This window comes from Micromonospora sp. CPCC 206171 (genome assembly GCF_036906755.1).
In the GTDB taxonomy this organism is placed as follows: domain Bacteria; phylum Actinomycetota; class Actinomycetes; order Mycobacteriales; family Micromonosporaceae; genus Micromonospora; species Micromonospora purpureochromogenes.
The window spans coordinates 57,672-114,074 of the sequence record NZ_JBAKHT010000016.1 but is presented as its reverse complement, the minus strand read 5'-3'; the positions used below and the strand labels follow the sequence as shown (position 1 = coordinate 114,074).

The 56,403-nt window shown below is 74.1% G+C and carries 53 protein-coding genes and 1 riboswitch (2 of these 54 running past the window's edge); of the genes, 31 read left to right on the top strand and 22 right to left on the bottom strand.

What is annotated here, in order from left to right; genetic code table 11:
• From V6U89_RS19225 to V6U89_RS19190, 8 genes are all read left to right on the top strand, one after another.
• On the top strand, positions 1-256 hold the 3' portion of the coding sequence (locus tag V6U89_RS19225) for an ABC transporter ATP-binding protein (protein WP_334572707.1). Its footprint begins 488 nt before the window's first position; the window shows 256 of its 744 coding nt (coding positions 489-744); its start codon lies beyond the left edge, outside the window; the stop codon is at positions 254-256.
• Entirely contained in the window at positions 253-2,205 is a 1,953-nt protein-coding gene (locus V6U89_RS19220; RefSeq protein ID WP_442933948.1) for a DUF5941 domain-containing protein, read from the top strand. Before V6U89_RS19225 ends, V6U89_RS19220 begins: the two co-directional genes overlap by 4 nt.
• Before the next feature lie 18 nt (positions 2,206-2,223).
• Positions 2,224-4,401, top strand: a complete 2,178-nt coding sequence (locus V6U89_RS19215) for a bifunctional glycosyltransferase/CDP-glycerol:glycerophosphate glycerophosphotransferase (protein WP_334572706.1) — start codon at positions 2,224-2,226, stop codon at positions 4,399-4,401.
• Positions 4,402-4,539: 138 nt separating this feature from the next.
• Complete coding sequence (locus V6U89_RS19210; protein ID WP_334572705.1) at positions 4,540-5,847, top strand: ABC transporter ATP-binding protein; 1,308 nt, start codon at positions 4,540-4,542, stop codon at positions 5,845-5,847.
• A gap of 96 nt (positions 5,848-5,943) precedes the next feature.
• Positions 5,944-6,966 (top strand): hypothetical protein, encoded by a 1,023-nt coding sequence (locus V6U89_RS19205; RefSeq protein ID WP_334572704.1) that lies wholly within the window; start codon positions 5,944-5,946, stop codon positions 6,964-6,966.
• Positions 6,967-7,187: 221 nt separating this feature from the next.
• Positions 7,188-7,655: a DUF4442 domain-containing protein gene (locus V6U89_RS19200; protein ID WP_088964229.1), complete on the top strand. Its 468-nt coding sequence runs from the start codon at positions 7,188-7,190 to the stop codon at positions 7,653-7,655.
• A 59-nt stretch (positions 7,656-7,714) separates the two neighbouring features.
• The gene (locus tag V6U89_RS19195; protein WP_334572703.1) at positions 7,715-8,464 is read left to right on the top strand and encodes a beta-phosphoglucomutase family hydrolase; all 750 of its coding nucleotides are present in this window, start codon (positions 7,715-7,717) and stop codon (positions 8,462-8,464) included.
• Complete coding sequence (locus tag V6U89_RS19190; RefSeq protein ID WP_334572702.1) at positions 8,461-10,830, top strand: glycoside hydrolase family 65 protein; 2,370 nt, start codon at positions 8,461-8,463, stop codon at positions 10,828-10,830. The genes V6U89_RS19195 and V6U89_RS19190 overlap by 4 nt, the downstream gene beginning before the upstream one ends.
• Positions 10,831-10,947: 117 nt before the next feature.
• Here V6U89_RS19190 and V6U89_RS19185 read toward each other — a convergent pair whose 3' ends face one another.
• Positions 10,948-11,127 carry a hypothetical protein gene (locus V6U89_RS19185; RefSeq protein ID WP_088964226.1) on the bottom strand — a complete coding sequence of 60 codons (180 nt, stop codon included), beginning with the start codon at positions 11,125-11,127 and terminating at the stop codon, positions 10,948-10,950.
• A gap of 190 nt (positions 11,128-11,317) precedes the next feature.
• Between V6U89_RS19185 and V6U89_RS19180 the strand changes: the two genes are divergently transcribed.
• Positions 11,318-11,977 (top strand): dienelactone hydrolase family protein, encoded by a 660-nt coding sequence (locus V6U89_RS19180; protein ID WP_334572701.1) that lies wholly within the window; start codon positions 11,318-11,320, stop codon positions 11,975-11,977.
• A gap of 280 nt (positions 11,978-12,257) precedes the next feature.
• Here the strand turns inward: V6U89_RS19180 and V6U89_RS19175 are convergent, their stop codons facing one another.
• Positions 12,258-13,406: an AI-2E family transporter gene (locus tag V6U89_RS19175; RefSeq protein WP_334572700.1), complete on the bottom strand. Its 1,149-nt coding sequence runs from the start codon at positions 13,404-13,406 to the stop codon at positions 12,258-12,260.
• A 274-nt stretch (positions 13,407-13,680) separates the two neighbouring features.
• Between V6U89_RS19175 and V6U89_RS19170 the strand changes: the two genes are divergently transcribed.
• The 3 genes from V6U89_RS19170 to V6U89_RS19160 all read left to right on the top strand — a co-directional run bounded on the left by V6U89_RS19170 (position 13,681) and on the right by V6U89_RS19160 (position 15,554).
• Positions 13,681-13,863 carry an antitoxin gene (locus tag V6U89_RS19170; protein ID WP_334572699.1) on the top strand — a complete coding sequence of 61 codons (183 nt, stop codon included), beginning with the start codon at positions 13,681-13,683 and terminating at the stop codon, positions 13,861-13,863.
• A gap of 190 nt (positions 13,864-14,053) precedes the next feature.
• A complete protein-coding gene (locus V6U89_RS19165; protein ID WP_334572698.1) occupies positions 14,054-15,262 on the top strand; it encodes a cytochrome P450 in 1,209 nt (402 codons plus the stop codon).
• A 43-nt stretch (positions 15,263-15,305) separates the two neighbouring features.
• Positions 15,306-15,554 (top strand): ferredoxin, encoded by a 249-nt coding sequence (locus V6U89_RS19160; RefSeq protein ID WP_334572697.1) that lies wholly within the window; start codon positions 15,306-15,308, stop codon positions 15,552-15,554.
• 51 nt (positions 15,555-15,605) lie between these two features.
• On the opposite strand, the gene V6U89_RS19155 is transcribed toward V6U89_RS19160, so the two are convergent.
• A complete protein-coding gene (locus V6U89_RS19155; RefSeq protein ID WP_334572696.1) occupies positions 15,606-16,508 on the bottom strand; it encodes an SMP-30/gluconolactonase/LRE family protein in 903 nt (300 codons plus the stop codon).
• A gap of 100 nt (positions 16,509-16,608) precedes the next feature.
• Here V6U89_RS19155 and V6U89_RS19150 point away from each other — a divergent pair, with 100 nt between their 5' ends.
• Positions 16,609-17,070 (top strand): Lrp/AsnC family transcriptional regulator, encoded by a 462-nt coding sequence (locus tag V6U89_RS19150; protein WP_334572695.1) that lies wholly within the window; start codon positions 16,609-16,611, stop codon positions 17,068-17,070.
• 52 nt (positions 17,071-17,122) lie between these two features.
• Here V6U89_RS19150 and V6U89_RS19145 read toward each other — a convergent pair whose 3' ends face one another.
• Positions 17,123-17,716 carry a hemerythrin domain-containing protein gene (locus V6U89_RS19145; protein ID WP_334572694.1) on the bottom strand — a complete coding sequence of 198 codons (594 nt, stop codon included), beginning with the start codon at positions 17,714-17,716 and terminating at the stop codon, positions 17,123-17,125.
• Positions 17,717-18,541: 825 nt separating this feature from the next.
• On the opposite strand from V6U89_RS19145, the gene V6U89_RS19140 reads away from it, so the two are divergent.
• Positions 18,542-19,702, top strand: a complete 1,161-nt coding sequence (locus V6U89_RS19140) for a M20 family metallopeptidase (protein WP_334572693.1) — start codon at positions 18,542-18,544, stop codon at positions 19,700-19,702.
• Between the two features lie 69 nt (positions 19,703-19,771).
• Here V6U89_RS19140 and V6U89_RS19135 read toward each other — a convergent pair whose 3' ends face one another.
• The 8 genes from V6U89_RS19135 to eccB all read right to left on the bottom strand — a co-directional run bounded on the left by V6U89_RS19135 (position 19,772) and on the right by eccB (position 26,460).
• Positions 19,772-20,431, bottom strand: coding sequence for a C39 family peptidase (locus V6U89_RS19135; protein ID WP_334572692.1), 660 nt, complete (start codon positions 20,429-20,431; stop codon positions 19,772-19,774).
• Positions 20,432-20,796: 365 nt separating this feature from the next.
• The gene (locus tag V6U89_RS19130; RefSeq protein ID WP_334572690.1) at positions 20,797-21,216 is read right to left on the bottom strand and encodes a pyridoxamine 5'-phosphate oxidase family protein; all 420 of its coding nucleotides are present in this window, start codon (positions 21,214-21,216) and stop codon (positions 20,797-20,799) included.
• Positions 21,217-21,258: 42 nt separating this feature from the next.
• The gene (locus V6U89_RS19125; RefSeq protein ID WP_334572689.1) at positions 21,259-21,600 is read right to left on the bottom strand and encodes a YkvA family protein; all 342 of its coding nucleotides are present in this window, start codon (positions 21,598-21,600) and stop codon (positions 21,259-21,261) included.
• An 86-nt stretch (positions 21,601-21,686) separates the two neighbouring features.
• On the bottom strand, positions 21,687-22,484 hold the full coding sequence (locus V6U89_RS19120; RefSeq protein WP_334572686.1) for a hypothetical protein: 798 nt from the start codon (positions 22,482-22,484) through the stop codon (positions 21,687-21,689).
• A 134-nt stretch (positions 22,485-22,618) separates the two neighbouring features.
• Positions 22,619-22,963, bottom strand: coding sequence for a hypothetical protein (locus V6U89_RS19115; RefSeq protein ID WP_334572682.1), 345 nt, complete (start codon positions 22,961-22,963; stop codon positions 22,619-22,621).
• 299 nt (positions 22,964-23,262) lie between these two features.
• The gene (locus V6U89_RS19110) at positions 23,263-24,528 is read right to left on the bottom strand and encodes a WXG100 family type VII secretion target (protein ID WP_334572677.1); all 1,266 of its coding nucleotides are present in this window, start codon (positions 24,526-24,528) and stop codon (positions 23,263-23,265) included.
• Entirely contained in the window at positions 24,521-24,889 is a 369-nt protein-coding gene (locus V6U89_RS19105) for a hypothetical protein (protein ID WP_334572672.1), read from the bottom strand. Before V6U89_RS19105 ends, V6U89_RS19110 begins: the two co-directional genes overlap by 8 nt.
• Positions 24,890-24,987: 98 nt before the next feature.
• Positions 24,988-26,460: a type VII secretion protein EccB gene (gene eccB, locus V6U89_RS19100; protein ID WP_334572668.1), complete on the bottom strand. Its 1,473-nt coding sequence runs from the start codon at positions 26,458-26,460 to the stop codon at positions 24,988-24,990.
• A gap of 164 nt (positions 26,461-26,624) precedes the next feature.
• Here eccB and V6U89_RS19095 point away from each other — a divergent pair, with 164 nt between their 5' ends.
• Complete coding sequence (locus tag V6U89_RS19095) at positions 26,625-27,806, top strand: type VII secretion protein EccE (protein WP_334572666.1); 1,182 nt, start codon at positions 26,625-26,627, stop codon at positions 27,804-27,806.
• On the opposite strand, the gene eccD is transcribed toward V6U89_RS19095, so the two are convergent.
• Positions 27,790-29,187 carry a type VII secretion integral membrane protein EccD gene (eccD, locus tag V6U89_RS19090; RefSeq protein WP_334572664.1) on the bottom strand — a complete coding sequence of 466 codons (1,398 nt, stop codon included), beginning with the start codon at positions 29,185-29,187 and terminating at the stop codon, positions 27,790-27,792. The genes V6U89_RS19095 and eccD overlap by 17 nt on opposite strands.
• Positions 29,188-29,356: 169 nt before the next feature.
• Here eccD and eccCa point away from each other — a divergent pair, with 169 nt between their 5' ends.
• The 6 genes from eccCa (at position 29,357) to V6U89_RS19060 (ending at position 37,676) form a co-directional block, all read left to right on the top strand.
• Positions 29,357-33,322 (top strand): type VII secretion protein EccCa, encoded by a 3,966-nt coding sequence (gene eccCa, locus V6U89_RS19085; protein ID WP_334572662.1) that lies wholly within the window; start codon positions 29,357-29,359, stop codon positions 33,320-33,322.
• Between the two features lie 257 nt (positions 33,323-33,579).
• A complete protein-coding gene (locus V6U89_RS19080; protein ID WP_088964212.1) occupies positions 33,580-33,888 on the top strand; it encodes a WXG100 family type VII secretion target in 309 nt (102 codons plus the stop codon).
• A 28-nt stretch (positions 33,889-33,916) separates the two neighbouring features.
• The gene (locus V6U89_RS19075) at positions 33,917-34,195 is read left to right on the top strand and encodes a WXG100 family type VII secretion target (RefSeq protein ID WP_088964211.1); all 279 of its coding nucleotides are present in this window, start codon (positions 33,917-33,919) and stop codon (positions 34,193-34,195) included.
• A gap of 112 nt (positions 34,196-34,307) precedes the next feature.
• Positions 34,308-35,765: a type VII secretion-associated serine protease mycosin gene (gene mycP, locus V6U89_RS19070; RefSeq protein WP_334572660.1), complete on the top strand. Its 1,458-nt coding sequence runs from the start codon at positions 34,308-34,310 to the stop codon at positions 35,763-35,765.
• A gap of 34 nt (positions 35,766-35,799) precedes the next feature.
• Positions 35,800-36,360 (top strand): hypothetical protein, encoded by a 561-nt coding sequence (locus V6U89_RS19065; RefSeq protein WP_179802897.1) that lies wholly within the window; start codon positions 35,800-35,802, stop codon positions 36,358-36,360.
• Positions 36,361-36,377: 17 nt separating this feature from the next.
• Positions 36,378-37,676: a WXG100 family type VII secretion target gene (locus tag V6U89_RS19060; RefSeq protein WP_334572658.1), complete on the top strand. Its 1,299-nt coding sequence runs from the start codon at positions 36,378-36,380 to the stop codon at positions 37,674-37,676.
• Between the two features lie 148 nt (positions 37,677-37,824).
• On the opposite strand, the gene mycP (V6U89_RS19055) is transcribed toward V6U89_RS19060, so the two are convergent.
• Positions 37,825-39,063, bottom strand: a complete 1,239-nt coding sequence (gene mycP, locus V6U89_RS19055) for a type VII secretion-associated serine protease mycosin (protein WP_334572656.1) — start codon at positions 39,061-39,063, stop codon at positions 37,825-37,827.
• Between the two features lie 72 nt (positions 39,064-39,135).
• A complete protein-coding gene (locus V6U89_RS19050) occupies positions 39,136-39,465 on the bottom strand; it encodes a helix-turn-helix transcriptional regulator (RefSeq protein ID WP_334572654.1) in 330 nt (109 codons plus the stop codon).
• A 234-nt stretch (positions 39,466-39,699) separates the two neighbouring features.
• Here V6U89_RS19050 and V6U89_RS19045 point away from each other — a divergent pair, with 234 nt between their 5' ends.
• Entirely contained in the window at positions 39,700-40,353 is a 654-nt protein-coding gene (locus tag V6U89_RS19045) for a carbonic anhydrase (RefSeq protein WP_334572651.1), read from the top strand.
• Between the two features lie 254 nt (positions 40,354-40,607).
• Positions 40,608-41,840, top strand: a complete 1,233-nt coding sequence (locus tag V6U89_RS19040; RefSeq protein WP_334572649.1) for an RNA-guided endonuclease InsQ/TnpB family protein — start codon at positions 40,608-40,610, stop codon at positions 41,838-41,840.
• Between the two features lie 13 nt (positions 41,841-41,853).
• On the opposite strand, the gene V6U89_RS19035 is transcribed toward V6U89_RS19040, so the two are convergent.
• Entirely contained in the window at positions 41,854-42,873 is a 1,020-nt protein-coding gene (locus V6U89_RS19035; RefSeq protein WP_334572647.1) for a coiled-coil domain-containing protein, read from the bottom strand.
• A 4-nt stretch (positions 42,874-42,877) separates the two neighbouring features.
• Positions 42,878-43,008: riboswitch (cyclic di-AMP (ydaO/yuaA leader) on the bottom strand.
• 166 nt (positions 43,009-43,174) lie between these two features.
• Positions 43,175-44,515: a YibE/F family protein gene (locus tag V6U89_RS19030; RefSeq protein ID WP_334572645.1), complete on the bottom strand. Its 1,341-nt coding sequence runs from the start codon at positions 44,513-44,515 to the stop codon at positions 43,175-43,177.
• Between the two features lie 318 nt (positions 44,516-44,833).
• Between V6U89_RS19030 and V6U89_RS19025 the strand changes: the two genes are divergently transcribed.
• From V6U89_RS19025 to V6U89_RS19015, 3 genes are all read left to right on the top strand, one after another.
• Positions 44,834-46,867 carry a heavy metal translocating P-type ATPase gene (locus V6U89_RS19025; protein ID WP_334572643.1) on the top strand — a complete coding sequence of 678 codons (2,034 nt, stop codon included), beginning with the start codon at positions 44,834-44,836 and terminating at the stop codon, positions 46,865-46,867.
• 30 nt (positions 46,868-46,897) lie between these two features.
• Positions 46,898-47,476: a hypothetical protein gene (locus V6U89_RS19020; RefSeq protein WP_334572641.1), complete on the top strand. Its 579-nt coding sequence runs from the start codon at positions 46,898-46,900 to the stop codon at positions 47,474-47,476.
• 69 nt (positions 47,477-47,545) lie between these two features.
• Positions 47,546-48,175 carry a DUF305 domain-containing protein gene (locus V6U89_RS19015; RefSeq protein ID WP_334572639.1) on the top strand — a complete coding sequence of 210 codons (630 nt, stop codon included), beginning with the start codon at positions 47,546-47,548 and terminating at the stop codon, positions 48,173-48,175.
• A gap of 138 nt (positions 48,176-48,313) precedes the next feature.
• Here V6U89_RS19015 and V6U89_RS19010 read toward each other — a convergent pair whose 3' ends face one another.
• The gene (locus V6U89_RS19010; RefSeq protein WP_154939970.1) at positions 48,314-48,613 is read right to left on the bottom strand and encodes a metal-sensitive transcriptional regulator; all 300 of its coding nucleotides are present in this window, start codon (positions 48,611-48,613) and stop codon (positions 48,314-48,316) included.
• A 94-nt stretch (positions 48,614-48,707) separates the two neighbouring features.
• Between V6U89_RS19010 and V6U89_RS19005 the strand changes: the two genes are divergently transcribed.
• The 5 genes from V6U89_RS19005 (at position 48,708) to V6U89_RS18985 (ending at position 53,341) form a co-directional block, all read left to right on the top strand.
• Entirely contained in the window at positions 48,708-48,917 is a 210-nt protein-coding gene (locus V6U89_RS19005; protein ID WP_154939967.1) for a heavy-metal-associated domain-containing protein, read from the top strand.
• A 34-nt stretch (positions 48,918-48,951) separates the two neighbouring features.
• Positions 48,952-49,950 carry a hypothetical protein gene (locus tag V6U89_RS19000; RefSeq protein WP_334572636.1) on the top strand — a complete coding sequence of 333 codons (999 nt, stop codon included), beginning with the start codon at positions 48,952-48,954 and terminating at the stop codon, positions 49,948-49,950.
• A gap of 14 nt (positions 49,951-49,964) precedes the next feature.
• Positions 49,965-52,223 (top strand): heavy metal translocating P-type ATPase, encoded by a 2,259-nt coding sequence (locus tag V6U89_RS18995; protein ID WP_334572634.1) that lies wholly within the window; start codon positions 49,965-49,967, stop codon positions 52,221-52,223.
• A gap of 178 nt (positions 52,224-52,401) precedes the next feature.
• Positions 52,402-52,575 carry a CsbD family protein gene (locus V6U89_RS18990; RefSeq protein WP_334572632.1) on the top strand — a complete coding sequence of 58 codons (174 nt, stop codon included), beginning with the start codon at positions 52,402-52,404 and terminating at the stop codon, positions 52,573-52,575.
• Positions 52,576-52,843: 268 nt separating this feature from the next.
• Positions 52,844-53,341, top strand: coding sequence for a hypothetical protein (locus V6U89_RS18985; protein WP_334572630.1), 498 nt, complete (start codon positions 52,844-52,846; stop codon positions 53,339-53,341).
• A 205-nt stretch (positions 53,342-53,546) separates the two neighbouring features.
• On the opposite strand, the gene V6U89_RS18980 is transcribed toward V6U89_RS18985, so the two are convergent.
• The 4 genes from V6U89_RS18980 to V6U89_RS18965 form a co-directional block, all read right to left on the bottom strand.
• Positions 53,547-54,182 (bottom strand): dihydrofolate reductase family protein, encoded by a 636-nt coding sequence (locus tag V6U89_RS18980; protein WP_334572628.1) that lies wholly within the window; start codon positions 54,180-54,182, stop codon positions 53,547-53,549.
• Positions 54,183-54,211: 29 nt separating this feature from the next.
• Positions 54,212-55,456 (bottom strand): RNA polymerase sigma factor, encoded by a 1,245-nt coding sequence (locus tag V6U89_RS18975; RefSeq protein WP_334572626.1) that lies wholly within the window; start codon positions 55,454-55,456, stop codon positions 54,212-54,214.
• On the bottom strand, positions 55,453-55,812 hold the full coding sequence (locus tag V6U89_RS18970) for a YciI family protein (RefSeq protein ID WP_334572743.1): 360 nt from the start codon (positions 55,810-55,812) through the stop codon (positions 55,453-55,455). The genes V6U89_RS18975 and V6U89_RS18970 overlap by 4 nt, the downstream gene beginning before the upstream one ends.
• Positions 55,813-55,928: 116 nt before the next feature.
• Positions 55,929-56,403, bottom strand: the 3' end of a protein-coding gene (locus V6U89_RS18965) for a DUF2786 domain-containing protein (protein WP_334572624.1). Its footprint extends 767 nt past the window's final position; only the last 475 of its 1,242 coding nucleotides appear in the window; its start codon lies off the right edge, out of view; the stop codon is at positions 55,929-55,931.

Here is a 56,403-nt window from a genome sequence, read left to right as displayed (position 1 = left end):
CATCTCCCACCTGCCGCACCCGATCCTGCTGATGGACGAGGTGACCGCGGTGGGCGACGCGGAGTTCCGCAAGAAGTGCTATTCGACGATCGACCGACTGCTCGCGGAGGGGCGCACCTTGGTGCTGGTGTCACACAACGAGAAGGATCTGACCCGGTTCTGCCGTCGGGGGCTCTACCTCGACGGCGGGCGGCTGACCGTGGACGGCACGGTTGCCGAGGCGCTCGACGCGTACCACGCCGCGGTCCCGCGGTGACGCTCGCGATCGTGCTCGCCGCCGGTGCGCCGGCCGCGGGCCTGCCCACCGGCGCCGGGGAGCCGCTCGCCGACCGGCTGGCCGCCCAGTGGCGCCGGGCCGGGGCGGACGAGGTGCGCGCCGCAACCGACCTGGACGAGCTGGCCGCCCTGGTGGGCGCCGCCACCGGCCCGGTGATCGTCAGCGGGGCCGACCTGGTCGCGCACACCGCCGTACTCAAGCATCTGGCGACCAGCCCGGTCGGCCCGACGGTGGCCCTGGTGCTCACCGACCCGCCGGTCCCCGGCCGCACCGCCGTGCGCGAGGAGCGCGGCCAGGTGGTCGAGGCCGGGCCGGAGCTGGCCGACGCCACCGGCGTCTTCGGCGGCGCGCTGCGGGTCGGCGTGGAGGACCTGCCGGCCCTGGCGGCCGCCGCCCGGGCCGCCGCCACCCGGCCGGCGACCGGGCCCGCCGTGGACGGGCTCTTCGCCGCGCTCACCGCGCTCGGCACGCTGACCTTCGCCCACCGGGTACGCCTGCTCGTGGCGCACCGGGTCGGCGACGCCGTCGGGCTGCACGCCGCCGAGGCGGCGCTGGCGGGGGTGAACGAGGACAAGGCCGAGCTGCGGCTGTCGGTCAAGGAGCGGGACGACTTCTTCACCACCTACTTCGTCAGCACCTGGTCGCCGTACGTGACGAAGGCGTCGGCCCGGATCGGCCTCGGCCCGACCGCGGTGACCATGCTGTCGGTGCTCTTCGCCGTCGCCGCGGCGGTGCTGTTCGCGGTCGGCGGCCGGCCCGCGCTGGTCAGCGGGGCGGTGCTGCTCTACCTCGGCTTCGTGCTCGACTGTGTGGACGGCCAGCTGGCCCGCTACACCCGGCACTTCAGCGCCTGGGGCGGCTGGCTGGACACGATGGCCGACCGGGCGAAGGAGTACGTCGTCTACGCCGGCCTCGGCTACGGGGCGACGCACGCGGGCTTCCGGTACGGCTGGGCCCTCGCCATCGCCGCGATGACGTTGCAGACCGTGCGGCACATGACCGACACCTGGTACGGCGTGCTGCACGACGAGGCGGCCCGCCGGCCGAAGACGTCGGTGGGCGGGGGTGGCGGCGGCCTCGGTGACCGGCTGAACGCCGCCTCGACCCGGGTGCAGGCCGACACCGGCTCGGTGTCGTACTGGCTGAAGCGGACGGTGGTCTTCCCGATCGGCGAGCGGTGGGCGCTGATCGCGCTGACCGCGGCGCTGTTCAACCCGCTGGTCAGCCTGGTCGCGGTGCTGGTCTGGGGGACACTGGCGTTCGCGTACACCGGGGCGCTGCGCACTGTGCGGGCCCGCTGGATGTGGGTGCCGGTGCTGGACACGGTCGACGCCACCCTGCACCGCGACGACGGGCCGCTGGCGGCGCGGCTGCCGGTGGTTCGCCCGATGGGCCCGCTGACGCTGGCGGTGCTGGCGGCGCTGGGTCCGGCGGCGCTGCTGGTCGCGGCGCTGCTGACCGACGACGGCGGGCTGCGCTGGTGGGTGCCGGCGGCGCTGCTGGTGCTGCTGGTCGGCGGGCTGGGGGCCGGCGCGGCGCACAACGGGCCGCTGGACTGGTTGGTCCCGGCCGCGCTACGGGCCGGGGAGTACCTGTTCGCCATCGCCGTCGGGGCGGTCGGCGACGCGCCGCCCTGGCTGGTCTTCGGCTACGTCCTGGTGCTCACCCTGCACCACTACGACCTGACCGCCCGGCTGGAGAAGCGGCAGGCGGCCCCGCCGCTGCACCGCTGGACGCTGGGCTGGGAGGGGCGGTCGGTGCTGCTGGCGCTGGCGGCGATCGCCGGAATTGTGAGTATCGGTCTGGCTACACTCGGTACGCACCTTCTCGTGGGATTCGTGGCGAGTGTCGTCCTGGCCTGGGTCGTCCTGCCGGCCCGCGCCGCGCGGGTGACGGCCGTCCCGGTGGGAGGCGGTTCGCCGGGCTGACCAAGGGGGACGGCCGGGATGACCCTGATCAGCTTCGTCGTACCGGCCTACCGGGTGCAGGGCTACCTGCGTGAGTGCCTGGACTCGATCCTCGGGCAGCCCTTCGACGACCTCGAGGTGATCGGCGTCGACGACGCCTCGCCGGACGCCGTCGGCGACATCCTCGACGAGTACGCCGCCCGCGACCCCCGGGTCCGGGCGCTCCGGCTGCCCCGCAACGTCGGGCTCGGTCCGGCCCGCAACGCCGGGCTGGACCGGGCCGTCGGCGAGTACGTCTGGTTCGTCGACGGCGACGACTGGCTCGCCCCGGACTGCCTGCCCGAGGTCGCCGACCGGCTGCGGGTCGCCCGCCCGGACGTCCTCGTGGTGGACCACGTCCGCGCGCACTGGAACGACACCGCCACCCGCAGCGCCATGGCCGAGGTGTTCCCGGAGCCGCCCGGCGAGACCACCTTCCGGCTGCGGGACCGGCCGGAGACCATGCAGCTGCTGCACACCGCCTGGAACCGGGTGGTCCGCCGGGAGTTCCTGATCGACCTCGGGCTGCGCTTCGCCCCCGGGTGGTACGAGGACGTCTCCTTCACCTATCCGGTGCTGCTGGCCGCCGAGCGGATCGCCGTGCTCGACCGGGTCTGCGTCAACTACCGGCAGCGGCGGGCCGGGGCGATCACCCGGACCCGGGGGGACCGGCACTTCGAGGTCTTCGCGCAGTGGCACCGGGTCTTCGCGCTGATGGACCGCTGGGGGCCGGCGGTGGCCGAGCTGCGGCCGCCGGTCTTCGAGCGGATGGTCTGGCACCACCTGACCGTGCTCGGCAACGGCGAACGGATCGCCCCCGCGCTGCGCCCGGCGTTCTTCGCCCAGATGGCCGCCGACCACCGGCGCTTCCGGCCGCCCGACGGCTACCCCGCGCCGGCCGGGCTGGAGGGGCTCAAGCACCGGCTGGTCGCGGCGGGACGGTGGCGGACGTTCAGCGCCTTGCGCGCGGCGAACCAGGCCCGGGCGACGGCCCGCGGCACGGCCCGGTGGGCGCTGCCGGTGGCCCGGCGTACCGCCCGGCTGACCCGGGACGCGGTGCTGCGCGAGTACTACCGGGCCGAGCTGCGCCGACCGATCGACCCGACGCTGGCCGTCTACGCCGCGTACTGGTACCGCGGGTACGCCTGCAACCCGGCCGCGATCCACGCCGCCGCCGGCCGGCTGGCCCCCCAGGTCCGCGGGGTGTGGATCGTCCGGCGGGACCGGGTGGACACGCTGCCGCCCGGCACCGAGTACGTGGTCGCCGGCACCCCCGGCTACTACCGGACGTTGGCCCGGGCCCGGTGGCTGGTGAACAACGTCAACTTCCCGGACTTCGTCCGCAAGCGACCCGGCTCCGTGCACGTGCAGACCCACCACGGCACGCCGGTGAAGGTGATGGGCCTGGACCAGCAGCGCTTCCCGCTCGGCGCGGGCGGGATGGACTTCGCCGGGCTGCTGCGACGGGTGGACCGCTGGGACTACAGCATCACCTCGAACAGCTTCTCCACCCAGATGTGGGACCGGGCCTACCCGGCCTCGTACACCACGTTGGAGGTCGGCTACCCGCGCAACGACCGGCTGGTCACCGCCACCGCCGAGGAGGTCCGGGAGATCCGCGACCGGCTCGGCATCGGGCCGGACGAGCGGGTGGTGCTGTACGCGCCGACGCACCGCGAACACCTGCCCCGCTACCGCCCACCGTTCGACCCGGCGCGGCTGCTCGACGTGCTCGGGCCGTCCGGGCGGCTGCTGATCCGCAGCCACTACTTCCACGACCGCGCCGGCCGGGCCCGCCGGCGTACCCGGGGTCGGGCGGTCGACGTCAGCGACCACCGCTGCGTGGAGGACCTCTATCTCGCGGCCGACGTGCTGGTCACCGACTATTCGTCGGCGATGTTCGACTACGCCGTCCTGGATCGCCCGATCGTCGTGTACGCGCCGGACCGCGACGCGTACGCGCTGGCCCGGGGCGTCTACTTCGACGTGACCGCCGAACCGCCCGGCGCCGTCGCGTTCACCTTCGCCGAGCTGCTGGAACTCTTCCGCTCCGACGCGGTGACCGGGGCGGAGGCTCAGCGGGCGCGGCAGCGGTTCCGGGACCGGTTCTGCACCCTGGACGACGGGCACGCCGCGGAGCGGGTGGTCCGTCGGGTCTTCCTCGACGATCCCGCCTGAACCTGTGGTCCCGTTGATCGGGCCGCTGCCGGTAATAGGACCGTCATGACCGCAACATCGCACGTTTACCCGATGTGCTGATCGAATGATGCTCGTCACAGTCAAGCGCGGGGTTCGGCCGAGCTGGGGGAGGAGACGGTGACCACCGTCGCGCTCAAGGATGTCACCAAGGTGTTCCAGGACGGGACGCTCGCGGTCGACAGCGTCAATCTGGACGTCAACGACGGCGAGTTCATGGTGCTGCTCGGCCCGTCGGGCTGCGGCAAGTCCACCGTGCTGCGGATGGTCGCCGGCCTGGAGGACCCGAGTTCCGGCGCCGTGATGCTCGACGGCGAGGTCGCCAACGACCTGCCGCCACGGGAGCGCAGGATCGCCATGGTCTTCCAGGACTTCGCGCTCTATCCGCACATGACCGTCGGGGACAACATCGCCTTCCCACTGCGACTGGCCGGTGTGGAGCCGGCCCCGCGCGGCGAGCGGGTGCAGGACGTCGCCGGCGCGCTCGGCATCGGGGACGTCCTCGGCCGCAAGCCGAGCCAGCTCTCCGGCGGCCAGCGGCAGCGGGTGGCGATGGGGCGGGCGATAGTGCGTCGTCCGGGGCTCTTCTTGATGGATGAGCCGCTCTCCAACCTGGACAGCGGACTGCGCGCCGAGCTGCGCGCGGAGATCTCCGGGCTGACCCGGGAGCTGGGCGTCACCACCATCTACGTCACGCACGACCAGGCCGAGGCGCTGACCATGGCCGACCGGGTCGCCATCATGCGCAAGGGCGTCCTGCAGGACGTCGGCACGCCGACCCAGGTGTACGGCCGGCCGGCCACCCTCTACGTCGCGGCGTTCCTGGGCAGCCCCCGGATGAACCTGCTGGAGGCGTCGGTCTACGTCCACCTCGACCGGTACGTCACCCTCACCCTCGGCGAGCAGGCGCTCTACCTGCCCTGGGACGACATCCGCAGCCGGGCGGTGGCGCACTACCACGGCGAGCGGATCGTGGTCGGGATGCGGGCCGAGGCGCTGACCCCGGTCGCCCCGGACACTTCCGGCGACGTGCTCCAAGGCCGGGTCCGCTACCTGGAGCACCACGGGCACGAGTCGCTGGCCTTCCTGGACATCGGCGCCACCGCGATCGTGGTGGACGAGATGGGCGCCACGGCCGACGACGCGCCGGCCGGGCAGCGCGGGCTGCGCCGGTTCGGGCAGGTCATGCAGCGGCTCACCGGCCGGGCCGGCGAGCTGGAGCCGATCTCCGCCCCGACCGGGGGCGGCAACCGGACCAGCGTGCTCCCCGACCTGGGGCGCCACCATCGCCGCCCCGCCGAGCTGGCGGTACGCCTCGCCCCGTACCCGGCGATCTCGGCGGGTCACCCGATGTCGGTCGCCGTACGGATGGACGCCCTGCACTTCTTCGACGAGCGCGGCGACCGGATCGACGTCGGCTGGCGCTGAGCCGTCCGGCTCGGGCGGGGCTGCGGGCGACGGCTCCCATGCCCTACGGTCAGCGCACCCAGTCCACTGAGCACCGCCTGTAGAGAGGGGCCCGTCGTGTCGGGTGACCGTCCGAGCCCGCTCGTGATCGAGCGGATCCTGCGTGATCGGCAGGGCATCTGGCAGCAGATCGTCGCCGACGACGACCTGAACGCGCTGACCGGGCGGATGCTGGCCAGCTCCGCCGTCGCGCTGGCCTGCTACGGGGCGGTGCTCGGCGCGTTCCACGGTGTGCTGATGGCGCTGACCTCGGCGGTCAAGCTGCCGCTGCTCTTCCTCATCACCCTGGCCATCTGCCTGCCCACGCTCTACCTGTTCAACCTGGTGTTCGGGGCCCGGCTGTCGGTACGCCAGTCGGTGGCCCTGGTGATGGTGGCGATCACGGTCACCTCGATGCTGGCGGTGGCGTTCGCCCCGATCAGCCTCTTCTTCCTGATCACGGCACCGGACTACGGCTTCTTCAAGCTGCTGAACGTGGCGATCCTGACGCTGTCGGCGGTGGTCGGGCTGCGCTTCCTCACCGGCGGGATGCAGGTGCTCAATCAGCACGGCCTGCTCGCCCCGCCGACCGCCGCCGCTGCCACTCAGGCCGCCGTGGCCGCCCCGGCCGCGCAGGCCGCGGTACCCGCCCAGCCGGTGGCCGGTGAGCCGGTCGCGGAGCCGGTGGCCGTGGGGGCGGGCGCGAACGGCGCGGCGGGCGCGAACGGCACCACCACGCCGGTCGCCGAGGCGCAGCCGGTCTCCGTCGTTCCCGCGCAGCCGGCCGCCGGTGTCCCGGCGCAGCCGGTCGTGCTGGCCGGCCACCCGGTGGCGGCCTTCCCGCCCGGGATGGTGCCGCCGGGGTACGCCGGTGCGGGCCGGCCGTGGGCCACCCCGCCGGTGCGGCGCGGCGAGTCGGAGCGGCCGGCCAGCATGACCCTGCTGTACGTCTGGATCCTGCTCTTCGGCTTCGTCGGCACTCAGCTCGCCTGGACCCTGCGCCCGTTCGTCGGCAGCCCGGGCGAGAACTTCGCGCTGTTCCGCAGCATCGAGGGCAACTTCTACGCGGAGATCCTGCGCACCCTCGGCAACCTGTTCTGAGAGGCAGGGGCCGGCGACGGGGCCGACACCGCCCCGCCGCCGGCCCGCGCGCGTCGTTGGCCGCGCGTCGTCCGCCGCCATGTCGCCGTAGTGGCGGTGTCCGGGCGGGGCAGATACCGCCGTTCCGCCGACATGGCGTCGATCATGGGGCTGCCGGCCCCGGCGAAATTGCTGGTCGCCGGTGGCTTGCCGGAAAAGTTACTGGCTAGTAACGTCGGGGCATGTCCATCGACTCGCGCCAGGTGGCGGCCGGGATGCTCCAGGCCGTGCCGTTCGCCCGTACCCTCGGCTTCGAGTTCGTCGAGGTCGCCCCGGAGGCCCAGGGCGGGGTCCGGGCCGTGGTCCGGCTGCCCGACACGCCGGCCACCCACAACCACGTCGGCGGCCCGCACGCCGGCGCCATGTTCACCCTCGGCGAGACCGCGTCCGGCACGGTGGTGATGGCCGCCTTCGGCCACCTGCTCGACCGCGCGGTGCCGCTCGCCGTGCGGGCCGACATCGCGTACCGGAAGCTGGCCATGGGGCCGGTGCTGGCCACCGCCCGGCTCGGTCGTACGCCGGCCGAGGTGGTCGCCGAGCTCGACGCCGGGCAGCGCCCGGAGTTCCCCGTGGAGGTCGAGATCGGCACCGAGGACGGCACCGTCACCGGCACGATGACCGTCGTCTGGACGCTGCGCCCCAACCGCTGACGGCACCGGCACCTGACGAAACGGGTTTGTTCGGGCGGTGCGCTGGATAGATTCGTACCGTGCTGGGCCTACCTGCTCATGTGTCCGCCTGTCTCTTCGATCTGGACGGTGTGCTGACGCAGACCGCCAAGGTGCACAACGCCGCCTGGAAGCAGACCTTCGACGCGTTCCTGGCGCGGCGGGCGGCGGCCACCGGTGAGCCGTTCCGGCCCTTCGACCCCGGGCCGGACTACAACCGGTACGTCGACGGCAGGCCCCGCGCCGACGGGGTCCGGTCCTTCCTCGCCTCCCGGGGCGTGGTGCTGCCGGAGGGCAGCCCCGACGACCCGCCGGAGGCGGACACGGTCAACGGGGTCGGCAACCGCAAGAACGTCGTCCTGCTGGAGCGGATCCACCATGACGGTGTCGAGGTCTACCCGGGCTCGGTGACGTACCTGCGGGCGGCCGTCGCGGCCGGGCTGCGCCGCGCGGTGGTCTCGGCCAGCGCGAACTGCCGTGACGTGGTCGCCGCCGCCGGCCTGGAACCGCTGCTCGAGGCGCGGGTCGACGGTCTGGTGGCAAGGGCCGAGGGACTGCGCGGCAAGCCGCACCCGGACACCTTCCTGGCCGGCGCGAAGCTGCTCGGGGTCGACCCGGCCAACGCCGCCGTCTTCGAGGACGCCCTCGCCGGGGTGGCCGCCGGGCGGGCCGGCGGCTTCGGCTACGTGGTCGGCGTCGACCGGGTCGGGCAGGCCGACGAGTTGCGCGCCCACGGCGCCGACATCGTGGTCACCGACCTTTCCGACCTGTTGAAAGGGACCGCGGCATGATCCGCGAACGCGCCTATCCGGTCGAGCCCTGGCACATCCGGGAGACCCGGCTCGACATGGACGTGCTGGCCCAGTCCGAGTCGGTCTTCGCGCTCTCCAACGGACACGTGGGGCTGCGCGGCAACCTCGACGAGGGGGAGCCGCACGGCCTGCCCGGCACCTACCTCAACTCCTTCTACGAGCTGCGCCCGCTGCCGTACGCGGAGGCCGGCTTCGGCTTCCCCGAGTCGGGCCAGACCATCGTCAACGTCACCAACGGCAAGCTGATCCGGCTGCTGGTCGACGACGAGCCGCTCGACGTCCGGTACGGCGAGCTGCTGAGCCACGAGCGGATCCTCGACCTGCGCGCCGGCACCCTGCACCGGGAGATGCACTGGCGCTCCCCGGCCGGACGCGAGGTCAAGGTCCGCAGCACCCGCCTGGTCTCCTTCACCCAGCGCGCGGTCGCCGCGATCAACTACGAGGTGGAGGCGGTGGACGGGCCGCTGCGGCTCATCCTCCAGTCCGAGCTGGTCGCCAACGAGACGCTGCCGGCGCAGAGCCGTGACCCGCGGGTGGCCGCCGTGCTGGAATCGCCGTTGCTGGCCGAGGAGGAGCTGACCACTGACGACGGCGGGCTGCTCATCCACCGCACCAAGGTCAGCAGCCTGCGGGTGGCCGCCGAGATGGGCCACGACGTGTTCGCCCCGGGGAAGTTCACCGTCGAGTCCGAGGGCTACGAGGACTGGGTGCGGACCACCGTGGGCTGCGTGCTGAAGCCCGGCGAGACGCTGCGGGTGGTCAAGTACCTCACGTACGGCTGGTCGAGCAAGCGGTCGCTGCCGGCGCTGCGCGACCAGGTCGGCGCGGCGCTGGCCGCGGCCCGGTTGGACGGCTGGGAGGGTCTGCGCCGGGAGCAGCGGGAGTACCTCGACGAGTTCTGGGACGCTGCCGACGTGCGGGTCGAGGGCGATCCGGAGGTGCAGCAGGCGGTCCGCTTCGGGCTGTTCCACGTCCTGCAGGCCGGCGCCCGGGCCGAGCGGCGACCCATCTCGGCCAAGGGCCTGACCGGCCCCGGGTACGACGGGCACGCGTTCTGGGACACCGAGATGTTCGTGCTGCCGGTGCTCACCTACACCCAGCCGTCCGCCGTCCGGGACGCGCTCTACTGGCGGCACTCGACGCTCGGGCAGGCCCAGGAACGGGCCCGGACGTTGAACCTCCAGGGCGCGGCGTTCCCCTGGCGGACCATCGAGGGCCCCGAGTCGTCGGCGTACTGGCCGGCCGGCACCGCCGCCTTCCACATCGCCGCCGACGTCGCCGACGCGCTGCGCCGCTACCTGCTGGTCACCGGCGACGACCAGCTGGAGCAGGAGATCGGCCTGGAGCTGCTGGTGGAGACGGCTCGGCTCTGGCGCTCGCTGGGCCACCACGACCGCAGCGGTCGGTTCCACGTCGACGGGGTGACCGGGCCGGACGAGTACACCGCCGTCAAGGACGACAACATCTACACCAACCTGATGGCCCAGCGGAACCTGCTCACCGCCGCCGACTGCGCGATGCGCTACCGGGACGAGGCGATCGACCTCGGGGTGACCGAGGAGGAGGCGGCCCAGTGGCGGGACGCCGCGAACGCCATGTACATCCCGTACGACAAGGGGCTGAAGGTCCACCAGCAGGTGGAGGGCTTCACCCGGTTGCAGGAGTGGGACTTCGAGCACACCCCGCCGGAGAAGTACCCGCTGCTGCTGCACTACCCGTACTTCGACCTGTACCGCAAGCAGGTGGTCAAGCAGGCCGACCTGGTGCTGGCCATGCACTGGCGGGGTGACGCCTTCACCGCCGACGAGAAGCTGCGCAACTTCCTCTACTACGAGCGGCGTACCGTCCGGGACTCCTCGCTGTCGGCATGCACCCAGGCGGTGATGGCGGCCGAGGTCGGGCACCCGGAGCTGGCCCACCGCTACCTGCGCGAGGCCGCGCTGATGGACCTGCACGACCTCAACGAGAACACCCGCGACGGGGTGCACATGGCCTCGCTGGCCGGCGCCTGGATCGCGCTGGTCTCCGGCTTCGGCGGCCTGCGCGACCACGACGGGACGCTGTCGTTCTCGCCGCGCCTGTCCAGTCGGCTGAGCCGGCTGGAGTTCTCGTTGCAGTGGCGCTCACTGCGGCTGCGGGTGGACGTGCGGCCGCACCAGACGACGTACTCGCTGCGCAACGGCGGGCCGGACACGGTGGTGGAGCTGCACCACCACGGCGAGAAGATCACCGTGACCAGTTCCCTGCCGGTCACCGTCCCGGTGCCCACGCCCGACCCGCCCGGCCCGGCACCCGAGCAACCCCCGGGTCGGTCCCCGCTGCTGCACCTTCCCGAGGAGGGCTGACCAGCCCGACCGGCCATGAGGCCGGCTGGTCAGGCCGACCGGCCACGAGGCCGGCTGACCAGCCCGACCGGCCACGAGGCCGGCGGCGTCCACCGCCAGCCTCGTGGCCGGAAAGGGTCAGAACTGGCGGCCGTTGGAGGGCCGACCCCCCGCGTCGCGCGGAGCCATCGCGGCCGGGTCGTCCGCCGTGCGGGCCCGAGCCGCCTCGTCCGCCCAGTCCCGGCCGCGCTCGGCGTCCTGTTCGCGTTCTTCCTGCTCGGCCGTCCGGGTCTGCTGCCTGGACTTCTGCTCAGCCATGGCGATCCTCGCGATCCGTCGGGGCGCCGGGCACGCCGGCGCCGTCCTGCGGTCACCCTGCGGCTTCCCGAGGTCGTCGGCGGCAAACGCCGGGCGACCGCCGCAGCCCGTCCGCGGCACCCCCGCTTGGGTACCGGCGGCGCGGGTATCCCGCCGGGCCGGTGCGGATCGACGGTACGGAGGGGTACAGATGCGGACAGGAAGCAACGAAGTGACCATCCCGGTGGCCGACATCGGGCTCCCGGCCGACGTGACCGTCCCGGAGGGCGCGAACGGCGTGGTGCTCTTCGCCCACGGCAGCGGCAGCTCGCGGCACAGCCCGCGCAACACGGCGGTGGCCGGGGTGCTGCGGAGTCGGGGCGCCGCCACCGTGCTGGTCGACCTGCTCACCCCGGAGGAGGACGCGGTCGACGCCGTCACGGCCGAGCTGCGCTTCGACATCGGCCTGCTCGCCGACCGGCTCGCCGGAATCGTCGACTGGCTGGGCACCGAGCCCACTCTGGGCCGGCTGCCGGTGGGCCTGTTCGGGGCGAGCACCGGTGCGGCGGCGGCACTGGTCGCGGCGGCGGGGCGACCGGACCGGGTGTCGGCGGTGGTCTCCCGGGGCGGCCGGCCGGACCTGGCGGGTCCCGCCCTCACCGGGGTACGCGCGCCGACGCTGATGCTGGTCGGTGGCCTGGACGAGCAGGTGATCACGCTCAACGAGCAGGCCGCCGCGGCGCTCACCGCGCCGCACGAGTTGCGGATCGTGCCCGGCGCCACCCACCTCTTCGAGGAGCCCGGCACGCTGGAGCAGGTGGCGGCCGACGCGGCCGACTGGTTCGCCGCCCACCTCCGCGTCCCCGCCTGACCTCCCACCCACCCCGCTCCGCGAGCGCGGCCCGCTCCGCGAGGGCGGCCCGCTCCGCGAGGGCGGCCCGCTCCGCGAGGGCGGCCCGCTCCGCGAGGGCGGCCCGCTCCGCGAGGGCGGCCCGCTCCGCGAGGGCGGCCCGCTCCGCGAGGGCGGCCCGCTCCGCGAGCGTGCACTTTCACGGAAAGCGTGGCTATCCGGCGCGCGATAGCCACGCTTTCAGTGAAAGTGCCCGTGCCCGTGCGGGTGCGGGTGCGGGTGCGGGTGCGGGTGGGTGGGGTCAGGCGGGGGTTGGTGGCGGGGAGGGGCGCGGGGTGGGGCGGGTGGTGGCGATCCGTTCGCGGTGGCGCTGGACGGTGTCGACGACCCGGTAGGCGACGGCGGCGATCGGCACCGAGACGAAGGCGCCCGCGACCCCGGCGATCAGTGTGCCCGCGGTGACCACCACCAGGATCACCGCCGGGTGCAGCTGCACCTGCCGCTTCATGATCAGCGGCTCCAGCAGGTTGCCCTCGATCTGCTGGACGGCGATCACCGCGACCAGCACCAGCAGCGCCGTCGTCGGACCCTTGGCGGCCAGCGCCACCAGCACGGCGACCGTACCCGCGACCGTGGCGCCGATGATCGGCACGAAGCCGCCGAGGAAGGTGATCAGCGCCAGCGGCAGGGCGAGCGGCACCCGCAGCAGCACCAGGGACAGCCCGATGCCGAGCGCGTCGATCGCCGCGATGATCATCGTTCCCCGGCTGTACGCGCCCAGCGTGTGCCAGCCGGCCCGGCCGGCCTCGGCGGTCAGCTCGCGGTTCGGGCCGGTCGTCCGGCGCAGCACCCACTGCCACATCGTCCGGCCGTCCTTGAGCAGGAAGAAGAGCAGCACCAGGGCGAGCAGGGCGGAACCGACCACCTCGGCTGCCGTCCGGGCCCCGCCGACCGGGTCGAAGCCCCCGCCCATGCCGGAGCGCACCTGCTGGATCAGCTTGTCCAGCTGCGCGTCGCTGACCGGCAGGGTGGAGGTGACGAAGTCCCGGCTGCGCTGGACGCCCTCGCCGAGTTCCTCGCTCAGCTCGCTGAACTGGGCCGCGGTCAGGTTCCACACCAGCACGCCGACCCCGACCAGGATGCCCAGCAGCAGCAGGAGCGACAGCAGCGCCGCCGGCGCGGGCGGTACCCGCAGCCGGCGCAGGCGCAGCAGCACCGGATCGAGCAGTGCGGTGAGGAAGAGGGTGACCGCGACGGCGATCGCCAGTGGCGCCAGCAGCACCGCCACCCGACCCAGCAGGTAGAGCGCGAACACCACGACCACCAGGCAGGCGCTCCACACCACCGCCGTACGGACCAGCCAGGGCAGCGCCGCCCAGGCCTGTCGTGGCGCCGGCCGGGCACGCGCCGCCGTCACCTCGGGCGTACGCCCGGCACCGTCCTCGTCCACGTCGATCCTCCTCGGTCTCGGCGGGATCGATACCCGTACGGCCGCGCTCCGACACCCGTCGGTGGATCAACGCCGTCCCGGGCGCGTGGTTCCGCTCTGGACGGTCCGGGCCAGGCGGGCGGACAACCACCGCCGGGCATGGCCGGCGAAGGACTTCGCCCGCGCCGGCCACTGCTGCGGCGGCCGAGGGTGACCTGGGCACGCGACAGGAGCCGGGGGTGTTTGCGGTCGGGACCGGAGGGAACGCAGCAGGTACCGAGCGAGGAGGACCGTGGTGAGTGACTTCATGGACAAGGCCAAGGACATGGCCGACAAGCACGACAAGCAGGTCGACCAGGGCCTGGACAAGGCCGGCGAGGCCGCCGACCAGCGCACCGGCGGCAAGTACGACGAGCAGACCGACAAGGCCGTCGACATGGCGCAGGCGCGCACGGGTGAGGGCGACCAGGCCCGCTGACATCGCGTTTCCGCTGCCGGACCGCCCGCGGGTGGTCCGGCAGCGGCGTGTCCGGGGATGGCGACGGTCTGGTCAGCATCGACCGGCCTCGCTACGATCCGCAGTCGTGGCATGACTCACCGTGGAGTCGTGCGGAGCGGACCGGCCCCGCCCGGCGCGGCGGGCCGCGGACCAGAGGGAGCGACCCCCGGTGACCGAGACTGCCCAGCCGACCATCCCGCAGCCCTACCCGTTCAGCGACCCCCACCGGCTCGACATCGACCCCCGCTACGCCCGGCTGCGGCACGAGCAGCCGCTGACCCGGATCCGGATGCCGTTCGGCGAGCCCGCCTGGCTGGCCACCCGGCACGCCGACGTCCGGACCGTGCTCGGTGACCCCCGGTTCAGCCGGGCCGCCTCGGTGGGCCGCGACGAGCCCCGCAACAGTCCACGGCAGACCGACACGGGCATCCTCCAGATGGACCCGCCGGAGCACACCCGGCTGCGCCGGCTGGTGGCGAAGGCGTTCACCGCCCGCCGGGTGGAGGAGCTACGCCCGCGTACCCGGTCGGTGGCCGAGGAGCTGGTCGCGGCCATGGTCGCCGCCGGGCCGCCGGCCGACCTCGTCGCCCACCTGGCCACCCCGTTGCCGATCCGGGTCATCTGCGACCTGCTCGGGGTGCCGGTCACCGACCAGGACCGCTTCCACACCTGGTCGGAGGCGGTCGTCTCGACCACCTCGCTGCCACCGGAGGTGGCCGAGAGCTACGTCGAGCAGCTGCTGGGGTACATGGCCGGGCTGATCGCCGAGCGACGGAGCGCCCCGACCGACGACCTGATCGGCGCGATGGTCCGGGCCCGCGACGAGCACGCCGACCGGCTCAGCGAGGAGGAGGTGGTCCGGCTGGCCGCCGGCCTGCTCGCCGCCGGCCACGAGACCACCGTGACCCAGATCCCCAACATGGTGTACGTCCTGCTGACCGAGCCGGACGGCTGGGAGCGGCTACGGGCCGACCCGGCCCTGGTGCCGACGGCGGTCGAGGAGCTGATGCGTTTCATCCCGCTCGGCGCGACCGCCGCCTTCCCCCGGTACGCCCTGGCCGACGTCGAACTCGGCGGCGAGCTGGTCCGGGCCGGCGAGCCGGTGATCGTGTCGATCCACTCGGCCAACCGGGACGAGCGGGTCTTCGCCGACCCCGACCGGCTGGACCTGGGCCGGGAGGTCAATCCGCACGTCGGATTCGGCCACGGTGTGCACCATTGCGTCGGCGCGCAACTGGCCCGGATGGAACTCCAGGTGGTGCTGGAGACCCTGCTGCGGCGTACCCCCGGTCTGCGGCTCGCGGTGCCGGAGTCGGAACTGACGTGGAAGAGCGGCCTGCTGGTCCGGGGCCTGACCGCGATGCCGGTGGCCTGGTGAGCGCGGAGCCGGGTCCGGTGCCGGCGGACGGCCGGTGGCGCCGGTGAGCGCCGGGAGTGCGGCAGGCGACGCCGCCCGCTGGCGGGTCTTCGTCGACCCGACCCGGTGCATCGGGTCGGGGATCTGCGCGGGCGCCGCACCCGCCCACTTCGTGCTGGTGGACGGGCTCTCCCGCCCGCTGGCCGAGCGGGTCGCCCCGGGGGATGAGGTGCGGGACGCCGCCGAGTCGTGCCCGATGGAGGCGATCATCGTCTCCGACGCCGAGGGGAGCCGGATCGCGCCGGAGCCGTGAGCCCGGCGCGCCCGGGTGGCCGGCGGCACCGGCCACCCGGACGCCGACCGGTCACCAGCCCGGGTAGCGGACGCCGCTGACGTTGACCCGCAGCGTGTAGAGCGAGCTGGAGGCGCAGAGGTAGAGGTGGTTGCGCTTCGGGCCGGCGAAGGTGAAGTTGGCGACCACCTCCGGCAGGTGCAGCTTGCCGAGCAGGGTGCCGTCCGGATCGAAGCAGTGCAGGCCGTCGTGGGCCGCCACCCAGACCCGGCCGGCCTCGTCCAGGCGTACGCCGTCGAAGGAGCCGGCGTCGCAGGTGGCGAAGACCTCGCCCCCGGCGAGCGTGCCGTCGTCGCGGACGGCGAAGCGGCGCAGGTGCTTGTGTCGGGTGTCGACCACGTACAGAGTGGACTCGTCGGCGCTGAAGGCCAGGCCGTTGGGCTGCCCGAAGTCGTCGGCGACCAGGCCCACCTCGCCGCTGGTCGGGTCGATGCGGTAGACGTGGTTGCCGCCGATCTCCGACTCGCCCCGGTTGCCCTCGTAGTCGCTGTCGATGCCGTAGCTCGGGTCGGTGAACCAGATCGACCCGTCGGAGCGCTCGACCACGTCGTTCGGGCTGTTCAGCCGCTTGCCGCGCCACCGGTCGGCCAGCACGGTGTCGGAGCCGTCCGGCTCGGTGCGGGTGACCCGGCGGTTGCCCTGCTCGCAGCTGAGCAGCCGGCCGCGCCGGTCGACGGTGTGCCCGTTGGCGTACCCGGCGCTGTGCCGGAACACGCCCACCGCGCCGGTGGTCTCGTCCCAGCGCAGCACCCGGTCGTTCGGGATGTCGCTGAAGAGCAGGTACCGCCCGGCGGGGAACCAGGCCGGCCCCTCCAGCCAGCGCCCGCCGGTCCACAGGCACTCCACCCACTCGTCGCCGTTGACCCGCCGGAACCGCTCGTCGCACACCTCGAACCGGGTCCTGAACCTGTCCACCGTCTGCCACCCCCTGTGATCGCGTTCGGCGTGACGCTAGCATGACCGGACCACAGTCGTTCAACCTATAGTTTGGCCGGATCACATTCGAGGAGGCTCAGTGGACGACATCGACCGCGGGTTGCTGGCGGCCCTGCAACGGGACGCCACCCAGTCGTACGCCGCGCTCGCCGCGACGGTCGGGCTTTCCACCGGGGCGGCCCACGAGCGGGTCCGCAAGCTGCGGGAGCAGGGGGTCATCCGGCGTACGACGGTGGACGTCGACCCGGCGGCGGTGGGTCGGGGCGTGCTGGCCTTCGTGATGGTCGAGGCGAACGCCTGGATGGGGGACCGGCCCACCCACGAGGCACTGGCCGCCCTGCCGGAGGTGGAGGAGGCGCACGTGGTGGCCGGCCCCGCCTCGGTGCTCGTGAAGATCCGCGTGGGCACCCCGGAACAGCTCCAGGCCAGCCTCCGCCGGCTCTTCGCCGTCGAGGGGGTCACCGGCACCCGGACCATCGTCGTGCTGGAGACGTTCTTCGAACGCCCACTCGATCCCCGCCCGCCCACGGCCGCCCCATGAACGACGCGACGGCCACGCCCCGATGGGCACGGCCGTCGCGGGGACGCTCGGGTCACTTCTTGCGCAGCTCCGCCATCGAGGTCGGCCGGCCGCTGAGCGCGTCGCGCATCCGGTCCACCAGGCCGGCGCCGGGAGCGAGCAGCTTGTTCGCCGGCGGGTGGTCCGGGGCGGCCGGGTGGGGGCGCGTCGGCGCGGTTTTCTTCGCCGCCTGCACCTTGCCGGCCAGCTCGACCAGCTCCTCGCGCGCCACAGCGGCCCGCAGGCGCGGGAAGAGGTCGGCCTCCTCGTCCTCGATGTGGTGCCGGATCGTGCTGGTCAGGTGAGCGAGCAGCTCGTCGAAGCGCGGGTCGGAGGGATCGACGGACTCCAGCTCCTTCATGGTCCGCTCGGCCTCGGCGTGCTCGGAGATCTCGTGCTCGGCGACCTGCTTGCCGTCCGGCAGCGCCTTGCGGGCGGCCGGGTAGACGTACGCCTCCTCGGCGACGGAGTGCCGGACCAGCTCGGCGATCACCACGTCGGCCAGCTGGCGGCGGTGCTCCGGCGTGCCCCGGCGGCTCTCCAGCTCGACGAAGATCGCCTCGACCTCGCGGTGGTCGGTCGTCAGCACGTCCACGACGTCCTGGTGGCTCGTCTCGTGATGGCTCATGTTCTGCTGCCCCTTACCGGTTGCGGACGGTCGGTTGTGGGGCTGGTACCCCGTTGCGGCCGACCGAATCTCCTCCGGCGGATGCGGTACGGATCGCCCGTTCTCGCACCGGCACCGCGGGCGCGCAGTGGATCCCGATCGACCTGGACCACCCGCAGGCCGCCGACGACCCGGCGGTGGCGAAGCAGATCGAGTCGATGACCGGCTTCTTCTTCGGCGGCGGCGACCAGTACCGCTACGTCACCACGATGACCCGGGGCGCCGCCCAGCGGGATTCGGCCGCCCTGGCCGCCGTACGGCGCAAGCCCGGCTACTTCGAGGACCCGGGCGTCCTGGGCTACCTGCCCAAGGGGGGCTTCGGCTTCTTCACCGAGGGTCTGCTGGACACCCACTTCTCCCGGCGGGGCCGGGAGGCCCGGTCGATCCGCCTCGCTGCCGACACCGGCAACGACCGGGTCTTCGGACTGGACGAGAACACCGCGCTGGAGGTGACCGGGGTCGGCGGCCGGCACCGCTCGCTTCGGGTGATCGGCCAGCGCGGGGTCAGCGTGCTCGACCTGCGCCGGGCGCGGGTCACCGACACCGGCGGGGTGTGGGGCGTCGAGGGCGTCCGGTGGAGCCGGCTCACCGAGGGCGACCGCTACCGGGCCGAGCGCTGGCAGCCGGTGATCGCGCCGGGCAAGGAGGGGGTGGCCCCGGCCGCCGGGTCGTGCACCGTGCCGCAGTCGGACGACGTCTTCTACGACTACGCCCTGGTCGGGCTGGCCGAGGGCCTGGTGGACCAGGCCACGAGCGCACCCGCGCCTTCCTGGAGAAGGTGCTCTGATGGATCCACTGCTCGCCACCGCCGGGGACCGGCTCGGGGCGTACCACGAGCGGTTGGCCCAGCTCGTCGCCGTCGACTCCGGCTCCGGTCAGGTCGACGGGTTGCGCGAGGCGGCCGACCTGGTGCAGACCTGGTGCCTGGCGGCCGGACTGGCGGTCGAGCGGGAACCCGTCGCCGACCCGTCCGGCACGCCGCTCGGTGACGTGCTCGTCGCCCGGCGGCGGGGCCGGGGAGAGCGCCGCATCCTGCTCGCCGGCCACCTCGACACCGTCTTCCCACCCGGCACGGCCGCCACCCGGCCGTTCCGGGTGCACGACGGCCGGGCGTACGGGCCGGGGGTCTGCGACGACAAGGGGGGCCTGCTCGCCGGGCTCGCCGCCGTCGAGGTGCTGGTCGGGCTGGGCCGCGAGGAGTACGGCGAGCTGGTGCTGGTCTGCACCCCGGACGAGGAGATCGGCTCGCCGGGCAGCCGGCCGCTGCTGCGTACCCTCGGATCGGAGGCCGACGTGGCCCTCTGCCTGGAGTGCGCGCGCGACAACGGTGACCTGGTGTCGGCGCGCAAGGGCGTCGCGGACCTGGAGATCGTGCTGCGGGGCCGGGCCGCGCACGCCGGCATCGAGCCGGAGCGCGGGGCGAACGCGCTGCTCGCCGCCGCCCGGCTGACCGTCGCGCTGGACGCGTTGAACGGCCGCTGGCCCGGGGTCACCGTCAACGTCGGCGTGCTGGACGCCGGCGGCCGGCCCAACGTGGTCGCCGACCGGGCCCGGATGCTGGTCGACCTGCGCGCCTGGCACACCGGGGAGTACGCCGCCGCGCTCGCCGAGATCCGCCGGCTGGTCGCCGAGCCGGCCGTCCCCGGGGTACGCGCCGAGCTGGCCGTGCACGCGCCCACCCCGCCGTGGGAGCCCGGGCCCGAGGAGCGGTGGCTGGCCGAGCTGGCCGGGAAGGTCGGCGCCGGCCTCGGCCTGCCCGTGTCGCACACCGCCACCGGGGGCTGCGCCGACGCGAACCTGCTGGCCGAGGCGGGCGCGACCGTGCTGGACGGGCTCGGCCCGGTCGGCGGCGACGATCACAGCCCCGCCGAGTGGCTGGACCTGGACTCCGTGGTGCCCCGGGTGGCGCTGCTGGCCGGGCTGATCGACGAGGTGGCCCGCCGTTGAACAGCGACGAGGGCCGGCCTCGCCCTGTCGGGGAGACCGGCCCTCGGTCGATCATCGATCAGTTCGGGATCAGGAGCTGTAACCGCGGCCCGCGATCCAGTTGGCCAGCTCGGCCACGTCCATCCAGTACTCCTGGACGTCCGGCGCGGCCGGGTCGGCGATCTTGACGGTGTTGCCGTCGTCCTTGTACTCCACCACGGTCAGGTAGTGACCGGGGTAGTAGTGCTCGACGCCGTCGACGTCGACCGCACCGCCGAGGATGTTGGCCACCACCGGGTCACCGGCGTCCACCGCGGCCTTGACGTCCGCCCGGAGCCGCTCGATCTGCTCCTTGGACGCGACCTCGTCGCTGATCTCGGTGGTCTTGTACCGGCCGCCGGTGTACTCGTTGAGCACCCGGGTGACGTCGATGGCCGAGTCCGTGCCGTTCTCGGTGGTACCCAGCTTCTTGGCCAGCTCGTCCTGGCTGACCGCCTTGCCGTCGGCCGACAGCGCCATCCGGGTCGACGCCGGGCCACAGTAGAAGAAGTTCGGCTGCGCCTGGTACTCGTAGCCGGCGCGGCGCTCGCCCTTGCCCTTGCCCTTGTCCTTGCCCTTCTCGGACACGACGGACGCGGAGGCCTTCTCGGCCGGCGCGGCCTGCGCGGCCACGGCGGGGCCGACGATGGCGCCACCGGTCATGACCAGGCCGGCGACGGAGAGCATGCCGTTACGGAAAATCGTCTTCATGGTCGAAGCTCCTTTGGGGGGGTTGCCGCCCGGCCATGCAGACCCGGACGCAAGCACCGGGAAAGGCGCTCGGATCATCAGGACGCGGACCCGATCGGCCCGCGCTCACCAGCAACGCAACGACCGACGGCCCGGACCCATTCCGGCCCGTCACCTGCCCTGCCACGGTCGTACGCAGGATCCAACGACCCACCCCACCCCGCCGATTCCGCGCCCCCCGTGGCCCCCCTCACCCCCGCCCACCCCGACCCCGACACCCGGGCCGAGACCTCACTTTCACGGAATGAGTGGCTATTCGGCGCGGAATAGGCACGCATTCCGTGAAAGTGCGGACGGGAAAGGGGGGCGAGGGCGGGGGTGGGGGGTCAGGTGGGTGGGGGGAGGCTGCCGAGGAGGCGGGTGACGGCGATCTCGATGACGACGCGCTCGGGGTTGGGGCGGGGCTGGCGGTAGCGCTCGGCGTAACGGCGCTCGGCCTCGGCCACCGACGCCGCGTCGGTGCGGAGGATCGCTCGGCCCTCGATGGTCAGCCACCACCGCCCGTCGAGGTGGCACACCGCGACGGGAGTGCCCTCGGGGCCGGCGGCGGCGACGTGCCGGGCCTTGGCGGAGCCGCCGGAGGTGATCACCCGGGCCAGCCCGGCGTCCGGGTCGAAGGTGACCCCCACCGGCACCACGTGGGGGGTGCCGTCGGCGCGCAGGGTGGTCAGCGTGGCGAGGTGCCGCTCCCGGCAGAACGCGACGACCCGTTCGTCGTGCGGGTCCAACCGATGGTCGCCGGCCATGTCCGTCCCCTTCCGGCCCGGTGCTTCGGCCGGCCCGCACGATCATGGCACGGGACGGCGTACCCGGTCCTGACCAGGGGGAGTGTCCGGCTGGCCGGGCAACCGGCGGGCCTGCGCCCGGCGCTGGTGAGCCAGCCGGGTCAGGTAGATCAGCGCCCCGGCGAGGATCCCCATGTCGTCCAGGTAGATCGGGTCGGGCAGCACGTCCACCGGAAGGATCGTGTAGATCAGCGCGCCGTAGAAGGCCACCTTGCCCCCGACGCCCAGCGTGCCGAGCAGCCGGCGGGCGCGGACCACCCGGATCGCCAGCAGCACCGCGCCGACCAGCGTCGCCAGCGCCAGGATGCCGCCGATGACGACGAGGACCAACGTCTCCCGGGACATGCCGTCACGCTAGCCGAACTCCGCATCCACCGCCGACGAGCGCGGCGGTGAGACCCGGCGGATACCTGCCGCCGAGCCTGCTCGGGTCAGTAGGCGGCGACGGCGGCCCGACCCCGGGCCACGCTTGCCGACTCCCGGACCGGCTCCGCCGCCGTCCGCCGGGTCTCCGGCATCGGCACCACCGACTCGACCTCCTCCGGCCTGCGGTCCAGCGCGGCGAACGCCTCCTCGCGCAGGCTGCGCGCCGCCGCCACGGTCAGCTCCGCTTCCCGCCACGCCGCCCGCTCCCGCTCCGACGCGGCCCGGTGTCGGGCGGCCAGGTTGTCCCGGATGGCGCGGCGCAGCACCAGCTCCTGCTCGACCGGGTGCCGCCGCGGGTCCCAGCCGTTGCGGTGGGCGAAGACGTCGCTGAGCTGCTCCACCGAGAGCTCCTTGCCCCAGTACGCGTCCAGCGCGGCCCGGTGCAGGTACCGCTCCCGGTCGGCGTACTCGGCCGGGGTGCGGACCGTGCCGGGCAGGGGCATCGCGGCGGCGGCGGACAGCCGGCGGACGGCCGCCTCGGCCGCCTCGTACGCCGCCCAGGCCGCCTCCACCTCGTCCTGCGCGGCCAGCCACTCGGCGCGCCGCCGCCCGGCGGTGGCCGACGCGCGCTCGGCGGCGACCCCGACCTCGCCGGCGTACCGGGTGCGTTCCCGTTCCTCCTCGGCCAGCTCCATGGTGCTGGGCAGCGCGGCCTGCCGGATCCGGCCGGCGACGGCGGAGCGCAGCCAACCCGGACGGGCGACCAGCGCGCCGAAGGCGACGGCCGCGACGGCGAGCAGAACCAGCCAGATCACGGCGGCGGCGGGAACGTCGGGCAGGACGGAGGAGAAGACGGTCTGCATCACCAGCACCTCACGGCGGGGATCGATGTGGACGGACGGGCCGGGCGAGCGGAGCGGCGGGCGTACCCGGAGCGGAGCCGCGTGCGCGACGGGTCGCGCGGCGGTGGTCCGGCGCCGGGCGGGCGCCGCGTGGCTCAGCGCCGGGGCGGGCCGCGCCGGCCGGTGGCGTCCCGGACCGGGTCCGTCGTCGCCGCTGGCGCCGCGAGCGGCCGGTCGGTCGGGGCGGCGTCCCGCCGGGCCGGGATCGGCCGGGCGGGGAAGTCGGTGGGCTGCTCGTCGATCGGCTGGGCGGTGGCCGGCGCCTCGGCCACCCGGGCGGCCGACACGGCGGGCCGGGTCGGCGCGGCGGCGGCCGGGCCGGTCGTCGGGGCGAAGACGCCGCCGAGACCGACCGCGAGCACCAGGGCGGTCAGCGCCAGCCGGGTCAGGTCGCGCAGCGTCGCCCGCCGAACGGGGCGGGTGGACGCTACGGGCAACACATCTCCAACCTATCGCCACGCAAGGGCCGGTGCAGCGGACCGAGGGCGGTCACCGGCGTGACCCCGACCACTCGTCCCGTGTGGACGGACGGACTGCCCGGCGGGACGACGGGGCCGGGTTGGCGCGGTTTCCGCTGAGCCCGGCCGGCTGGGCTACCTCTGCTGACGTCCGCGCAGCCGTGCGCCCGGCACGTCGGCGAGGGCCCCGTCGTCCGTGCGAGCCTCGAACGATCCGATGCCCCGGAACGCGAAGCGGCCCACCCGGAAACTCCCGGGTGGGCCGCTCGTCGTGCGTCAGGTCAGCGGTCGCCGCCGAGTACCGGCGGGGCGGTGTCGGCGCCGTCGTGCCACACCATCTCGTCCTCGGTGAGCCAGGTCAGCCGCTCGTCGCTGTCGTCCTCGCCGTGCTGGCCGCGCCCGCCGATCACGCCGTTGCGGCCGGCGCCACCGGCCGTGGCCGCCCGGTTGGCCGGCGCCCCGCCCGTGCCCGGCCGGCCGCCGTTGGCGCTGCCCAGCTGCCCGGAGGCCAGCCGTCCGGTGCCGGCGGCGGACCGGTTCTCCATGCCGGTGGCGCCGGTGGCCGGCCGGACCGGCGCCGGGGCGGACGCCCGGCCCGAGGAGGCCAGCGCGCCGGTGCCGAGCACCCCGCCGGCCGCGATGCCGGCGGCCGCGCCGAACGCCATGCCCGAGCCACCGCCCGTCGCGGCCCCGGCGCCGGCCAGGCCAGCACCCCCGGGAAGCCCGCCGCCGGTGAGCGGTTCGGCGCCGGCGAGCGAGGTGCCGGTGCCGACGAGCCCACCGCCGGTGACCGGCGTGGTCGTGGTACCCGTGCCGGTGCCGCCCGTGCCGGTGTCGCCGGAACCGGTCGTCGGGCCGTGCGCCGGGCTGCTGGGGGTGGACACCGTGGCGCCGCCACCCGGACCGGCGATCCCGGTGCCGGGCGCGGACGCCGGGCTGCCCACCGACGGGCCGGCCTTGGTCGTGGCGCCGTTCCGGTCGGCCTCACCGGGCAGTCGCGGTGGCGGGGCCGGCGGGTCGACGACCCGGCCGTACGAGGCGACCTCGTAGCCCGCGGCCAGGTCGGCCACCACCTGCACCATCCGCTGGTGGGCCTTCTCCTGCTCGGCCTTGTCCTGCTGGTGGCCCAGGATGCCGCCGACGATCATGCCCGGCACGCCGAGGACCAGTCCCTTGGTCGCCCCGTCCAGCGCCTTGTCGTGGTCGTCGGTGGCCTCCGGGCTCTCCGCGTTCCGCTGGGCGGTGCGCAGCTGGCCGGCCATCAGCGAGAGCGCCTGCCGCACGTCGGCAGTGCCCTCGGCCAGGTCCGACGAGTAGCGCACGACCAGGGAGAGCCGGTCCTGGAACTCCCGCGCGGCGTCGCCCGTCCAGGTCGGGGCCAACTTGTCCAGGTCGGCGCCGAGATCCCGGGCGAGGTTGTCGAGCGTGTCCCGCAGCGAACTCCACTGGCTGGCCAGGTTGTCGATCTGCTGCGGGTCGCCGGCGTGCACCGCGTCGTACAGCTCGCGGTGGCTGACATGCTGATAGCGCTGGGTGTACTCAGACACGACCGTCCCCCCGCTCGTTGAGCGCCTCGTCCACCCCGTTGAGCGCGGCCTCGATGTCGGCGGCGTTCGCCGCGTTGCGCGCCTCGGTGGTGCGGTAGTTCGTCATGATCGTGTGGGTCGCCGTCCGGGACGCCTCGACGGCGCGGCGCAGCCGGGCGACCTGCTCGGCGTAGCTCGCCTGCATCTCGCTGTAGCGGCGGGCGTTGCTGCTGGCGTCGGTGAAGGAGCCGAGCGCGGGCGGGCGGCACTGCAGCTCGGTGTTGAGCTTCTTCAGCGCCGCCTCCGCCTGGGCGAGCCGGTCCGCCAACCGCTGGTGAAAGTCCTCCAGGGACAGAACGTCGACTGTCGTACGCCCGGTCATGGCAGCATCCCCGTTGTCCATAGTCGATCCGTCGGCCACGCCCAGGTTAGTCGACCGGCGCCAGCCGGGGCGACCCGTGCATCGGCCGGCGGCACCCCTCAACCGCCCTGGGCCGGCGCTCCGGTGGCCGGCTTCGGCTGCGCCGACGGGCTGCCGGGGCCGTCGCCGGGGGCGAAGTAGGAGAGCGCGTCCTGCCGCTCCAGGGTCGGGCCGGTCGGGATCAGCGAGAGCAGCGACGCCGGCACGACCAGGGGCTTCACCCCGCCGTACCCGAGCGCGGTGGCCGCGTCGCCGGAGCGCTTGCCCAGCGGGTACCGCACCCCCTGCGGGCTGATCAGGTAGACCGTCGCGCCGGCCGCCGCCTCGGTGCCCTCACCGGCGCCCGGGGCGGCCTGCACCAGCACGCCCTTGCCGCCCGGCAGCAGCACCTCCTCGGCCGTCTCGACGGCGTCGCGCGAGCCCTGCCGCACCGCCGTCGCGCCGTCGGCGCCGGCCAGCTCGGGCGGCGTCCGGTCGAAGACCTCCAGCGTGGTGGTCGGCGCACCGCCGGCGGGACCGGGCCGGTAGCTGGCGCAGACCACCGTCTGCCCCGGGCGGACCGGGTGCAGCGCGGGCAGCGCCTGCGGCATGCCGTCGGGCTCCACCCGCCGGTCGGACAGCTCGCCGACCTGGTCGGGGCTGATGTCGGTGACCTGACCGCCGTCGCTCTGCAGCAGCAGGGCGCTCACCTCGCCGATGGAGACCAGGCCGTCGCGGGTCAGCACGTAGTGCTCGCCGGCGGCCCGGAACACCTGGCCGATCCGGGCCGGGCGGCCCCCGACCGACCGGTTGCTCGGCGTGCCGTCGCCGTCGATGCCCAGCTCCCGCAGCGCCGGCCCGGCCGGGACCGCGTTGAGCAGTTGCGCGCCGACGTCGAGCGCGGTGGCGTTGGCCATCCGCAGCGCGGCCAGCGCCGGGTCCCCGCCGACGATCTGGAGCCGGGAGCCGCCGGTGAGCAGGAAGCGCTGCCCGTCACCCCGGACCAGCACCGCCCGGTCCGCCAGCGGGTTACCGCCGGTCAACGGCCGGTCGATCACCACGCGGGTGGTCGACCGGCGGGAGTCGCCCGGGTCCGGCACGTCGCAGACCGACCAGGGGAGCCCGACCAGCGACTTGCGGTCCGGCAAGGCGTCGGGGGCGCCGACGATGCCGACGGTACGACCCCGGGGCCGGTCCTCGATCGACGCGCGCGACATCGTCCGGGTCGGCGGATCGGCCTCGTTGAGGATCAGCCGTGCCGAGGCGTAGTTCAACGTCGGGTGCAGCACCCCGTCGGCGAAGACGTACGTGGCGCCGGTCTCCCGCTCGATGACCAGCGTGTTCGCCTCCAGCGGTGCGGTGTTCCCGGTGAACTGGCCGTACGCGCCGGCCCCGCCGAGCACGATCGCGGCGGTGAGCACGCTGCCGATCACGGCCATGCCCAGCCGCCGCATCGGCAGGTTGGTGGTCTCGGGGTCGCCGGAGAGCAGCGCGGAGACGATGCGGCGGGTGACGAAGCGGTACGCCTGCACCTGATCGCGGCGGGTCCGCATGTTTGACCTCCGGCGGGGGTGGGTCCGCGACGATCAGGTCCGAGCTCCGCCGCGGGCTTCCCTACGATAAGGGGCCACGGGCGGGTCATCGGGACCCCCGCCCGTCCTCCGGCAACCGCACCGCCCCGCCGGATGCCCATGATGTCCAGAAGGGACGCTCACCGATGACGCAGCTCCAGGCGCCACCCGGTCGTACCCCCGCCGCCCCGGACGCCGCGGCCGACCGGCCGGTGGTGCCGGCCGACCGGCGCGGACGCGGCCGGATCGGGCCGGTCGCCGTCGGTCAGCTCGTCGTGCTGGAACTCTGCGCGCTCGCCGTCTGGGCCGCGCTGGGCGGGCCCGGCTGGGTGGTCGGGGTGGTCGGCGGCCTGGCCCTGTTCGCGACGGTGGCGTCGTTCGCCCGGCGCGGCGGCCGCTGGTGGTACGAGGACCTGCTGCTGCGCCGCCGGCTGGGGCGCCGCCGCGAGCAGGCGAGGACGGCGGTCGCCGAGGGCGCCGTGGTGGATCCACGGCTGGCGGCGCTCACCCCCGAGCTCAACGTGATCGAACTCACCGAGCGGGGTACCCGGCTCGGCATCGGCCAGGACGGGCGGGGCTGGTTCGCCGCCGTGGCGCTGACCGGGCGGCCCGGCGCGCCGGCCGGTTCGATCGAGGCGTCCGTGGTGGACCGTGCCCTGGAGGTGCTCACCGACTTCGCCGGCCCGGTGACCCTCACCCAGGTCGTCTCGCACACCCTGGTCTGGTACCCGGCGCCGGGCGCGCCACCGGCCGCCCACCGCACGGTCTGGGTGGCGCTGCGCCTGTCGGTGTCGGACGCCCGCACCGAGACGGTGACCCGCGGCGGCGGGATGCGCGGTGTGCACCGCACGGTCGCGGCCGGCGTCGGGCGGCTGGGTAAGGCGCTGAACGCGGCCGGGCTGAGCCACCGCGTGCTGGGCCGGGACGAGCTACGCGCGGCGGTGGTCTCCGCGGCGGGCCTCGACCTCGCCCCGGCGGCGCCCGCGGAGACCTGGACGGGCCTGCGCGGCGGCGGTTGGACGCAGCTCTGCCTGACCCTGCGCAAGCGGCCCGAGGCGTCGCTGGGCACCCTGGTGGACGCGATCACCTCCACCTCGGCCCCGTCGCACACGGTGGCGGCGGTGGTGGTGCCGGGCGGCCGGCCGGTGCCGCCCCTGCTGCGCGTCGCCGCCATGGACGGCCACGTCGAGGCCCTGGTCAAGGTGGTCCGCGACATGGCCCGCCGGTGCGGCATCCCGGCCCGTCCGCTGGACGGCCAGCACGGGCCGGGGGTCTACGCCACCACGCCGGTCGCCACCGCGGCCGGCACGTTCAGGGTCGGAGATTGACGATCCAGCCGTAGAGCCCGCACACCCAGAACGCCAGCGGCACCAGCGAGACGATCAGCAGGATCTCGACGATGTCCAGGGTCCGGCCCCAGACCGGCGAGATCCGCTTGCCCGCCACGCTCAGGCCGTAGATCAGGCTGATCACCGCGGTCAGCAGCAGGCCGCCGAGGACCAGCCCGAGCCGCGTCACCAGCGAGCCGCCGGCGAAGGTGGCCGCTGCGGTCAGCGCCAGCCCGGCGGTGCCGGTGACGAGCACCGGGGTGCGCTGGGCGCGCCCGATGAACGGCCGGGCCCGCAGCAGCGACAGCAGCGCCAACACCAGGCAGAGCAGCACGGCCGGCAGCCGGCCGTTGCCGGCGAGCACCACCTGGCTGCCCAGCACGAGCAGCGACACCGTCCACAGCAGCCCGGTGAGGAACGCGTCGGCGCGCTCGCTGAGCCGCAGCACCCGTCGGCCGTCGACCGTCTCGGTGTCGGTCTTCAGGTCGTCCGGGCCGGTGGGGATGGACGGCACGGGCAGCCGGGCCAGCCGGTAGGCGGCCATCGGCAGCGCCGGCAGGGTGGCGAACGCGACGGTGGCGACGATCGCGGCGGCGGCCGCCGCGCCGATGCCGAAGGCCAGCGAGAGCAGCGCACCGAGGGCCACCGCCGCGCCGACCGCGACGGCCCCGAAGAACAGCGGCATCCGGTCGCCGACCGCCAGTGCGGCGACCGCGGCGAAGAGCACCACGGCGGTACCGGCCAGCAGCACGTGCGGACTCGCCAGCTCGGTCAGCGTCCGGTCGCCGGCCAGCACCAGCAGGCCACCCACGGCGGCGTAGCCGAGGCCGGCCATGGCGAGCACCGAGCCGGTCCGGCTGTCACCGGCCGCCCTCGACAGCACCGCCGCGCCCACCACCAGCACGACCGCCATCAGCAGGGCGGCCACCGCGCCGGGCAGCTGCGGCGGGCCGGCGAGCAGCGTGACGACCGCGCCGATCCCCAGCGTCACCGCCGCCAGCAGTACCGAGAACGTGCGGGTGGTGCCGACCTGCCAGGTGCCCGGGCGCTGGTTGGTCGCCGTCGCGACCGCGTCCACCACGTCGTCGAAGACGATCTCCGGGGCCGCCGCCGCGCGCGGGTTGAAGTAGAGCACCTCGCCGTCGCGGACCCCGAGCTGCGCGGCGGTACGGCCACCGTCGAGCGGCTGGCCGCCGAGCCGGGCCAGGCTCCAGCCACCGTGCCGTACGCCCTCGTCGGCGAGGTCCTCGCCGGCGTACCGCAGCAGGGTGGGGAGCAGGTCCGCCAGGGGCACGTCGGACGGCAGCGCCAGATCCATCCTCGTCCGGGGTGCCACGATGGTGATCCGGCTCAACCCGCCGGTCGCCGACTTCGTCGCCACTGTGGCCTCCTCGTGCTCTGTCAGATCCACCTCGGCCGGCGGCCTCGCCCCCGTGGGTCCACGACGCCCACGGGAGATTACCTACGATGGCGGGCACGTACGATGCCCACCCGACGACTCAGGTCGGTCGCGAAACCGCATCAGGGCCGCTTCTGGGGAGGAGACAGCCGTGAGCACGGTGGTGTTCCGCCGGCTTCCGCGTCAACCGGGGCCCGCGCTGCCGCGCGGCGAGGTGCTGCTGGAGTCCCCTCCGGAGCTGCCCGAACAGACGCCCCGAGGCATGGGCCAACTGTTGATGATCCTGCCGATGGTGTGCGGGGTCGGCGCGATGGCGTTCCTCTACGCCGGCCGGGGCGGCGGCATGATGACGTACGTCGCCGGTGGCCTCTTCGGCGTGTCCATGTTGGGCATGGCGATCGGCTCGCTCGGCAACGGCGGCAACGACAAGGCCGAGCTGAACGCCGAGCGGCGCGACTACATGCGCTACCTGGCGCAGATGCGCAAGCGCACCCGGCGCGCCGCCGAGCAGCAGCGGGCCGCGATGACCTGGCGGCACCCGGAGCCGGACGCGCTCTGGTCGGTCGCCGCGTCCCGGCGGATGTGGGAGCGGCGGATCACCGAGGACGACTTCGGCGAGGCCCGGATCGCCACCGGCCCGCAGCGCCTCGCGGTGGAAATCGTGCCGCCGGAGACCAAGCCGGTGGAGGACCTGGAGCCGATGAGCGCGATCGCGCTGCGCCGGTTCGTCCGGGCCCACTCCAGCGTGCCCGAGCTGCCCACCGCGCTCTCCCTGCGGGCGTTCAGCCGGATCGTGTTGCGCGGCGACCGCGAGCCGGTGCTGGACCTGACCCGGGCGGCGCTGGCCCAGCTGGCCACCTTCCACACCCCCGACGACCTGATCCTCGCGGTGGTCGCCGCGCCCGACCGGCAGCAGGTGTGGGACTGGGTCAAGTGGCTGCCGCACGCCCACCACAGCGCGCGGACCGACGCCGCCGGCGCCCGCCGGCTGGTCTTCGCCAGCCTGGCCGAGGCCGAGGAGTCGCTCGCCGACGAACTGGCCGGGCGGCCCCGCTTCGCCCCGGAGGCCAAGCCGCTGACCAGCGCCCCGCATGTGGTGGTGGTGATCGACGGCGGCGAGGTGTCGGCGACCTGCCAACTGATGGGGCCGGGCCTGCTCGGCGCCACCACCATCGACCTCTCCGGCACCATCCCGCGCGACGCCGGCCGCTGGCTGCTCTGCCTGGACGCCGGTGACGGCAGCTCGCTGGAGCTGGTCCGGGGCGGCGCCTCCAGCTCGCGGCTCGGCACGCCGGACCGGCTCAGCGCCGAGGCCGCCGAGGGGCTGGCCCGGCAGATCGCGCCGTACCGGCTGTCCCAGCAGCAGACCACCTCGGACGAGCCGCTGGCCCGCAGCATGGAGCTGCCCGACCTGCTCGGCGTCGGCGACGCGGCGGCGGTCGACGTGCAGCAGACCTGGCGGCCGCGCAGCCACCGGGACCGGCTGCGCATCCCGCTCGGCGTCGGCCCGGACGGCAACGTCGTCGAGCTGGACTTCAAGGAGTCCGCGCACGAGGGCATGGGCCCGCACGGCCTGGTGATCGGCGCGACCGGCTCCGGCAAGAGCGAGCTGCTGCGCACGATCGTCGGCGCGCTGGCGGTGACCCACTCGTCCGAGGAGCTCAACTTCGTCCTGGTCGACTTCAAGGGTGGCGCGACGTTCGCGTCGCTGGAGGCGTTGCCGCACACCAGCGCCGTGATCACCAACCTGGCCGACGAGCTGCCGCTGGTAGACCGGATGCGCGACGCGCTCGCCGGTGAGATGACCCGCCGGCAGGAGGTGCTGCGGGCCGCCGGGAACTACGTCTCCCGGTTCGACTACGAGAAGGCCCGGGCCGCCGGTGAGCCGCTCGCCCCGATGCCGAGCCTGCTCATCATCTGCGACGAGTTCAGCGAGCTGCTCGCCGCCAAGCCGGACTTCATCGACCTCTTCGTGATGATCGGCCGGCTGGGCCGGTCGCTCGGCGTGCACCTGCTGCTGGCCTCCCAGCGGCTGGAGGAGGGCAAGCTGCGCGGGCTGGACACCCACCTGTCGTACCGGATCGGTCTGCGGACCTTCTCGGCGGTGGAGAGCCGGATCGTGCTCGGCGTGCCCGACGCGTACGAGCTGCCGAACGCGCCCGGCCACGGCTACCTGAAGACCGACACCAGCACCATGCTGCGGTTCCGGGCGGCGTACGTGTCCGGGCCGTACCGGGCGCCGGGGGAGGGCCAGCGCTCGTCCCGGGCGCTGGTGCAGCGCCGGATCGTGCCGTACGGGGTGAACTTCGTGCCGGTGCAGGTCCCGCAGGCGCCGGTCGAGGTGGCCCCGGCCGAGGAGAAGCCGGCCGACGGCAAGGCCGTGGCGATGCTGGACGTGCTCATCGAGCGGCTCAAGGGTCGGGGCACTCCGGCCCACCAGGTGTGGCTGCCGCCGCTGTCCGAGCCGCCGAGCCTCTCCGAGCTGCTGCCGCCGCTGGCCGTCCACTCGACCTTCGGGCTGTGCACCGCGACCTGGCCGGGCCGGGGGCAGCTCACCGTCCCGGTCGGGGTGGTCGACCGCCCGTACGAGCAGCGCCGCGACCCGATGATGGTGGAGCTGGCCGGCGCGGGCGGCAACGTGGTCATCGTGGGCGCCTCGCTCAGCGGCAAGAGCACAATGCTCCGCTCGATGATCGCCTCGCTGGCGCTCACCCACACCCCACGCGAGGCGCAGTTCTTCTGCCTCGACTTCGGCGGTGGGGCGCTGCGCAGCCTGGACGGGCTGCCGCACGTCGCCGGGGTGGCCGGCCGCCGGGACACCGAGGCGGTGCGCCGCACGGTGGCCGAGGTGGTGGCGATCCTGGACGACCGGGAGACCCGCTTCGCCCAGCACGGCATCGACTCGGTCGCCAGCTACCGCCGGCGTCGGGCGGCCGGTGAGTTCGCCGACGACCCGTTCGGCGACGTCTTCCTGGTGGTCGACGGCTGGAACACGCTGCGCCAGGAGTACGAGGAGCTGGAGCAGACGATCACCAACCTGGCCAACCGCGGCCTGGGCTTCGGCGTGCACGTGGTGCTGACCGCGGTCCGCTGGGCGGAGATCCGGATCAACATGCGGGACCTGCTCGGCACCAAGCTGGAGCTGCGCCTGGGCGACGCCAACGAGTCGGAGATCGACCGGCGGGCCGCGGCGAACGTGCCGACCGGCGCGCCGGGGCGCGGCCTCACCCGGGACAAGCTGCACTTCCTCACCGCGGTCTCGCGGATCGACAACCGCCGCGACATCGAGGACCTGACCGAGGCGTCGGCCAAGCTGGCCCGGCACGTCGCCGACGCCTGGCCCGGCGCCCCGGCGCCCAAGGTGCGGCTGCTGCCGCGCAAGCTGCCCTTCACCGAGCTGGTCCGGGTCGCCGACCGGTCGGCCCCCGGCCTGCCGATCGGCGTCAACGAGTCGGCGCTGGCGCCGGTCCACCTCGACCTGGCGAACGAGCCGCACCTCACGGTCTTCGGCGACGCGGAGTGCGGCAAGACCAACGTGCTGCGGGTGATCGCCCGGGGTATCACCGAGCGGTACACCCCGGCGCAGGCGCGGATCGTGATCGCCGACTACCGGCGGGGCCTGCTCGGCGCGGTCGAGGGCGACCACCTGCTCGACTACGCGCCGTCCAACCAGGTGTTCAGCCAGGGCCTCGGGTCGATCCGCAGCGCCCTGCAGAACCGGCTGCCCGGGCCGGACGTCACCACCGCGCAGCTGCGCGACCGCAGCTGGTGGAAGGGTCCGGACCTCTACATCCTGGTCGACGACTACGACCTGGTCGCCTCGGGCGGCAACAACCCGCTCAGCGCGCTACACGAGCTGCTGCCGCAGGCCCGCGACATCGGCCTGCACCTGATCGTCACCCGCCGGGTCGGCGGCATCGCCCGGGCCCTCTACGAGCCGGTGCTGCAACGCCTGCGCGAGCTGGACTCGCCGGGCCTGCTGATGTCCGGCAACCGCGAGGAGGGTGCGGTCTTCGGCACGCTGCGGCCGAGCCCGCAGCCGCCCGGCCGGGGCACCCTGGTCCGCCGCCGGGACGGTCAGCAGCTGATCCAGACCGCCTGGGTGGAGCCGGTGTGAGCGGGATGACCGGCCTCGATCCGCTCACCCGACAGCGCAAACACGTCGGTCGATAGGTGGGAACGGCTCGACGTCGGGCGACCGGTCCGTCCACAATGAGTCATGGTGTGTGCGGTCTCGCGCCCGGGCAGGGCTGCGCGCGCTGGACACGGTGGGCTACCGTCTCCTACGGAGTGTCCGTCGGTGGGGTGTTGGCCTTGCCGCGGGGGAGGGCGCGGCAGATTCCGCCGCCACAACATGACGGAAGGGTGTGAAGCATGGCGTTCGAGGTCGAAGCAGCGACTCTGCATACCGCCGCGAGTGACGTGCGGTCCACGCGCAGCGAGGTCGACGGCGAGCTGAAGAAGCTGTGGAACGTGGTCGACGACCTGGCCATCGCCTGGAAGGGACAGGCGTCCACGGGCTTCCAGTCGCTGATGAACCGCTGGAACGAGGACACGGTCAAGCTGCTGACGGCGATGGACAACATCGCCGACCTGCTCGACAAGTCGGGTACGACGCACCAGGTCAACGACGAAGAGCAGCAGCAGATGCTGGACAAGTTCCACTCTGCTCTCAACCCGTGATCCGCCGAGAAGAGCAGGGGAGGAAATCATGAGCATCAAGGTTGACTACGCAGTTCTCGAGAGCGCCAACCAGCAGATGCAGTCCATCTCGAAGACCATCGACGAGAAGCTGGACACGCTGCGGTCGATGCTGTCGAAGCTCCAGTGGGACGGCCAGGACCGGGCCGCCTACGAGCAGCACCAGGCGCAGTGGGACACCGCTGTGCGCGACATCAACCGCGTCCTGAACGAGATCGGCGGTGCGGTCGGCGTGGCGCGCGAAAACTACGTCTCCACCGAGATGAGCAACTCGAAGGTGTGGGGCTGAGATAATCGCCCCGTCGCGGCTCCGGTCCGGCTCGACCGGACCGGAGCCGCACTGCGTTGCGAGTCGCCGAGGTCCTGGGAGTGTCATGCGTACGTGGAAAAGTCTCCGGCCGGTGCTGAGGTCCACGGTGGCCGCACTGGCCCTGGCGGTCGCCGCCGGAACGGTTCCACTGGCCGCGCCGGCCCCGGCCCGCGCCGCCGACACGGTACGCGGCCTCCAGTGGTACCTCGACGCGCTGAAGATCCCACAGGCCCACAAGATCACCAAGGGGCGCGGCGTGGTCGTCGCCGTCCTCGACACCGGGGTCGAACCCGAAGTCCCCGACCTGCGCGGCCAGGTCCTCCCCGGGTACGCCACCGGCGCGGACGGGTCCGCGAAGGGCTGGGGCACCGACGACAAGATCGCGCACGGCACGGCCATGGCGGGCATCATCGCCGGGCGTGGCGGCGGCGACATGCGAGAGCTCGGCATCGCCCCCGAGGCCAAGATCCTGCCCATCTCCGTCGGTACCCGGCTCCAGGCCGATGACATCGCGAAGGGCATCCGCTGGGCGGCGGACCACGGCGCCGATGTGATCAACATTTCGATGGGCGCCAAGGAAGCCGCGAAGCCGGAAGAGGTGGCGGCCGTCCGTTACGCCCTCGAGAAGAACGTCGTGGTTGTTGCCTCCGCCGGCAACGTCCACCAGGGCGACGTCGACGTCGCCTCGCCGGCGGACGTCCCCGGAGTGATCGCGGTGACCGGGCTGGGCAGGAACGGCTCGTTCTTCGGCGACAGCGTGCGGGGCCCGGAAGCCGTGCTGGCCGCGCCGATGGAGAAAATCATCTCACCGTTGCCCACCTCGGTGTCCGACAACGGCTACGGCGTCAGCAGCGGCACCAGCGAGTCGGCGGCGATCGTGTCCGGCCTGGCGGCGCTGGTCCGGGCGAAGTACCCGGACCTGGACGCGGCCAACGTGGTGAACCGGCTCATCCGCACCGCCCAGGACCGGGGTCCCGCCGGCCGGGACGAGGAGTACGGGTTCGGGGCGGTGGACCCGGTGGCGGCGCTGACCCGCTCGGTGCCGAACGTGTCGAGCAACCCGCTGCTGGCCGGCGCGCCCGCCGGGGGTGACGCGGAGAACGGCTCGCAACCCCTGCCGGAGCGGTCGAAGGACGACGACCCGGTCGTCTCGTTCGGCGTGAAGAACGGCACCGGTGCGCTGATCCAGGGCGCGCTCTGCCTGCTGGTGCCGATCGCGGTGGCGATCCTGGTGATCGTGCTGGTGCGCCGGTCCCGCCGACGGCCGGCCGCGCCGACCGCCGGCCCCGGCTTCCCGCCGCCCGCCGGTCCTGGCTTCCCGCCGCCGCCCGGCCACCCGGTCTCCGCCGGCCACGCCGTGCCGCCGGGCGCCGTCCCGGGCGCCCGTGGCCCGTACCCGCCCGCGGCCCCGCACGGCGTACCGGGTCAGGTGCCGCCGGGGGCCTACGGTCCGCCCGGTGCGGCACCCCAGGGTGCCCCCTGGCCGCACCCGGGGGCGACGCCCCCACCGCCGCCGGCCCCGCCGGGCCCCGGCGTGCACCACCAGTAAGCCAGAGAGTCTGATCGGCGACGGGGAGGAACCGATGACGGACGACAGGACGCAGCAGTCGGACAGGGTCGAGATCGACACGCCCAACGTCCCGGTGGCACCGACCATCACGCCGTTCGTCTACTACGACGGCGTCTCGTTGGACAACGTCAACAAGGCCCACCGGCCGACGCACCTCACGCCCGCCCCGGGCGGCGCGGGCGCCAAGACCGAGTGGGACGCCTCGACTCTCGACAAGGCCATCACGTGGCTCGACGACCACGCCGAGTTCCTCAACCAGCAGTCCTACAAGATGGAAGAGGACATCCGGAAGTGGATGCGCAACGCCACCGGGGCGGCGGCGGTGGGCGGTGGCGGTGAGAAGAGCCCGCTCGGCAGCTTCGAGCGGGCCAACGCCCTCGCCACCAAGCACGCCGGTCTCTACGACAGCACCCAGACCAGGCTGCGGGAGCTCGCCCGTGAGCTCTGGAAGGCCGCCAACGCGCTCCGGAAGGTCAAGGAGAACTACGACACGGCCGATGAGCGCAACCGGATGAACGCCAACCAGATGCAGAACGCCATCAACAGCGCGTCCAGCCGCGCCGGGAAGAACTGAGTCGGGGGAGGCGGCAGATGCCGAGTTGGGAAGAGATGTGCCAGCAGATCGTCATCGACGGCAGGCCCGGTGACGTCACCAGCGCCGCCTTCGGCTGGGAGCAGCTGCTGAAGAACCTGAACACGGTCAAGCAGAACCTCGAAACCAACGTCAAGGACCTCGGTGAGACCTGGAAGGGCCCGGCGTACGAGGCGTTCAAGACCCACATCGAGGGGCTCGCGAAGACCACCGGCGAGGTGGTCGCGGACGCCGAGAGCCGGGGCGGCATCGTGCACTCGCTCAAGGACGCCGCGGACAAGCTGAGCGCCGCGCAGGCCGAGTTCCCGATCCCGGCGAGCTGCGTCAACGACGTGCTGGAGGCCCGCAACGGCCGGATCACGATCAGCGCCGGCTTCTTCGAGATGAAGGTCAAGCCGGACTTCCTCGGCCTGGCCGACCCGATCAGTTCGATGGTCGACTGGTTCAACGACAAGACCGACGACGCTAACCGGGTCTACGGTCAGGTCAGCGGCCAGTACCTGGCGATCGACGAGAATCTCGACGCGCCGAGCGGCACCGCGCCCCCCACGCGTACCGACACCTTCGACCGGCCGGACCTCGGCGGTGGAGGCGGCGGCGGTGGTGGCGGTGGCGTGCCGGACATCGGCGGGGCGCCCTCCACCGGGGGCATCGGCGGCGGCCCCTCCGCGGGCGGCATCGGCTCGCCCCCCGGCCTCGGCTCGGGCGGCCCGAGCATCGGCTCCGGCGCCCACCCCGACCTTTCATCCGGCACCGGCGGCTACCCGGGCGGCGGCGGCACCGGCAGCCTCGGCGACGAGTACGGCAGCGGTCTGGCCGGTGCCGGCGGCGGCGTCGGCACCCTGCCCGGCGCGGGTGGCGGTGGCCTGCCCAGCACCACCGGCCTCGGCTCCGGTGGCGGCCTCGGCGGTGGCAGCGGCCTCGGCGGCGCCGGCGGCATGATCCCCGGCGGCGGCTCCCTCGGCAAGGCGGTGAGCACCGGCATGCCCGGGATGATGGGCGGCGCGGGCGGTGCGGGTGCCGGCCGGGGTGCGGGTCGCGGTGCGGGCCGGCTCGGCGGCGGCATGGGCGGCATGGCCGGCGGCATGGGTGGTGCGGCCGGTCGTGGCGGCGCCGGCAAGGGCGCGGCCGGCGGTGTCCGGGGCGGTGCCGGGGTCAAGGGCGGCGGCATGGCCGGCATGGGCGGCGGCCACGGTGCCGGCTACGGCGAGGAGGAGGCTCCCCGCAACACCTGGCTGGAGGAGGACGAGGACGTCTGGGGCGCGGACGGCGGCGCCGCGCCCGGCATCCTGCGCTGAGCCTCGGAAGGAGCGCCATCCACGGTCACGTGGGCGGCGCTCCGCCGTTCGTGGGGCAGCTCCGCCGTTCGAGGACCGCTGCGCCGTTCGAGGACCGCTCCGCCGTTCCTGCGGCGCCTCACCGTTCGCAGGCAGCGTCGGGCGGCAGTCAGGCGTCGACGGTTTCGGCGCGGCGGCCGGGCCGCCACTTCCGCCGGCGGCCCAGGGCCACGATCGGTCGGGCCGCCAGCAGCGTCAGGGCGAGCACTCCGGCGGCACCGGCGACCCAGAGCGCCACGGTGCGCTGCCAGCCCAGCGGGTCCTCCGCCGCGCCGGGTGGCGGCATGGCCCCGACCGGGGGATCGGTCCGGGTGCCGAGCAGGCTGGTCAGCGCCCGGTACGGGTTCACCACCCCGTACCCGAGCTCGGGGTTGTGCCCCTCGGGCGGGTTGTCGGCCGTGCGGGTGAGCCGGTAGGCGACCTGTTCCGGGGTGAGGTCGGGCCGGGCGGCGCGGATCAGTGCCGCCGCGCCCGAGACGTACGCGGCGGCGAAGCTGGTGCCGCCCTGCGGCTCGGCGAGGTAGCCCTGGCCGCCGGGGGCGGGGCCGACGATGTCCAGTCCGGGGGCGGCGATGTCCACGTAGTTGCCGCTGACCGAGCTGCCGACGTGGCCGCCCTCCCGGTCGACCCCGGCGACCGCGATCACCCCCGGGTACGCGGCCGGGTACGCCGGTAGGTCCTGCTGCTCCTGCTGCCGGTTGCCGGCGGCGGCCACCACCACCACGCCCTTGCCGAGCGCGTAGTCGACGGCCCGGGCGAGCTCCGGATGGTCCACCGTGACCAGCGACAGGTTGATCACCTGCACGTCCTGGTCGGCCGACCAGCGGATCGCGTCGGCGATCTGCAGGGGCAGGCCGGGGTCGTTGGTGCGCTGGGTGTCGGGCAGCACCCGGACCGGCAGGATCCGGGCTGCGGGCGCGATGCCGCTGTACGGGGCTCCGGTGTCGTCCCGCCCGGCGATGATCCCGGCCACGATGGTGCCGTGGCCGGCCAGGTCGCACCGGCCCTGCATCGACGGCAGGCCGTTGAAGTCGCGGCCCTCGCGTACCTGCCCCTTGAGCAGCGGATGGGTGGGGGAGACGCCGGAGTCGATGACCGCCACCGTGACCCGCTCGCCCCGGGTGATCCGCCAGGCCGACGCCGGGTCGAGCCGGCGCAGCGCCCACGGTGTCTCGGCGGGGGCGACCCCGCCGGCCGGGCCGGGGCAGGTCGGGGCCGCCACGGCCGGTGCCGGCGGCACCACGAGCGAGGCGAGCAGGGCCGCCAACACTCCACCGAGGACGGTCCGGGATGGACGCCCGGCGGCCTCGGTCAGCGCCGTCCCAGTCGGCCGGAAGCTCTCGCGCACGCGCTGAGATTACCGCCGCCGCGCCCGGGACGGGGCGACGGGCGGTCCGGGCGCCCAGAATGAGAGCGGTCGTCAGGAGGTGGACTCGGCGCGCTCGCCGGTGAAGAGGGCGAGCAGATCACCCACCTGGCGGTCGGACTCGGCCGGGTGTCGGAAGTGGCCGCGCGGGTTGACCGTGTACTCGTTGCGCCGGCCCACCCGGGTGCGGTGCAGGTAGCCGCCGGCCTCCAGGTCGGCGACGATCGCCTGCGCGGCGCGCTCGGTGACCCCGACCTCGTCGGCGACGTCCCGCAGCCGGGCGGTGGGGTTGCGGGCGATGGCGAGCAGCACGTGCGCGTGGTTGGTGAGGAACGTCCAGTTCCGGGTGCTCCCGTTCTGCGCAGTCGTCGCCATGCCCGTCATGGTATGGCCAGCCGGCCGGCATTTCCGCCCTGGCCTCCACGCACCCGGAGCTGTCCGGGCGCGGCCCGGGGGGCACGGCGGCGAAACACGCTGCCCACGTCCCGGTAATGTATGAAATCTGTATCACGTATACCTTGACGTATCTTTTGCTGCGTGTGACGGTGGGCGGCGAGGCCGCCTCCGTCGCCGGCCGGGTGTGACCAGGCCGATCTCGCGAGGGACCGAGGTGAGGCAATGACCCTGACCGATCCGACGCAGGCGCTCGCCGAGCTGCACGCCGGCAACCGGCGCTTCGTGACGGGCGCGCAGCGCCACCCCAACCAGGACTCGGTGCACCGGGCGGCGGTCGCCGAGGGCCAGCAGCCGTTCGCGGTGATCGTCGGCTGCTCCGACTCCCGCCTCGCCGCCGAGATCATTTTCGACCGGGGCCTGGGTGACCTCTTCGTGGTCCGTACCGCCGGGCACACCGCCGGCCCCGAGGTGCTCGGCAGCGTCGAGTACGCGGTGAGCGTCCTGGGCACCCCGCTGGTGGTGGTGCTCGGCCACGACTCCTGCGGGGCGGTGCAGGCTGCCCGGGACGCCGCGCGGACCGGTACGCCGCCGGCCGGGCACCTGCGGGCGGTGGTGGACGCGGTGGTGCCCAGCCTCCGACGGGCCGCCGAGCAGGGCGTCGACGATGTCGACGGGATCGTCGACATCCACATCGCGCACACCGTCGAGGCGCTGCTGGGCAACTCCGCCGTACTGGCCGCCGCGGTCGCCGAGGGGCGGTGCGCGGTGGTCGGCATGTCGTACCGGCTCGCCGCCGGTGAGGTGCGGACGGTGGCCGCGGTGCCGAGTGTCGTGCCGGCCCAGGCCGGCGATCGGGCGACCGCCGTCGCCGGCTGAACAACCCCGTACGCGACGAGGGCCGCCCCCACCCGGGGACGGCCCTCGTTCGGTACGCGTCGCGCGTTACCAAGATGCGGGCCAGTGCTTCGCCCGTTAGGGCGGGGGTGAAGGCTCACGCGGGAGGGCCGTCTAGGCCCGAGGGTGCTCTAGCCTGGCCGGTTGTGAATAAGTGGGCGTGCATGGCGGAAACGCAATGCCTGCCAGTACGCACGTTGCATTCTCTGTCGTAGGCCACTGCGAGGCTGTCCGATGTGCAGCTGCGGTACAACTATCGCGTCTATCCGACGTCGGGTCAGCGGGAAGCGCTGGCGCGGGCGTTCGGGTGCGCGCGGGTGGTGTTCAACGACGGGCTGCGCGTCCGGCAGCAGGCCCGCGAGGTCGGGCTGCCGTACGTGTCGGACGGGGAGCTGTCCAAGCGGGTGATTACCGAGGCGAAGACGACGCCGGAGCGGGCGTGGCTGGGCGAGGTGTCGGCGGTGGTGTTGCAGCAGGCCCTCGCGGACCTGAACGTGGCGTACCGCAACTTCTTCGCATCTCTATCGGGGAAGCGCAGGGGGCGGGTGGCTCCGCCGCGTTTTCGGTCGCGTAAGGATAACCGGCAGGCGATTCGATTCACCGCCAACGCCCGATTCAAGGTGTTGGACAACGGTCGGCTGCGGCTGCCGAAGATTGGTGATCTGGCGGTGCGGTGGTCGCGGGTGCTACCCGCCGCGCCCAGTTCGGTGACGATCATCAAGGACTCGGCCGGCCGGTACTTCGCCTCGTTCGTCGTCCAGGCTGCCGACGAGCCGCTGCCGCCGGCCGACGCCGAGGTGGGCATCGACCTGGGTCTGACCCACTTCGCGGTCCTGTCCGACGGCACGAAGGTCGCGGCGCCACGATTCCTGCGCCGAGCCGCTCGCAGGCTGCGCCGGTTGCAGCAGGCGCTGTCGCGTAAGCAGCGGGGCAGCAACAACCGCAAGAAGGCCGTCGTCACGGTGGCGAAGGCGCACGCCCGGGTGGCTGACACCCGGCGAGACTGGCAGCACAAGCTCTCGACCCAGATCATCCGCGACAACCAAGCGGTGTACGTCGAGGACCTGTGCGTTAGCGGCCTTGCCCGGACCCGCCTGGCGAAGTCGGTGCACGACGCCGGCTGGGCCGGCTTCACCGCGATGCTGCAGTACAAGGCCGCCCGGTACGGGCGCACCTTCGCAAAGATCGACCGGTTCGCGCCCACGTCGCAGACGTGCTCGGAGTGCGGCCGGCCCGACGGACCCAAGCCGCTCAACGTCCGGTCGTGGACCTGCCCCTGCGGTGCGGTCCACGACCGGGACGTCAACGCGGCCATCAACGTGCTCGCGGCGGGACGCGCCGAGAGCCTAAACGCCTGTGGAGCGCAGGTAAGACCGGCACCCGTGCCGGCACCGCGCCGAGAAGCAGGAATCCGCCCGCGCGCTGCGCGCTGTTCCACGCGCAGCGCGGAGGGAATCCCCGTCCTTTAGGGCGGGGAGAACGTCAAAGCATCGACATGTGCACGTGGTCGGTGTGGTTCGACGGTCCGCTGTACGACTTCCACCCGGTGGCCGGGAACCAGATCTGCCGGTTCCAGATCACGTAGTAGATGCCGAGCCGGTCGGCGTTGCGGATCAGGAACGCGGCGAGGTTGTTGCCGTACATCCGGGTGTCGTTGTTGTGCCAGGGCGCGAAGCCGCTCCGCTGCAACGACCAGTCGCAGGCCTTGCCCTTCGGGTGCTCCCACGGCCCACCGGGCCGGTAGCAGCCCGCGAACCGGTTGAAGCCGGCCCGCCGGACCTCCTTGTACGCGTGCAGGGTGCGCGGCGTGATGGTGCCGGAGGTCGTCGGGTCGTCCTCGGTGCGCGACTCGGGACGCCAGCCGCCGTCCGCGGTTCGGCCGGGGCCGATCCGGGCGACCGGCGAGGTCGCGTCGACCAGGCCGCCGGTGAAGCCCCGGCCGCCGACCAGCTGGAGGGCCTTCTCGGCCTCCCGGCTCTCCCGGGCCATGTCGTTGGTGAGCTTCTGCTGCTCGCGCACCTCGGCGTCCAGCGCCAGCTTGGCCTGCTCCGCGCGGTTCTTGGCGGCGGTGACCTTGGCCAGCTTCTGCGCGTTGACCATGTTCAGCTCGTCCAGGGCGGCGGCGCGCCGGACGAACGAGTCGGGGGCGTCGCTCTCCAACAGCATCGCCACCGCGCCGATCCGGCCGGTCCGGTACGACTGCGCCGCGAGCTGCGAGACCGTCGGCTGCAACGCCGCCAGCTCGTCCTGCGCGCGCCGCACCTCCAGCCCGAGCTGCTGCTGGCGCTTCTTGGACTTCTCCAGCTGCGTCTTGGCCTTGGAATACTCGCGGTTGCGCAGCTCGATGACGTCGGTGAGCAGCTTGGGCTCGTCGTCCTCCTCGTGCCCGGAGGGGGTGGGGGTCGAGGGCGCGGCGATCGCGGCTGTCGGACCGCCGAGGATGGCCAGAGCGGCGAACACGGCCACCACCGGAGTCAACCAGCGGCGCAGGGGTGCCGTCACAGTGTTCCCTTCCGTCGACCGCCGACCGGGTTAGCTGACGGGTTCGGGACGGAAGTGGCCCCTACCGCTCGCGCGGATTCACCCCATGTACCTGGTTCCCCGGTTCGCCTCGCGGCGATTGGGCGGCGGCACCGCAGGCGCCGCTGCGCGCCTTCGGCGGTGACCGGCAGCGAGGTTACCCGAGAGTCGTACCGGGGATCTACGTCCAGAACCCGACTAAAAGCGTTATTTCGTCGTAGCGATGCGTGACGAGTGACGCGTTCGTCAGGTTCCGCGTCGGCGTCGGTCACGCTGCGGAGTCTCACCATGCGGTGTCCGTGCTCCTTTCCGGGTCGGGCCACCGTGCGGGGGCCGGGGTGGACGGTCGGCCGGGACGCGACGCGCTCAGCGCCTCGAGCGCCGTGTCCCGGTCGGCGGAGGGGCGGGGCGTGGGTGCCGGCCCGTTGTCCCGGGCGGGCTCGTCGGCCGGGCCACGACCGGCGGTGGCGACCAGCGCGGCCAGCGCGGTGGTCAGCGGTACGGCGGCGACCAGGCCGAGCGTCGCCACCGCGCTGCGGACGATCTCCTGGGCCAGGAACTCGCTGGTGAGGATCTGGCTCACCGGCCGGCTGTCGGCGGTGAGCAGGAGCAGCAGCGGCAGCGACGCGCCCGCGTACGCGAGCACGATGGTGTTCACCGTGGAGGCGATGTGCGCCCGGCCGACCCGGGTGGCGGCCCGGTAGAGCTGCGTCCGGGACAGTCCGGGGTTGGCGTGCGCCAGCTCGGTGACGGTGGCGGCCTGGGTGACGGTGACGTCGTCGAGCACGCCGAGCGAGCCGATGATGATGCCGGCCAGCAGCAGCCCGTGCAGGTCGACGTCGCGCTGGTACATCGACAGCGTGGTGGCCTCCTCGCTGCCGAACCCGGTCAGGTGGGCGGCAGCGGTGGCCAGGCTGCCGAGGAGTCCGGTCAGCACCAGGCTGCCGAGCGTGCCGAGGACCGCCACCGAGGTCTGCGCGGTGATCCCGTGGGTCAGGTACAGCACCACGAACATGATCAGCGCCGAGCCGGTGATCGCGATCAGCAGCGGCGAGCCGCCCGCCGCGATGCCGGGTACGACGAAGGCCAGCAGGATGGCGAAGCTGGCGCCGAGCCCGGCCAGCGCGGCCAGCCCGCGCAGCCGGCCGAACGCCACGATCGCCGCCGCGAAGAGCGCCACCAGCCACACCAGGGGCTTGCCGCGTTGGTGTTCGGCGATCTGGTAGCTGGTGGCGGTGGGGTCGGCCGGGTCGGCGAGCTGGACCAGCACCACCTCGTCGCCGACCGCCACGGTGGGCGCGCCCGGGCCGGCGGGCACCGGCGTCTCCACCTGCTGGCCGCTGTCCGGGCCCTGCTCGACCCGGACCGTCACGGTCCCGCACGGGCCCTCGGCCGCGCCGGGCGGCGCCTCCGGCGTCGGCGGGCAGGGTTCGGTCACCACCCGGGTCACCGTGCCGTGGTGGCGCGCCGGCTCGGCGCCGACGTCGGCCTGCCGCGAGTCGCGCGGCCACAGCACCAGGGCGGCGATCACCGTGACGACGAACAGCGGGACCACCGTCGCGACGAGGATCCGTCGCACCCCCGGTGGGGTGGACGGAGCGGGACGGGTGTGGTCGGCGCCCATTGCGAGTCTCCCAACGATCCAGGGCGGGGTACGTGTCAGCCGGCCGGTCGGTTCACCGGCGCAACGCGCGTGGCGAGCCGCGTACCCCGGTGTGGCCCCTGGGTGCCGGCGAGGTCACCCAGCGTGACCGGACGGTGCGGTCGCCCGGCGTGGCGACCCGCCCGGGCGGTCGCCCACGGCAGCCGAGCCCGGCGCGGTACGCGGGCGGGCGGCAGCTGCGGCGGATGGCGAGTCATGGCCGGAGAATCGTAGCCAGGTTCGGTGCGGGTCCGCCCGGTTCGGGCCATCGGCAGCGCGCCCACCGGGCATCGTGGGGGCATGGACCAGCACGCCGGACCGGCCGGGTCCCCGGGGCCGGGCCGGCACCGGGGGCACGACCGGCACGCCGGCCACGACCCGGAGATGTTCCGCCGTCGGTTCTGGTTCTGCCTGGCGCTGACCCTGCCCGTGGTCGCCACCAGCCACATGGTGATGGAGTGGTTCGGCTACCCGCTGGAGTTCCCCGGCCGGTCCCTGGTCGGGCCGGTGCTCGGCTCGGTGGTCTTCTGGTGGGGCGGCTGGCCGTTCCTCGTCGGCGCGGTGCGCGAGGTGCGCGACCGGGCCCCGGGCATGATGCTGCTGATCGGGATGGCGATCACCGTCGCGTACGCCGCGTCGCTCGCCACCAGCCTCGGCGCCTTCGAGCTGGACTTCTGGTGGGAGTTGGCCGCCCTGGTCACCATCATGCTGCTCGGGCACTGGCAGGAGATGAAGGCCGTCGGGCAGGCGCGGGGTGCGCTCGCGGCGCTGGCCGCGCTGCTCCCCGACGACGCCGAGCGGGTCGGGCCGCAGGGCGGCACCGAACGGGTGCCGGTGAGCGGCCTGCGGGTGGCCGACGTGGTGCTGGTCCGCCCCGGTGGCCGGGTGCCGGCCGACGGGCGGATCATCGACGGGGCCGCCGAGCTGGACGAGTCGATGGTCACCGGCGAGTCCCGCCCGGTCTCCCGGGCGGTCGGGGACCGGGTGGTGGCCGGCACCGTCGCCACCGACTCGGCGATCCGGGTCCGGGTGGAGGCGGTCGGCGACCAGACCACCCTCGCCGGCATCCAGCGCCTCGTGACGCAGGCGCAGCAGTCCGGCGGGCGGGCGCAGGCGCTGGCGGACCGCTTCGCCGCCTGGCTCTTCTACGTCGCCACCGCCACCGCCGTGCTGACCGTCGTGGGGTGGACCGCGCTGGGCGAGCGGGACGAGGCCGTGGTGCGGACCGTGACGGTGCTGGTGATCGCCTGCCCGCACGCGCTCGGCCTGGCCATTCCACTGGTGATCGCGCTCTCCACCGCGCTGGCCGCCCGCTCCGGCGTGCTGGTCCGCGACCGGCTCGCGCTGGAACGGATGCGCACCGTCGACGTGGTGCTCTTCGACAAGACCGGCACCCTCACCAGGGGCGAGCACGCCGTGGTCGGGGTGGCCGCCGCGCCGGGGACCGGCGAGGACGAGGTGCTGCGGCTCGCCGCCGGGGTCGAGGCGGACAGCGAACACCCGCTGGCCCGGGCGATCGTCGCGGCCGCCGCCGAGCGCGGCGGCCCGGCCCCGGCCGCCGGCTTTCGCTCGCTGCCGGGGCGCGGCGTCCGGGCCGACATCGACGGTACGCCGTACGCGGTCGGTGGCCCCGCGCTCCTGCGCGAGCAGGGGCTGGAGCTGCCCGGGGCGCTGGAGTCGGCGGCCCGGCGCTGGGCGGGGCGCGGCGCGGCGGTGCTGCACCTGGTCCGCCTGCCGGACACCGTCCTCGGCCTGCTCGCCCTCGCCGACGAGGTACGCCCCGAGGCCCGGGAGGCGATCGCGGAACTGCGTGCCGAGGGGGTCCGCAGCATCGCGATGATCACCGGGGACGCCCGGACGGTGGCCGAGGCGGTCGCCGCGGACCTCGGCTTCCGGCCCGGCGTCGACGAGGTCTTCGCCGAGGTGCTGCCCGCCGACAAGGATCGCAAGGTGACCGCGCTGCAACGCCGGGGGCTGCGGGTGGCGATGGTCGGTGACGGGGTCAACGACGCGCCGGCGCTGGCCCGGGCAGACGTGGGGATCGCGATCGGGGCGGGCACCGACGTGGCGATCGAGTCGGCCGGGGTGGTGCTGGCCTCCTCCGACCCGCGCGGGGTCGCCGGGGTGGTCCGGCTGAGTCGGGCGGCGTACCGGAAGATGCGGCAGAACCTCGCCTGGGCGGCCGGCTACAACGTGGTGGCGCTGCCGCTGGCGGCCGGCGTGCTGGCCTTCGCGGGGGTGGCGCTCAGTCCGGCGCTCGCCGCAGCGCTGATGTCCGCCTCGACGATCGTCGTCGCGCTCAACGCCCAACTGTTGCGCCGGGTACGCCTCTGATCCCCGCCCGGATCGGGCTAGCGTGGTCGGGTGCGAACGGCGACGGCGACGGCGCGGCCGGCCGGGTGGTGGGCCCGGCTGTTCCTGCTCGCCTGCACCCTGCTCGGGCTGGCCGCCATGCACACCATCGGCCACGGCACGCACTCCGTCGCGTCCCACCCGGACGGCCACGCCGCCGCCGGGTCGCAGCGGCTGATGGTCGTTCAGGCCACCCTGCCCGAGGCGGTCCCGGTCGCCCACAGCGCCGCACCCGAAACGGTCCCGGTCGCCCACAGCGCCGCGCCCGAAACGGTCCCGGCCGCCCACGGCGCCGGGCCGGTGTCGTTCGCCGGCCAGGCCGGCGGGGTGATGGTGGCTGACTGCGCCGGGGACGGCTGCGGACGGGCCGCCCCCGCCGACCAGCCGGGCGGTGCCCCGAGTGGCTGGAGTGTCTGCCTGGCGGTGCTCGGCGCCTTCACGGTGGCACTGCTGCTGGCGACGCTGCTGCTCGGTCGTGCCCGCCCGGCCGTCCACACCCGCCATGCGTCGGGTCCGTCGCGCGGGCCGCGCGCCCCGCCACCCCGCCCGGTCGGGCTTCGCCTCGCCACGGTGTCGGTGCTGCGCAGATAGGACACCCCGGCGCGGCCACGCCGCGTCCGAAGTCCGCTGCGTACGTATTCACACCGAAAGGTTTCGACCGTGTCCACTCGTACCATTGCGCGCCGTGCCGCCCTGGCCGGCGTCGCTCTCAGCGCCACTCTCGCCCTGGCCGCCTGCGCCGGCGACGACCACCAGGCCGGCTCCGGCCACGACATGCCGGGCGCGGGAGCCCCCGCCGGCCCGTCGGCGAGCGCGTCCGCCACGTTCGGCGACGCCGACGTGATGTTCGCCCAGATGATGATCCCGCACCACCAGCAGGCGGTGCGGATGTCGGAGCTGGCCGACAGCCGTGCCGAGGACCCGGAGGTCAAGCACCTCGCCGCACAGATCAAGGCCGCCCAGGCGCCGGAGATCGCCACCATGACCGGCTGGCTCACTGCCTGGGGTCGGCCCGTCCCGTCCGGCAGCCCGACCGGCGGCCACCACGACCACGGCATGCCGGGCATGATGTCCGACGCCGACATGGCGAAGCTGGCGGACGCCTCCGGCCGGGAGTTCGACCGGCAGTTCCTGACCATGATGATCGCCCACCACGAGGGCGCCATCACCATGGCGGAGGAGGAGCTCGCCAGCGGCGGCAACGCGGACGCCAAGGCCATGGCGCAGCAGATCGTCAACGCCCAGCAGAGCGAGATCGACGCGATGAAGAAGATCCTCGCCCGGCTCTGACCACCGCCGGCCGGGGCGCCCGGAGCTGTCGTGGCTCCGGCGCCCCGGCCTGGTGACCGTGCCGGTCAGGCCCGGGTCCGCAGTGCCGACCGCCGCCGCTGGTACGCCTCGTCGTCGATCTCGCCGCGCGTGGCGGGCTCAGCCGCGCTTCATCAGGCGGCCGACGGCGGCCATCATCTCGGCGGCCATCTCGTCGGCGCGGCCCTCGGCGGCCCCCTCGTGCATGCAGTGCCGGGCGTGGCCGTCGAGCAGGCCGAGGGCGACCTTGTCCAGGGCGGCCTGGATCGCCGAGATCTGGGTCAGCACGTCGATGCAGTAGCGGTCGTCGTCGACCATCTTCTCCACGCCGCGGACCTGGCCCTCGACGCGGCGCAGCCGCGCGAGCAGCTGGTCCTTGCTGGCGGTGTAGCCCCGGGTCGGGGTGCTCGGTGTGGTCATGACGACCAGGATAGCGTACCCCCTGGGGGTATGCTACGGTCCTCGGGAGAGCTACCCCTGGGGGGTATAGCATGGATGCGGGAGGAGAGTTGCCATGGTCACCACCACGTACCAGGTACAGGGCATGACCTGCGGGCACTGCGTCAACTCGGTCAGCACCGAGGTGAGCGCGATCCAGGGCGTCAGCGACGTCCAGGTGGACCTGGCCTCCGGCCGGGTCACCGTCACCAGTGAGAGCCCGCTGGACACCGACGCCGTACGCGCCGCCGTCGACGAGGCCGGATACGACCTCGTCGAGGCGTGACGGGGTCACGACCCCAGAGAACCGAGGTATCACGATGAACACGGCGACGAAGCTGAGCGGTTTCGCCCTCGGCCTCGCGGCGGTGTTCGGCACGGCGTACGGGGTCGGCCACCTGACCGACCCCGTCACCCCGGCCGCCGACACCCGTCACGAGCCCGTCGACGCCGACCACGGCGCCGACCCGCACGGCGGCTCCGACTCGCACGGTGGCGACCCCGGCGGTGCCGCGCACCTGCCCGGCGGGCTGCTCGTCTCCGACCGCGGCTACACCATGCAGCCGGTGGACGCCCCGACCGGGCAGTTCGCCTTCCGGATCACCGGCCCGGACGGCGCCGCGGTGACCGGCTACGAGATCGCCCACGACAAGCGGATGCACCTGATCGTGGCGCGGCGCGACCTGTCCGGCTTCCGGCACGTCCACCCCGAGCTGGGCGCCGACGGCACCTGGCGGGTGGACTCCCCGCTGGGCGGGCCGGGCGTCTGGCGCGCCTTCGCCGACTTCACCCCGTCGGGCGGGGAGGCGCTCACCCTCGGGGTCGACGTGACCGTCCCCGGCCAGCTCCAGCCCCGGCCGCTGCCGGCCCCGGCCGCCAGCGCCACGGTCGACGGCTACACGGTCACCCTCGCCGGCACCCCGCAGCCGGGCCGTACCAGCCAGCTGACGCTGACCGTCAGCCGGGACGGGAAGCCGGTCACCGACCTGGAGCCCTATCTCGGCGCGTACGGGCACCTGGTGGCGTTGCGGCAGGGCGACCTCGCGTACCTGCACGTGCACCCGGAGGGCGTGCCCGGTGACGGGCGTACCCCGGCCGGACCGGCGGTGAGCTTCGCCGCCGAGGTGCCCTCGGCCGGCAGCTACCGGCTGTACCTGGACTTCCGGCACGGCGGGGCGGTGCACACCGCCGAGTTCACGGTGCTGGCCGGCGACGCCCCGGCGGCCCCGGCGAGCACCCCCGGCACCCGGACCACCCCGACCGTTCCCACCCCGACCGCCGACGCCGGCCACGGCGCCCCCGGTCACGGGCACAACTGATCGGAGGTGCCGCGATGACCCCCACCACGGACTCCCTGCCGGTCGCACCTCACCGGATCGAGCTGGCCATCGGCGGGATGACCTGCGCGTCCTGCGCCGCGCGGATCGAGAAGAAGCTCAACCGGATGGAGGGCGTGACCGCCACCGTCAACTACGCCACCGAGAAGGCCACCGTCCGGTACGCCGACGAGGTCACGCCGGCGGACCTCATCGCCACGGTGGAGAAGACCGGCTACACCGCCGTCGTGCCGCCCCCACCCACCCCGGCCGGTACGACCGGACCGGCCGCCGAGCCGGCCGACGAGCTGCGCGGCCTGCGGACCAGGCTGTGGCTCTCGATCGCGCTGACCGTGCCGGTGATCCTGCTGGCCATGGTGCCGGCCTGGCAGTTCACCTACTGGCAGTGGCTGTCGCTGACCCTGGCCGCCCCGGTGGTGGTCTACGGCGGGCTGCCGTTCCACCGGGCCGCCTGGATCAACCTGCGGCACGGCGCCGCCACCATGGACACCCTGGTCTCGCTGGGCACCCTGGCCGCGTTCGGCTGGTCGCTCTGGGCGCTCTTCCTCGGTGACGCCGGGATGCCCGGGATGACGCACCCGTTCCGGCTCGACATCACCCGCACCGACGGGGCCGGCAACATCTACCTGGAGGCGGCGGCCGGCGTCACCGTCTTCATCCTCGCCGGCCGGTACTTCGAGGCCCGCTCCAAGCGGACCGCCGGCGCCGCCCTGCGCGCCCTGTTGGAGCTGGGTGCCCGGGACGTCGCGGTGCTGCGCGGCGACGTCGAGACCCGGATCCCGGTCGACCAGCTCGCGGTGGGCGACCGGTTCGTGGTCCGCCCCGGTGAGAAGGTCGCCACCGACGGGGTGGTGGACGAGGGCACGTCGGCCGTCGACGCCAGCATGCTCACCGGCGAGTCGGTGCCGGTCGAGGTCGGCCCGGGCGACACCGTGGTCGGCGCGACGGTGAACGCCGGTGGCCGGCTGGTGGTCACCGCCACCCGGGTCGGTGCGGACACCCAGCTCGCCCAGATGGCGAAGCTGGTGGAGCAGGCGCAGACCGGCAAGGCGGCCGTGCAGCGGCTGGCCGACCGGATCTCCGGCGTCTTCGTCCCGATCGTGATCGCCCTGGCCGCCGGCACGCTCGGCTGGTGGCTCGGCACCGGGGCGGGCCCGACGGCCGCGTTCACCGCCGCGGTCGCCGTGCTGATCATCGCCTGCCCGTGCGCGCTCGGCCTGGCCACGCCCACGGCGCTGCTGGTCGGGACCGGCCGGGGAGCCCAGCTCGGCATCCTGATCAAGGGGCCGGAGATGCTGGAGTCCACCCGCCAGGTGGACACCGTCGTGCTGGACAAGACCGGCACGGTCACCACCGGCCGAATGACCCTGGTCGACGTGCTTCCCGCCCAGGGGGTCGACCGGACGGAACTGCTCCGGCTCGCCGGGGCGCTGGAGGCCGGCTCGGAGCACCCGGTCGCCCGGGCGGTCGCGGCGGGCGCCGCCGAGGCGGGCGCGCTGCCGCCGGTCACGGGCTTCGCCAACGCCGAGGGGCTCGGTGTCACCGGCACGGTGGACGGCCACGAGGTGGTCGTCGGTCGGCTCCGGCTGCTGCGCGAGCGGGGCCTGGCCGTACCCGAGGAGGTCGTGCGGGCGGCGGGTGACGCGGAGGCGGCCGGCCGGACGGCCGTGCTGGCCGGCTGGGACGGCCGGGCCCGGGGCGTCCTCGCGGTCGCCGACGCGGTCAAGCCGACCAGCCGGGCGGCGATCGACGGGCTGCGCGGCCTGGGCCTGAAGCCGGTGCTGCTCACCGGCGACAACGCGACCGTCGCCCGGGCGGTGGCGGCCGAGGTCGGCATCGACGAGGTGATCGCCGAGGTGCTGCCGGCCGACAAGGTCGACGTGGTCAGGCGACTCCAGGGCGAGGGGCGGACCGTCGCGATGGTCGGCGACGGGGTCAACGACGCCGCCGCGCTGGCCCAGGCCGACCTGGGGCTGGCCATGGGCACCGGCACCGACGTGGCGATCGAGGCCGCCGACCTGACGCTGGTGCGCGGCGACCTCACCGCCGCGGTCGACGCCATCCGGCTCTCCCGGCGGACCCTGGCCATCATCAAGGGCAACCTCTTCTGGGCGTTCGCCTACAACCTGGCCGCGCTGCCGCTGGCCGCCGCCGGCCTGCTCAACCCGATGATCGCCGGGGCCGCGATGGCCTTCTCGTCGGTGTTCGTGGTCGCCAACAGCCTCCGGCTGCGCGGGTTCCGCCCGGTCGGCTGAGCATCGGCGCGCCGCCGCCGGTCCCACCGAGGGGCCGGCGGCGAGGGCGTCTCCCTATCCCGCCACCCCGACCAGTCGCCGGTCACCGTGGGTGATCACGTATGGGTGATCGGTGTTTCCGGCGAAAAGACCCGGGGTACATCCGGGACGTCGGAGGAACTGCAAACTGGAGGTTCGCATGGGTATCGACGACAAGATCGACAACGCCGGCGAGAACACCGCGGGCAAGATCAAGGAGGGCGTGGGTCGGGCGACCGACGACGAGCGCCTCGAGGCCGAGGGCCGCAACGACCAGGCGAAGTCCAACCTCAAGCAGGCCGGCGAGAAGATCAAGGACGCTTTCAAGAGCTGACCCACGCATTCCGCACGCCGGGCCGACGACCTGTCGGCCCGGCGTGCGGCGCGCTGCGCCCGCCGGCGATCGCGGTCACCACCGGGGAGCCGATACCCGGCAGCGGAGCGTGAGTGCCCGTGCCATGTTGACGTGACCTGACAGCGATCCTGGTCGTTGCCAGAACGACATCCGCCGCGATCCGACCCAGCGGCCGCGCGACGAGATCCGGCCGTGGGTCGACCCGCGCCGTCCCCTCCGGACGGCCGACACCCGAACGGGGAGTCCCATGTTCCGAAGCTCCGCCGCCGCGCTCGCCCTGGTGGCCTGCGCCGCCCTCGCCGCCGGCTGCCAGCAGGCCGGCGACGACGCCCCGCAGGACGCTCCGGCCGCCGCGAGCGCCACCGCCACCGCGAGCGCGGCCTCGACGCCCAGCCCGAGCGCGTCGCCGACCGGCCCGAGCGCCGCCAACACCGCCGCCGTCTGCCGGCGCGCCGATGAGCTGATCATCGAGGCCAGCCGGAGGATCGCCGACGACTCGGCCGCGGCCACCCGCCGCCAACTCACCCCGGAGCAGCTCAACGGCCAGCTCAAGGGCACCCTCGCCGGGCTCGCCGACGACCTGCGCGAGCAGGCCGGCAACGCCGAGGACGCGCGGATCAGGGACCTGGTGACCGATGCCGCGAAGCAGATCGACACGGGAGCCGCCGCGGCCAGCCCGGCGACCTGGATGGCGACCGGCTTCGTCCGCATCCCCGAGCGGCTCACCCGCGACTGCCACGTCTGACCGGCGGCGGCCCGACGAGCGATTGGTGCCGCGGAGCCGGCCCGCTGAGCGGGAGCCACAGGCGTGCCACAGACCCTGTGGAGCTGATGTCGTAGATGAATCACCGATCGGGGCCGGCGGCCGGCGCGGTCCATCCCACCCGTGATTCGTTCACGACATCAGCTCCACAGCGACCGACCCCTGCCCCGACCGGCCGACCAGATGCTCAGCGCCGTACCCGGTAGGTCACGTGGGTGACGGTCGGGCCGGCGACCACCGACACCTGCTCCAGCCGCGGGTCGCCGACCCCCTCGAAGAGCCGTTCGCCGGCCCCGAGCACGATCGGCACGACGTGCAGCTGGAGGGTGTCCAGCAGCCCCGCCGCCAGGCACTGGTTGACCGTGCTCGCGCCGCCCGCCACGGAGACCACCCGGTCGCCGGCCGCCTCCCGGGCCTGCCGCAGCGCGGCGGCGAGCCCGTCGGTGACGAACCGGAACTCCGTCCCGCCGCGCATCACCAGCGTCTCGCGCGGATGGTGGGTGAGCACGAAGACCGGCGTCCGGAACGGCGGGTCCTCGCCCCACCAGCCGGTCCAGTCGAGGTCCCACGGCCCGTCGCCGCCGCCGAACATCCGGCGTCCCATCACGTACGCCCCGACGTCCCGGGTCATCTCGTCGACCACCTCGGCGTCGACGCCGCGCTCCCCACCGGCCAGCCCGTGCCGCTCCCGCCAGGCGTCCAGCCCGAAGAACCACTCGTGCAGGCGCAGCCCGCCCCGACCGAGCGGGTCCTGCCGGCTCTGGTCCGGCCCCGCCACGTACCCGTCCAACGACATCGAGATCTGACAGCTCACTGTGGTCATGCGGGGTGGACTCCCGTCGTCACCGGAACTCATCGGTCGCCCGCCAGCCGGGCCGCGCGCACCTCCAGGTAGCGCCGCTCCGGCAGGCTGGTGGTCCGCCGGGCCGCCAGCAGGTACGCCTCCCGTGCCGCGTCCCGCTCCCCGGCCAGCTCCAGCAGGTGGGCCCGGACGGCCGCCAGCCGGTGGTGGCCGGCGATCCGCTCGTCGGCGTCGAGCGGGGTGAGCAGGGCGAGCCCGGCGCGCGGTCCGTCCACCATGGCCACCGCGGCGGCCTGGTTGAGGGTGACCATCGGGTTCGGCGACACGGCCGCCAGCACCCGGTAGAGCGCGACGATCTGCGGCCAGTCCGTCCGCTCGGCGGAGGGCGCCTCGGCGTGCACCGCCGCGATCGCCGCCTGGAGCTGGTACGGGCCCGGCAGCGACCAGGTCAGCGCCTCGGTCACCAGGGCCACCCCCTCGGCGATGGCGGCCAGGTCCCACCGGCTCCGGTCCTGTTCGGCGAGCGGGACCAGTTCCCCGCCCGGCCCGGTCCGCGCCGCCCGGTGCGCGTCGGTGAGCAGCATCAGCGCGAGCAGGCCGGCGACCTCGCCGTCGTGGGGCAGCGCCCGGTGCAGCTGGCGGGTCAGCCGGATCGCCTCGCCGGTCAGCTCGGCCCGGTGCAGGTCCGCCCCGCTGGAGGCGGTGTAGCCCTCGTTGAAGATCAGGTACAGCACGTGCAGTACGGTTCGCAGCCGCTCGTCCCGCTCGGCGGGCGACGGCATGACGAACCGCGCGCCGGCCGCCTCGACGCGCTGCTTGGCCCGGCGGATGCGCTGGCTCATGGTCGGCTCCGGCAGCAGGAACGCCTGCGCGATCTGCGCCGTGCTCAGCCCACCGACCGCGCGCAGGGTCAGCGCCAGCTGCGCCGAGCGGGGCAGCGCCGGATGGCAGCAGAGGAAGAACAGGGTGAGGCTGTCGTCCCCGGCCGACGGCGACTCGTCGGCGGCCGGGGCGACCGTCGCGTACGCCGGCTCCCGGAGCGCGACGGCGACCTCGCGGTCGCGGCGGGCCCGCTCGCTGCGCCACTCGTCGGTCAGCCGGCGGCCGGCGACGGTGAGCAGCCAGGCGCGGGGATTGTCCGGCACTCCCCGCTCCGGCCACTGCGTGGCGGCGGCCAGCAGCGCCTCCTGCACCGCGTCCTCACCGGCGGAGAAGGCGCCGTGCCGGCGGACCAGGATGCCGAGGACCTGCGGCGCGAGGGCGCGCAGCAGGTCCTCCACCTCCCGCTGCGTCACATCTCGGTCCCGGCCTCGTCCATCACCGGGCGCACCTCCAGCACGCCGAAGCCCATCCGGACGTCGGGCCAGCGCGCGGCGATCTCGGCGGCCCGCTCCGGGCTGTCGCAGTCGACCATCAGGTAGCCGGCGAACTGTTCCTTGCTCTCCATGAACGGTCCGTCGGTCACCTCGGGGCGCTCGCCGGCGAGCCGGACCGTCCGGGTCTGCGACGGGTCGGCCAGCGCCTGGCCGCCGACCAGCTCGCCGGACTCGGTCAGCTCCTTCATGATCTCGTCGACCTCGCCGAAGAGCGCGGTGCGCTCCTGCTCGTTGAGGCCCTCGACGAAGCCGGGCCGGTTCCAGATCAGCAACATGTACTTCACGTGGTGCTCCTGACGTCGCGTGGCCACGCCGTTCGTGGCCCTCGATGACAGGTCGGAGCCCGCCTGCTGGATCCGACACCGCCGCCGGACGAATTCTGCCCGAGCGGTCAGCTCCGGCCGGGCAGCGGCCGGGCCGGTGGCGTGCCGGCGTGCAGCGACGCCCGGTCGGCGGCGGAGGTGCCGGAGTGCCAGCCGTCGGCGTCCCGGATGGTCAGCCGGGCCCGGGTGACGCCGGGGAAGAGGGTCTCCATCCGCTCGCGGACCGCGTCCGAGCGGGCGGCCAGCACGGGGAGCAGCCGTTCCGGGCCGGTCGCGTCGGCCGCCTGCCGGCCGGCCTCCTCGGTCGCGGCCCGCAGCCGTTCCCCGATCCGCAGCGCGAACGCGTGCAGGAACGACTCGTCGTACGCCTTGGTCCGCCGGCTGCTGCCCCGCTTGCGCTCGGTGCGCCCGCGCAGCATCGCGGCGGTGGCCTGCACCAGCAGCGAGGTGTAGAGCAGCTCGACCGCCTCCAGATCGCCGGCGAAGCCGAGCACGGTGGCGAAGCCCAGGTCGTCGTTCCACACCGACTCGCACCGGTTCGCC

Excerpts from the sequence above, each read along its gene's own strand:
- V6U89_RS19215 (WP_334572706.1), top strand. The coding sequence starts at position 2,224 with ATGACCCTGATCAGCTTCGTCGTACCGGCCTACCGGGTGCAGGGCTAC.
- V6U89_RS19200 (WP_088964229.1), top strand. The coding sequence starts at position 7,188 with ATGTCCATCGACTCGCGCCAGGTGGCGGCCGGGATGCTCCAGGCCGTG.
- V6U89_RS19190 (WP_334572702.1), top strand. The coding sequence starts at position 8,461 with ATGATCCGCGAACGCGCCTATCCGGTCGAGCCCTGGCACATCCGGGAG.
- V6U89_RS19185 (WP_088964226.1), bottom strand. The coding sequence starts at position 11,127 with ATGGCTGAGCAGAAGTCCAGGCAGCAGACCCGGACGGCCGAGCAGGAA.
- V6U89_RS19180 (WP_334572701.1), top strand. The coding sequence starts at position 11,318 with ATGCGGACAGGAAGCAACGAAGTGACCATCCCGGTGGCCGACATCGGG.
- V6U89_RS19145 (WP_334572694.1), bottom strand. The coding sequence starts at position 17,716 with ATGAGCCATCACGAGACGAGCCACCAGGACGTCGTGGACGTGCTGACG.
- V6U89_RS19140 (WP_334572693.1), top strand. The coding sequence starts at position 18,542 with ATGGATCCACTGCTCGCCACCGCCGGGGACCGGCTCGGGGCGTACCAC.
- V6U89_RS19135 (WP_334572692.1), bottom strand. The coding sequence starts at position 20,431 with ATGAAGACGATTTTCCGTAACGGCATGCTCTCCGTCGCCGGCCTGGTC.
- V6U89_RS19130 (WP_334572690.1), bottom strand. The coding sequence starts at position 21,216 with ATGGCCGGCGACCATCGGTTGGACCCGCACGACGAACGGGTCGTCGCG.
- V6U89_RS19125 (WP_334572689.1), bottom strand. The coding sequence starts at position 21,600 with ATGTCCCGGGAGACGTTGGTCCTCGTCGTCATCGGCGGCATCCTGGCG.
- V6U89_RS19120 (WP_334572686.1), bottom strand. The coding sequence starts at position 22,484 with ATGCAGACCGTCTTCTCCTCCGTCCTGCCCGACGTTCCCGCCGCCGCC.
- V6U89_RS19105 (WP_334572672.1), bottom strand. The coding sequence starts at position 24,889 with ATGACCGGGCGTACGACAGTCGACGTTCTGTCCCTGGAGGACTTTCAC.
- eccB (WP_334572668.1), bottom strand. The coding sequence starts at position 26,460 with ATGCGGACCCGCCGCGATCAGGTGCAGGCGTACCGCTTCGTCACCCGC.
- V6U89_RS19095 (WP_334572666.1), top strand. The coding sequence starts at position 26,625 with ATGACGCAGCTCCAGGCGCCACCCGGTCGTACCCCCGCCGCCCCGGAC.
- V6U89_RS19080 (WP_088964212.1), top strand. The coding sequence starts at position 33,580 with ATGGCGTTCGAGGTCGAAGCAGCGACTCTGCATACCGCCGCGAGTGAC.
- V6U89_RS19075 (WP_088964211.1), top strand. The coding sequence starts at position 33,917 with ATGAGCATCAAGGTTGACTACGCAGTTCTCGAGAGCGCCAACCAGCAG.
- V6U89_RS19065 (WP_179802897.1), top strand. The coding sequence starts at position 35,800 with ATGACGGACGACAGGACGCAGCAGTCGGACAGGGTCGAGATCGACACG.
- V6U89_RS19060 (WP_334572658.1), top strand. The coding sequence starts at position 36,378 with ATGCCGAGTTGGGAAGAGATGTGCCAGCAGATCGTCATCGACGGCAGG.
- V6U89_RS19050 (WP_334572654.1), bottom strand. The coding sequence starts at position 39,465 with ATGACGGGCATGGCGACGACTGCGCAGAACGGGAGCACCCGGAACTGG.
- V6U89_RS19045 (WP_334572651.1), top strand. The coding sequence starts at position 39,700 with ATGACCCTGACCGATCCGACGCAGGCGCTCGCCGAGCTGCACGCCGGC.
- V6U89_RS19030 (WP_334572645.1), bottom strand. The coding sequence starts at position 44,515 with ATGGGCGCCGACCACACCCGTCCCGCTCCGTCCACCCCACCGGGGGTG.
- V6U89_RS19025 (WP_334572643.1), top strand. The coding sequence starts at position 44,834 with ATGGACCAGCACGCCGGACCGGCCGGGTCCCCGGGGCCGGGCCGGCAC.
- V6U89_RS19010 (WP_154939970.1), bottom strand. The coding sequence starts at position 48,613 with ATGACCACACCGAGCACCCCGACCCGGGGCTACACCGCCAGCAAGGAC.
- V6U89_RS19005 (WP_154939967.1), top strand. The coding sequence starts at position 48,708 with ATGGTCACCACCACGTACCAGGTACAGGGCATGACCTGCGGGCACTGC.
- V6U89_RS19000 (WP_334572636.1), top strand. The coding sequence starts at position 48,952 with ATGAACACGGCGACGAAGCTGAGCGGTTTCGCCCTCGGCCTCGCGGCG.
- V6U89_RS18995 (WP_334572634.1), top strand. The coding sequence starts at position 49,965 with ATGACCCCCACCACGGACTCCCTGCCGGTCGCACCTCACCGGATCGAG.
- V6U89_RS18990 (WP_334572632.1), top strand. The coding sequence starts at position 52,402 with ATGGGTATCGACGACAAGATCGACAACGCCGGCGAGAACACCGCGGGC.
- V6U89_RS18985 (WP_334572630.1), top strand. The coding sequence starts at position 52,844 with ATGTTCCGAAGCTCCGCCGCCGCGCTCGCCCTGGTGGCCTGCGCCGCC.
- V6U89_RS18980 (WP_334572628.1), bottom strand. The coding sequence starts at position 54,182 with ATGACCACAGTGAGCTGTCAGATCTCGATGTCGTTGGACGGGTACGTG.
- V6U89_RS18970 (WP_334572743.1), bottom strand. The coding sequence starts at position 55,812 with ATGTTGCTGATCTGGAACCGGCCCGGCTTCGTCGAGGGCCTCAACGAG.